At 73.3% G+C, this 57,161-nt stretch carries 47 protein-coding genes; 10 read left to right on the top strand and 37 right to left on the bottom strand.

Translation table 11 applies throughout. The features are described 5' to 3' along the window. Positions 1 to 29 precede the first annotated feature (29 nt). Positions 30 to 1,079, bottom strand: a complete 1,050-nt coding sequence (gene lplAB, locus CCE02nite_RS13250; protein WP_141390098.1) for a lipoate-protein ligase LplAB — start codon at positions 1,077 to 1,079, stop codon at positions 30 to 32. A 172-nt stretch (positions 1,080 to 1,251) separates the two neighbouring features. Between lplAB and CCE02nite_RS13245 the strand changes: the two genes are divergently transcribed. Continuing rightward, entirely contained in the window at positions 1,252 to 4,296 is a 3,045-nt protein-coding gene (locus tag CCE02nite_RS13245; RefSeq protein ID WP_170227310.1) for a non-ribosomal peptide synthetase, read from the top strand. Between the two features lie 24 nt (positions 4,297 to 4,320). On the opposite strand, the gene cimA is transcribed toward CCE02nite_RS13245, so the two are convergent. After that, positions 4,321 to 5,979, bottom strand: a complete 1,659-nt coding sequence (gene cimA, locus CCE02nite_RS13240) for a citramalate synthase (protein WP_141390096.1) — start codon at positions 5,977 to 5,979, stop codon at positions 4,321 to 4,323. Positions 5,980 to 6,315: 336 nt separating this feature from the next. Between cimA and CCE02nite_RS13235 the strand changes: the two genes are divergently transcribed. Further along, positions 6,316 to 6,909: a hypothetical protein gene (locus tag CCE02nite_RS13235; protein WP_141390095.1), complete on the top strand. Its 594-nt coding sequence runs from the start codon at positions 6,316 to 6,318 to the stop codon at positions 6,907 to 6,909. A gap of 105 nt (positions 6,910 to 7,014) precedes the next feature. Here CCE02nite_RS13235 and CCE02nite_RS13230 read toward each other — a convergent pair whose 3' ends face one another. Together CCE02nite_RS13230 and CCE02nite_RS13225 are read right to left on the bottom strand one after the other, a co-directional pair. After that, positions 7,015 to 8,148, bottom strand: a complete 1,134-nt coding sequence (locus tag CCE02nite_RS13230; protein WP_141390094.1) for a branched-chain amino acid aminotransferase — start codon at positions 8,146 to 8,148, stop codon at positions 7,015 to 7,017. Between the two features lie 208 nt (positions 8,149 to 8,356). Next, positions 8,357 to 9,400, bottom strand: coding sequence for a 3-isopropylmalate dehydrogenase (locus tag CCE02nite_RS13225; protein ID WP_141390093.1), 1,044 nt, complete (start codon positions 9,398 to 9,400; stop codon positions 8,357 to 8,359). A 131-nt stretch (positions 9,401 to 9,531) separates the two neighbouring features. On the opposite strand from CCE02nite_RS13225, the gene CCE02nite_RS13220 reads away from it, so the two are divergent. Next, on the top strand, positions 9,532 to 10,749 hold the full coding sequence (locus CCE02nite_RS13220) for an ROK family transcriptional regulator (protein WP_141390092.1): 1,218 nt from the start codon (positions 9,532 to 9,534) through the stop codon (positions 10,747 to 10,749). 69 nt (positions 10,750 to 10,818) lie between these two features. On the opposite strand, the gene CCE02nite_RS13215 is transcribed toward CCE02nite_RS13220, so the two are convergent. The 13 genes from CCE02nite_RS13215 to CCE02nite_RS13155 form a co-directional block, all read right to left on the bottom strand. Next, positions 10,819 to 11,358 (bottom strand): ASCH domain-containing protein, encoded by a 540-nt coding sequence (locus CCE02nite_RS13215; protein ID WP_141390091.1) that lies wholly within the window; start codon positions 11,356 to 11,358, stop codon positions 10,819 to 10,821. A gap of 288 nt (positions 11,359 to 11,646) precedes the next feature. Beyond that, the gene (gene ilvC, locus CCE02nite_RS13210; RefSeq protein WP_047232531.1) at positions 11,647 to 12,672 is read right to left on the bottom strand and encodes a ketol-acid reductoisomerase; all 1,026 of its coding nucleotides are present in this window, start codon (positions 12,670 to 12,672) and stop codon (positions 11,647 to 11,649) included. Between the two features lie 120 nt (positions 12,673 to 12,792). Then, positions 12,793 to 13,317, bottom strand: coding sequence for an acetolactate synthase small subunit (ilvN, locus tag CCE02nite_RS13205; protein ID WP_047232530.1), 525 nt, complete (start codon positions 13,315 to 13,317; stop codon positions 12,793 to 12,795). 6 nt (positions 13,318 to 13,323) lie between these two features. Continuing rightward, complete coding sequence (locus tag CCE02nite_RS13200; RefSeq protein WP_141390090.1) at positions 13,324 to 15,237, bottom strand: acetolactate synthase large subunit; 1,914 nt, start codon at positions 15,235 to 15,237, stop codon at positions 13,324 to 13,326. Between the two features lie 437 nt (positions 15,238 to 15,674). Then, a complete protein-coding gene (locus tag CCE02nite_RS13195) occupies positions 15,675 to 16,682 on the bottom strand; it encodes an ABC transporter permease subunit (protein ID WP_141390089.1) in 1,008 nt (335 codons plus the stop codon). Next, entirely contained in the window at positions 16,679 to 17,662 is a 984-nt protein-coding gene (locus CCE02nite_RS13190) for an ABC transporter ATP-binding protein (protein WP_141390088.1), read from the bottom strand. Before CCE02nite_RS13190 ends, CCE02nite_RS13195 begins: the two co-directional genes overlap by 4 nt. Positions 17,663 to 17,783: 121 nt before the next feature. Further along, positions 17,784 to 19,640, bottom strand: coding sequence for an alpha-glucosidase (locus CCE02nite_RS13185; protein ID WP_141390087.1), 1,857 nt, complete (start codon positions 19,638 to 19,640; stop codon positions 17,784 to 17,786). An 84-nt stretch (positions 19,641 to 19,724) separates the two neighbouring features. Further along, complete coding sequence (locus CCE02nite_RS13180; RefSeq protein ID WP_141390086.1) at positions 19,725 to 20,279, bottom strand: hypothetical protein; 555 nt, start codon at positions 20,277 to 20,279, stop codon at positions 19,725 to 19,727. A 263-nt stretch (positions 20,280 to 20,542) separates the two neighbouring features. Further along, positions 20,543 to 21,523, bottom strand: a complete 981-nt coding sequence (locus CCE02nite_RS13175; RefSeq protein WP_141390085.1) for an NAD-dependent epimerase/dehydratase family protein — start codon at positions 21,521 to 21,523, stop codon at positions 20,543 to 20,545. Next, positions 21,520 to 23,283 carry a class I adenylate-forming enzyme family protein gene (locus CCE02nite_RS13170; protein ID WP_218027110.1) on the bottom strand — a complete coding sequence of 588 codons (1,764 nt, stop codon included), beginning with the start codon at positions 23,281 to 23,283 and terminating at the stop codon, positions 21,520 to 21,522. Before CCE02nite_RS13170 ends, CCE02nite_RS13175 begins: the two co-directional genes overlap by 4 nt. Next, positions 23,280 to 24,572 (bottom strand): cytochrome P450, encoded by a 1,293-nt coding sequence (locus tag CCE02nite_RS13165; protein WP_255318858.1) that lies wholly within the window; start codon positions 24,570 to 24,572, stop codon positions 23,280 to 23,282. Before CCE02nite_RS13165 ends, CCE02nite_RS13170 begins: the two co-directional genes overlap by 4 nt. Then, positions 24,569 to 25,360: a glycosyltransferase family 2 protein gene (locus CCE02nite_RS13160; protein WP_141390084.1), complete on the bottom strand. Its 792-nt coding sequence runs from the start codon at positions 25,358 to 25,360 to the stop codon at positions 24,569 to 24,571. Before CCE02nite_RS13160 ends, CCE02nite_RS13165 begins: the two co-directional genes overlap by 4 nt. After that, positions 25,357 to 26,448 (bottom strand): 3-oxoacyl-ACP synthase III family protein, encoded by a 1,092-nt coding sequence (locus tag CCE02nite_RS13155; protein ID WP_255318857.1) that lies wholly within the window; start codon positions 26,446 to 26,448, stop codon positions 25,357 to 25,359. The genes CCE02nite_RS13160 and CCE02nite_RS13155 overlap by 4 nt, the downstream gene beginning before the upstream one ends. A gap of 128 nt (positions 26,449 to 26,576) precedes the next feature. Between CCE02nite_RS13155 and CCE02nite_RS13150 the strand changes: the two genes are divergently transcribed. Beyond that, complete coding sequence (locus CCE02nite_RS13150) at positions 26,577 to 27,896, top strand: cytochrome P450 (RefSeq protein ID WP_255318856.1); 1,320 nt, start codon at positions 26,577 to 26,579, stop codon at positions 27,894 to 27,896. 38 nt (positions 27,897 to 27,934) lie between these two features. Here CCE02nite_RS13150 and CCE02nite_RS13145 read toward each other — a convergent pair whose 3' ends face one another. The 3 genes from CCE02nite_RS13145 to ilvD (CCE02nite_RS13135) all read right to left on the bottom strand — a co-directional run bounded on the left by CCE02nite_RS13145 (position 27,935) and on the right by ilvD (CCE02nite_RS13135) (position 31,299). Beyond that, positions 27,935 to 28,756, bottom strand: a complete 822-nt coding sequence (locus CCE02nite_RS13145; protein ID WP_141390083.1) for a hypothetical protein — start codon at positions 28,754 to 28,756, stop codon at positions 27,935 to 27,937. Between the two features lie 67 nt (positions 28,757 to 28,823). Beyond that, positions 28,824 to 29,498: a 4a-hydroxytetrahydrobiopterin dehydratase gene (locus CCE02nite_RS13140; RefSeq protein ID WP_141390082.1), complete on the bottom strand. Its 675-nt coding sequence runs from the start codon at positions 29,496 to 29,498 to the stop codon at positions 28,824 to 28,826. Positions 29,499 to 29,580: 82 nt separating this feature from the next. Continuing rightward, positions 29,581 to 31,299 carry a dihydroxy-acid dehydratase gene (ilvD, locus tag CCE02nite_RS13135; protein WP_141390081.1) on the bottom strand — a complete coding sequence of 573 codons (1,719 nt, stop codon included), beginning with the start codon at positions 31,297 to 31,299 and terminating at the stop codon, positions 29,581 to 29,583. 91 nt (positions 31,300 to 31,390) lie between these two features. Here ilvD (CCE02nite_RS13135) and CCE02nite_RS13130 point away from each other — a divergent pair, with 91 nt between their 5' ends. Further along, a complete protein-coding gene (locus tag CCE02nite_RS13130; RefSeq protein WP_141390080.1) occupies positions 31,391 to 31,951 on the top strand; it encodes a hypothetical protein in 561 nt (186 codons plus the stop codon). Positions 31,952 to 32,032: 81 nt separating this feature from the next. Here CCE02nite_RS13130 and ilvD (CCE02nite_RS13125) read toward each other — a convergent pair whose 3' ends face one another. Next, positions 32,033 to 33,898: a dihydroxy-acid dehydratase gene (gene ilvD / locus CCE02nite_RS13125; RefSeq protein WP_141390079.1), complete on the bottom strand. Its 1,866-nt coding sequence runs from the start codon at positions 33,896 to 33,898 to the stop codon at positions 32,033 to 32,035. A gap of 318 nt (positions 33,899 to 34,216) precedes the next feature. Between ilvD (CCE02nite_RS13125) and CCE02nite_RS13120 the strand changes: the two genes are divergently transcribed. Beyond that, a complete protein-coding gene (locus CCE02nite_RS13120; protein ID WP_255318855.1) occupies positions 34,217 to 34,822 on the top strand; it encodes a DoxX family protein in 606 nt (201 codons plus the stop codon). 92 nt (positions 34,823 to 34,914) lie between these two features. Here the strand turns inward: CCE02nite_RS13120 and CCE02nite_RS13115 are convergent, their stop codons facing one another. Next, a complete protein-coding gene (locus CCE02nite_RS13115) occupies positions 34,915 to 36,546 on the bottom strand; it encodes a peptide MFS transporter (protein ID WP_141390078.1) in 1,632 nt (543 codons plus the stop codon). 51 nt (positions 36,547 to 36,597) lie between these two features. On the opposite strand from CCE02nite_RS13115, the gene CCE02nite_RS13110 reads away from it, so the two are divergent. The 3 genes from CCE02nite_RS13110 to CCE02nite_RS13100 all read left to right on the top strand — a co-directional run bounded on the left by CCE02nite_RS13110 (position 36,598) and on the right by CCE02nite_RS13100 (position 38,939). Then, positions 36,598 to 37,977, top strand: a complete 1,380-nt coding sequence (locus tag CCE02nite_RS13110) for a cryptochrome/photolyase family protein (protein ID WP_141390077.1) — start codon at positions 36,598 to 36,600, stop codon at positions 37,975 to 37,977. Between the two features lie 108 nt (positions 37,978 to 38,085). Then, complete coding sequence (locus CCE02nite_RS13105; protein WP_141390076.1) at positions 38,086 to 38,454, top strand: ArsR/SmtB family transcription factor; 369 nt, start codon at positions 38,086 to 38,088, stop codon at positions 38,452 to 38,454. After that, entirely contained in the window at positions 38,451 to 38,939 is a 489-nt protein-coding gene (locus CCE02nite_RS13100) for an SRPBCC family protein (RefSeq protein ID WP_141390075.1), read from the top strand. The genes CCE02nite_RS13105 and CCE02nite_RS13100 overlap by 4 nt, the downstream gene beginning before the upstream one ends. Before the next feature lie 230 nt (positions 38,940 to 39,169). Here the strand turns inward: CCE02nite_RS13100 and allB are convergent, their stop codons facing one another. The 8 genes from allB to CCE02nite_RS13060 form a co-directional block, all read right to left on the bottom strand. After that, positions 39,170 to 40,549, bottom strand: a complete 1,380-nt coding sequence (gene allB / locus CCE02nite_RS13095; RefSeq protein ID WP_141390074.1) for an allantoinase AllB — start codon at positions 40,547 to 40,549, stop codon at positions 39,170 to 39,172. A 30-nt stretch (positions 40,550 to 40,579) separates the two neighbouring features. After that, positions 40,580 to 42,355, bottom strand: coding sequence for a glyoxylate carboligase (gcl, locus tag CCE02nite_RS13090; protein ID WP_141390073.1), 1,776 nt, complete (start codon positions 42,353 to 42,355; stop codon positions 40,580 to 40,582). 44 nt (positions 42,356 to 42,399) lie between these two features. Next, a complete protein-coding gene (locus CCE02nite_RS13085) occupies positions 42,400 to 43,284 on the bottom strand; it encodes a 2-hydroxy-3-oxopropionate reductase (RefSeq protein ID WP_141390072.1) in 885 nt (294 codons plus the stop codon). A gap of 61 nt (positions 43,285 to 43,345) precedes the next feature. Further along, positions 43,346 to 44,152, bottom strand: coding sequence for a hydroxypyruvate isomerase family protein (locus CCE02nite_RS13080; protein WP_141390071.1), 807 nt, complete (start codon positions 44,150 to 44,152; stop codon positions 43,346 to 43,348). Between the two features lie 202 nt (positions 44,153 to 44,354). Further along, a complete protein-coding gene (locus CCE02nite_RS13075) occupies positions 44,355 to 45,185 on the bottom strand; it encodes a bifunctional allantoicase/(S)-ureidoglycine aminohydrolase (protein WP_141390070.1) in 831 nt (276 codons plus the stop codon). Between the two features lie 76 nt (positions 45,186 to 45,261). Then, on the bottom strand, positions 45,262 to 46,608 hold the full coding sequence (locus CCE02nite_RS13070; RefSeq protein WP_141390069.1) for a DUF6986 family protein: 1,347 nt from the start codon (positions 46,606 to 46,608) through the stop codon (positions 45,262 to 45,264). Beyond that, on the bottom strand, positions 46,608 to 48,254 hold the full coding sequence (gene aceB / locus CCE02nite_RS13065; protein ID WP_141390068.1) for a malate synthase A: 1,647 nt from the start codon (positions 48,252 to 48,254) through the stop codon (positions 46,608 to 46,610). Before aceB ends, CCE02nite_RS13070 begins: the two co-directional genes overlap by 1 nt. 41 nt (positions 48,255 to 48,295) lie before the next feature. Next, entirely contained in the window at positions 48,296 to 49,792 is a 1,497-nt protein-coding gene (locus tag CCE02nite_RS13060) for an NAD-dependent malic enzyme (protein ID WP_141390067.1), read from the bottom strand. A gap of 126 nt (positions 49,793 to 49,918) precedes the next feature. Here CCE02nite_RS13060 and CCE02nite_RS13055 point away from each other — a divergent pair, with 126 nt between their 5' ends. Beyond that, positions 49,919 to 50,731, top strand: coding sequence for an IclR family transcriptional regulator (locus CCE02nite_RS13055; RefSeq protein WP_141390066.1), 813 nt, complete (start codon positions 49,919 to 49,921; stop codon positions 50,729 to 50,731). Between the two features lie 91 nt (positions 50,732 to 50,822). Here CCE02nite_RS13055 and pucL read toward each other — a convergent pair whose 3' ends face one another. From pucL to gatC, 7 genes are all read right to left on the bottom strand, one after another. Next, positions 50,823 to 51,764 carry a factor-independent urate hydroxylase gene (pucL, locus tag CCE02nite_RS13050; protein ID WP_141390065.1) on the bottom strand — a complete coding sequence of 314 codons (942 nt, stop codon included), beginning with the start codon at positions 51,762 to 51,764 and terminating at the stop codon, positions 50,823 to 50,825. Position 51,765: 1 nt separating this feature from the next. After that, complete coding sequence (gene uraH / locus CCE02nite_RS13045; RefSeq protein ID WP_141390064.1) at positions 51,766 to 52,134, bottom strand: hydroxyisourate hydrolase; 369 nt, start codon at positions 52,132 to 52,134, stop codon at positions 51,766 to 51,768. Then, entirely contained in the window at positions 52,131 to 52,628 is a 498-nt protein-coding gene (uraD, locus tag CCE02nite_RS13040; RefSeq protein ID WP_141390063.1) for a 2-oxo-4-hydroxy-4-carboxy-5-ureidoimidazoline decarboxylase, read from the bottom strand. Before uraD ends, uraH begins: the two co-directional genes overlap by 4 nt. 298 nt (positions 52,629 to 52,926) lie before the next feature. Continuing rightward, positions 52,927 to 53,532 (bottom strand): GNAT family N-acetyltransferase, encoded by a 606-nt coding sequence (locus tag CCE02nite_RS13035; protein ID WP_141390062.1) that lies wholly within the window; start codon positions 53,530 to 53,532, stop codon positions 52,927 to 52,929. 4 nt (positions 53,533 to 53,536) lie between these two features. Further along, positions 53,537 to 55,042: an Asp-tRNA(Asn)/Glu-tRNA(Gln) amidotransferase subunit GatB gene (gene gatB, locus CCE02nite_RS13030; RefSeq protein WP_141390061.1), complete on the bottom strand. Its 1,506-nt coding sequence runs from the start codon at positions 55,040 to 55,042 to the stop codon at positions 53,537 to 53,539. Next, complete coding sequence (gatA, locus tag CCE02nite_RS13025; RefSeq protein ID WP_141390060.1) at positions 55,039 to 56,580, bottom strand: Asp-tRNA(Asn)/Glu-tRNA(Gln) amidotransferase subunit GatA; 1,542 nt, start codon at positions 56,578 to 56,580, stop codon at positions 55,039 to 55,041. The genes gatB and gatA overlap by 4 nt, the downstream gene beginning before the upstream one ends. Position 56,581: 1 nt before the next feature. Next, the gene (gatC, locus tag CCE02nite_RS13020) at positions 56,582 to 56,878 is read right to left on the bottom strand and encodes an Asp-tRNA(Asn)/Glu-tRNA(Gln) amidotransferase subunit GatC (protein ID WP_047232578.1); all 297 of its coding nucleotides are present in this window, start codon (positions 56,876 to 56,878) and stop codon (positions 56,582 to 56,584) included. Positions 56,879 to 57,161 lie beyond the last annotated feature (283 nt).

Raw genomic sequence — 57,161 nt, 5'->3', positions numbered from 1 at the left:
TGGTCGCGCGAGACCCCGCTACGTCGGGGTCACGGCACGCGCGCGGTCCACTCCGGCGTCGAGAACTTCGTGCGCGCGAGCTCCTCCGCCTGCGCCCGCTCCTCGGGCGTGACCTTGCCCTCGACCGTCCGGTACCGCGACCGGAAGTGGTCCTCGAACGCCTCGATGACGGCCTCGCGGGACATGCCCGTCTGCGAGCGCAGGGGGTCCACGCGCTTGTTCGCGCTCTTCGTCCCCTTGTCCGAGAGCTTCTCCCGGCCGATGCGGAGCACCTCGGTCATCTTGTCGGCGTCGATGTCGTACGCCATCGTCACGTGGTGGAGCACCGCTCCCCCGCGCAGCCGCTTCTGCGCCGCGCCCGCGATCTTGCCCGCGGGCGACGCGATGTCGTTGAGCGGCTTGTACGTCGCGTCGATGCCGACCGACGCGAGCGCACCCAGCACCCAGTCGTCGAGGAACGCGTACGACCGCTCGAAGCTCAGGCCCTCGACGAGCGACGCGGGCACGTAGAGGGAGTACGTGATGGTGTTGCCCGGCTCGACGAACATCGCCCCGCCGCCCGAGATCCGGCGCACGACCGTCACGCCGTGCCGTGCCGCGCCCTCGGCGTCGACCTCGTTGCGCAGCGACTGGAAGGAGCCGATGATCACGGCCGGCGACGCCCACTCCCAGATCCGCAGCGTGGGGCCGCGGCGACCGGCGTCGAGCTCCTCGGTGAGCACCTGGTCCAGCGCCAGGTGCATCGCCGGGCTCTCCGGCCCCTCGTGGATCAGCTCGAACGTGTGGTCGTGCCACCCCGTCGCGTGCCCGAGCGCGCGGCGCACCGCGATCGCGACGGCCTCGGGCGAGAAGCCGATCATCGTGACGTCCTCGCCGAGCGCGCCCTGCACGGCGCTCGCGAGCTGCGCGACCGTCGCCGTCTCCGGCATGCCGGTGAGCGCGCCGTCGATGTCCTCGAGCGCGTCGTCCGGCTCGAGGAAGAAGTCGCCGCTCACCGCGACGCGGGCGAGCCGCCCGGCCTCCACCTCGACGTCGACCGCCACGAGCTTGCCACCGGGAACCTTGTACTCACCACGCACCCGTCCACCCTAAGCCCGCGAGACGCCCGCTCGGCGGGAGATGTCGGTCACGGCCGCCGTCGACGCGCGCGTGCGGTGCGACGGCCCGGATGCGATCGTGGAGGCACGGCCACGGGACGAACGTCGTGCAGGGGCCGGCGCGCCGTGGACGTCTGCGAAGCAGGGGGAACTCATGGACGACGCCCGTACCCTCGTCGCGCTCTTCGACGACCGAGTGCGCACCCACCCGTCGACGCCCGCTGTCGTCGAGGGCGACCGGACCTACTCCTACGCGGAGCTCTTCGCGGCGTCGTGCGACGTCGCGGCACGTCTCGTCGACGGCGGCGCACGACGCGGTGACGTCGTCGCCGTGCTCGGCCCGCGTGGCTTCGACACCCTCGCGGCGCTCGTCGCGGTGCTGCGCACGGGTGCCGCCTACCTTCCGCTCGACGAGGCGACACCGCGCGACCGTGCCGCGACGATGCTGGGTGCCGTCGGCTGCCGGCTCGTCGCCCGCACGACGGCCGCGACGCCGATCGTCGAGGGGGACCTCCCGGTGCTCGACGTCCGGAGACCGACGACGGCATCGACGACGACGACACCGACACCGCCCGGCGCGGCGGACGGGGCGGACCCGCTCGCCTACGTGATGTTCACCTCGGGGTCGACCGGGACGCCGAAGGCGGTCGGCATCGGGCAGCGCGCCGTCCGTCTCCTGGCCACCCGCGGCGGCTTCGTCGACATGGGGCCGGGACAGCGGTTCCTGCACGCGTCCGCCCTCGCGTTCGACGCGTCGACGATCGAGATCTGGACGACCCTGCTGCGAGGCGGCTGCCTCGTCGTCGCCGAGCCCGAGCTCCTCCTGGTGCCGGAGGCCCTGGAGCGGCGGCTGCGCCGCGACGCGGTCGACACCGCCTTCTTCACCACGAGCCTGCTGCACCATCTCGCGCGGACCCGGCCGGAGGTCTTCGACGGCCTCGCCCAGGTCGTCACGGGCGGCGAGGCGCTCGCCGCAGGCCCGGCCGCCGTCGTCGCGGCGCGCGCGGGACGCCTCGTCAACGTCTACGGCCCCACGGAGTGCACCGCGGTGACCACGACGCACGTCGTCGACCCCGGAGCCCAGGACCCCGTGCCGATCGGCCGACCGGTCCCCTACGCCCGCTGCGTCGTCCTGCGGCCCGACGGCACGCCCGCCGTGGACGGCGAGGACGGCGAGCTGCTGATCGGCGGCAACGGTCTCGCCGTCGGCTACCTCTCCGACCCCGAGCTCACCGCGCGCCGGTTCGTCCGCCTCGCGGTGGGCTCCGACTCCGAGACGCGCTGGTACCGCACGGGCGACCGGGTGCGTGGTCGCGGCGACGGGACGTTCGAGTTCCGCGGGCGCCTCGACGACCAGGTCAAGGTGCGCGGCTTCCGGATCGAGCTCGGTGAGGTCGAGCACGCCGTACGGACGGTCCCGCAGGTCGACGACGTCGCGGTCGTCGCCGTCGGCAGGGATGCCGACGCGCGGCTCGTCGCGTTCGTCGTCCCCGCGCCGGGCGCGGTCGTGGACCTCGCCCTCGTCCGCGCCAGCACCCGGGACAGGCTCCCCGCATGGATGATGCCGTCGTCCGTGCTCCTCGTCGACGAGCGCCCGCGCACGACCAACGGCAAGGCGGACAGGCGACGGCTCGAGCGCAGGGCGCGAGAGACGGACCTCACCGGTCCCGACGCCGCGACGCCCGCCACGGGAGGGAAGTCGTCCCCTGAGGCGGGCGACCCGACGCCCGAGGCGGTCGTGCGCGCAGCCTGGACCGAGACGCTCGGGCTTCCGGGCGGTGCCGACGTCCACTTCTTCGAGTCGGGCGGGACGTCGCTCGACGCCGCTCGTCTGGTCGCGCGGATCCAGGCCGAGCTCGACCTGGACGGTGCGAGCGGCTATCCGCTGATCAAGTCCCTGCTGTCGGAGCCTCGGCTCGGACCCTTCACGAGCGCGGTGCGGCACGTCGCCGCGCACGGCGCGCTCGTGCAGGAGGCGAGCGACCGGTGGCGCGCCGACGTCCACCTCTCGCAGACCGCCCCGCTCGGCGACCGGCCCGAGGGACGACGCGTCCTCCTCACGGGCGCGACCGGCTTCTTCGGCTCGTACCTCCTGCGCGAGCTGCTCGCACGCACCGGTGCCGAGGTGGAGTGCCTCGTCCGCGCGCCGGACGAGGAGGCTGCCCGGCGCCGGATCTCCGCGGCGCAGGCGCGGTACGGTCACCCGCCGCTCGGCGACGCGCACCGCGTGCACGCGTTGCCGGCCGACCTCTCGGCGCCTCGGCTCGGGCTCTCCCCGGACGAGCTGGACGCGCTCGCTCGACGCACGGGACGCATCTACCATTCGGCCGCGCAGGTGAACTTCGCGTACCCGTACGAGTGGCTCCGCGCCACCAACGTGGACGGCACCCGGGGCGTCGCGGGCCTCGCGCTCCGGGGCGGCGGCATCCCGGTGCACTACGTCTCCACCATCGCCGTGCTCTCCGGTGCAGGGTCGGCACACGTCCCCCACGTGTCCGAGCGCGACGCCGTCGAGCACGTCGAGCGGATGTCGATGGGCTACCCGGAGAGCAAGTGGGTGGCCGAGCGCATCCTCGGTCTGGCGCGCGAGCGCGGCGTCCCGGTGTCCGTGTACCGCCCCTACGAGATCACCGGCCGCACGACCGACGGCGCCTGGAACACGGACGCCGCCATCGTCGCGTTCTTCAAGGCGATGGCCGAGATGGGCTCGGCTCCCGACGTCGACCTCCCGCTCGACTTCGTCCCCGCCGACCACCTCGCCCGGGCGCTCGTCCATCTCGCCGAGCACCCGGTCGATCCCCGCGGCGCGACGTTCCACCTCACCAACCCCCGGTACGGGCTGCTCCAGGAGATGATCGACCGGCTGCGCGCCGCCGGGCACCGGATCGAGACCGTCGACTACGACACCTGGGTCGGCCGGCTGCGTGAGCTCTGCGCCGCGTCCCCGGACCACCCCGTGGTCCCGTTCCTGCCGATCTTCACGACGGTCGCCGCGGCACGGGACGTCACGGTCAAGGAGCTCTACTTCGAGGGGACGTTCCCCCGGTTCGGCAGGGAGAACGTGGAGGCCGGGCTCGCGGGGACGGGGATCGAGTGCCCCCCGGTGGACGCCTCGATGCTCGACTCCTACGTCGAGTGGTTCCACCGCACCGGGTGGATCACGCCCGCCACCGCGTCGGTGGCGGGCGCCTCGACGTGACCCGCACCGGCGGCAGCGTCGGCCTCAGCGGGGGTCGACGCCCGCGTGGACCAGCCCGTAGATCGCGGAGTCGGTCAGCGCCTCCCAGGCCGCCTCGATGAGGTTCGGCCCGACGCCGACGGTCGACCACGACGTCGAGCCGTCGGTCGTCTCGATGAGGACGCGCGTGATCGCGTCCGTGCCCTGCTCGGTGTCGAGGATGCGGACCTTGAAGTCGATGAGCTCGAACACGTCGATCTCGGGGTAGACGCGGCCGAGGGCGAGCCGCAGCGCGTGGTCGAGCGCGTTGACGGGCCCGTTCCCCTCGCCGGTCGTGACGATGCGCTCTCCTCCGGCGTGGAGCTTGACGGTGGCCTCGGCCGTCGCCTCGGTGCCGCGCGACCCCGCCCGCTCGACGATCGTGCGCCAGCTCTCGACCCGGAAGTACGGCGGCCGCTCTCCCGTGATCTCCTCGCGGAGCAGCAGCTCGAACGAGGCGTCCGCGGCCTCATAGGTGTAGCCGTTCGCCTCGTCGTCCTTGACCCTGTTGGTCACGCGCGTGAGCAGCTCGCCCTGGCCCGACAGGTCGAACCCGAGCTCGCGCCCCTTGAGCTCGATCGACGCGCGGCCGGCCATGTCGGAGACGAGCATGCGGATGTCGTTGCCGACCGCCGTCGGGTCGATGTGCTGGTAGAGGTCGGGGTCGACCTTGATCGCGCTCGCGTGCAGACCGGCCTTGTGCGCGAACGCGCTCGCACCGACGTAGGGCTGGCGCGCGTACGGGGAGATGTTGGTGATCTCGCTGATCGCGTGCGAGATGCGCGTGGACTCCTCGAGGCCCTCCCCGGTCAGGGTCCGCAGCCCGTGCTTGAGCTCGAGGTTCGCCACGACCGTCAGCAGGTCGACGTTGCCCGTGCGCTCCCCGTACCCGTTGACCGTCCCCTGCACGTGGGCGGCGCCCGCCTCGACGGCCGCGAGGGTGTTCGCGACGGCGCAGCCCGAGTCGTTGTGCGCGTGCATGCCGAGCAGCGCGTCGCCCGGGAGGGCGTCGCGCCCGTGCGGGAGCCCGACGGCGTCTCGCAGCTCCTCGACGACCTCGACCACCCAGGTGGGCAGCATCCCGCCGTTGGTGTCGCACAGCGCGACGACCTCGGCCCCCGCCTCGAACGCGGCCTGCACGGCGGACCGCGTGAAGGCGGCGTCGTACCGGTAGCCGTCGAAGAAGTGCTCGGCGTCGACGACGACCCGGCGCCCCTCGCCCACGAGGAACGACACGGTGTCGGTGATCATCGCGAGGCCCTCGTCGGGCGTCGTGCGCAACGCTCGCTCGACGTGCCGGACGTCGGACTTGGCGACGAGCGTCACGACCGGCGCCTCGGAGTCGACGAGCGCCCGCACCTGCGGGTCGTCCCACGCGCGCAGCCCGGCCTTGCGGGTCGAGCCGAACGCGGCGAGCACGGCGTGACGCAGGTCGAGCTCCTTGGCGGCGCGGCGGAAGAACTCCGTGTCCTTGGGGACCGCGCCCGGCCAGCCACCCTCGATGAACCCGACCCCGAGCTCGTCGAGCAGCGGCGCGATGGCGAGCTTGTCGGCGACGGAGAGGTTCATGCCCTCCTGCTGCGCGCCGTCGCGCAGGGTCGTGTCGTAGACGTGGAAGACCCGGGGCTCGCGGGGGCCGGTCACGGGGGTCGTCGCCGAGGTCATGGTGCCTCTTCCTGCCGTTCGTCGTGTCGAGGACGCCGCAGCGTCCGTCCCTCTGGTCCGTCTCCCAGGACGCCGGGCGGGGCCCTCGTGAGGCGGGAGGCCCGGCATCCGTGCCGCCGGGCGGGGTGGTGCCCAGCAACAAAAAAACCCCCCGAGGGTGCGGGAGGTCTGCGCGTCCGGTGGGTGCTACCGGGCGCGCTACTCGATAATGAGCTGGGAGACGAGGTGTGTCACAGGGCACATGGTGCCACAGGTTCCGCGAGGATGGACACGAGCGTCCATCCACTGAGCCGCCCACCGCTCTCGGGCGCGGCGGCGACCGACCGAGGAGTGACGATGAGCGACCCGACGCCGGGCGGCTACGACCCGCAGAACCCCCCGACGCGCCGCTACGGGCAGCCGCCCGTGCCGCCGCACGCCCAGCCCCCCGCGATCCCCCCGACCGACCCGCAGGCCGGCTTCCCCGGGCAGAGGCCCCCCGTCAACCCCGCGGACCCGCGCCTCGCGGTCGAGGCAGGCCGGTTCTGGGCCGGCGCCGCGGCGACGGCGCTCGTCGCCGCCCTCATCGGGCTGCTCGGCGTGATCATCTTCGAGCGGATCTTCTCGATCACCCTGGTGCCGCCGCCGGACCTGTTCAGCACGGGGTCGCGCCAGGCGGCGTGGGCGATCGACGGGGCGATCCTCGCGGTCCTCGCGGCGGGCGTCCTGCACCTGCTCATCCTCAGCACGCCGCGCCCGCGCGCGTTCTTCGGCTGGATCATGGCGCTGGTCGTCGTGGTGATCGCCGTGCTCCCGTTCGCGTGGTCGAGCGACGTCACGGCGGCAGCCCTGTCCGGGCTCATCAACCTGCTCATCGGCATCGCGGTCTGGTCGCTGCTCGCGGGCGTCGCCGGGCGCACGATCGTCGTACGGCCGGCGACCGCCCTCTGACTCAGCGCCCGGCGCGCCCTGCGCGCCGACCGGTACGCACGGCGACGGGGCGCCCCTCCCACGGGAGAGGCGCCCCGTCGTCGTGCAGGGTGCGGAGGACGCGCCTCAGGCGAGACGGCGCAGCCAGCCGTGGCGGTCGGCCGCGCGCCCGGTCTGGATGTCGGTGAGCTCGGTCCGGATCGCCATCGTCAGGGTCCCGGCCTCGCCACCGCCGATGGTGTGGTCGAAGTCGGAGCCCGCGAGGCGCCCGATCGGCGTGATGACGGCGGCCGTGCCGCACGCGAACACCTCGGTCACGGAACCGTCGCGGATCCCGGCGAGGACGTCGGTGAGCGGGATGCGACGCTCGACCACCTCGTGGCCGCGGTCGGCGAGGAGGCGGATGATCGACGAGCGCGTGACGCCCTCGAGGATCGAGCCGCTGAGCTCGGGCGTCTCGACCGAGCCGTCCGCCTTGACGACGAACACGTTCATGCCGCCCAGCTCCTCGAGGAACGTGCGCGTCCCGGAGTCGAGGAAGCACACCTGCTCGCACCCGTGCTGCTGCGCGACCACCTGCGGCAGGAGGCTGGAGGCGTAGTTCCCGCCGCACTTCGCGTCGCCCGTGCCCCCGGCGCCGGCGCGGCTGTACTCACGGTCGACCCAGATCGACACGGGCTTCACGCCGCCCGAGAAGTAGGGCCCGACCGGCGACGCGATCACCAGGTACTCGGCTTCGAGCGACGGGCGCACGCCGAGGAACGCCTCCGACGCGTACATGAACGGACGCAGGTACAGGCTCGCCTCCTCGCCCGACGGGACCCAGTCCACGTCGGTGCGCACGAGGGCCGTGATCGAGCCGACGAAGTCGTCGACCGAGAGGGCGGGCAGCGCGAGCCGGTGCGCCGAGCGCGCGAAGCGGGCGGCGTTCGCCTCGGGGCGGAACGTCCACACCGACCCGTCGGCGTGGCGGTACGCCTTCATGCCCTCGAAGATCTCCTGCGCGTAGTGCAGGACGGCGGTCGCCGGGTCCAGGAGGAGGGGGCCGTACTTCTCGATGCGGCGGTCGACCCACCCGTCGGTCGAGTTCCAGCTGATCCGCGCCATGTGGTCCGTGAAGACCGTGCCGAACTTCGGGGCCGTGATCGCGGCCTCGCGCTCGGCGGGCGGCGTCGGGGCGTCCGTGGGGCGGACGTCGAACAGGGCGATGAGGTCCTCCTCCGAGGAGGACGGCTGGTGCTGCGCTGCGAGGGTGCTCATCATGAGGCCTTTCACCTGGCGACCCGGGTGGTCTCCGCCTAGTTTTCCACGACCGTGCGGCTCGTGCGGCGATCCGCGCGAGGGCACGACGACGGCAGGGCGTCACCGGGTCAGAACGGGAGGGGTCCGGTCCTGGGGCGATGACGACCGAGGTGCGGGGACTGCGGGCGAACCGGTGCCCGGGTCCGTGCAGGACCCGGGCGGGGTGTCAGCCGGCGACGCGAGCGGCGAGCTCGCGGCCCACCTCGGCCGTCGAGCGTACTCGGCTCCCCCGCTCGGCGAGGTCGGCCGCGACGGCCGCCTCGACGCGCTTCGCCTCGTCGCCGAGGCCCAGGTGGTCGAGGAGCAGCGCGACCGACAGCACCGTGGCAGTCGGGTCGGCCTTGCCCTGCCCGGCGATGTCCGGGGCGGAGCCGTGCACCGGCTCGAACATCGACGGCGCCGTACGGTCGGGGTTGATGTTCGCGGATGCGGCGAGGCCGATCCCGCCCGTGATCGCGGCGGCCTGGTCGGTGAGGATGTCGCCGAACAGGTTGTCCGTGACGATGACGTCGAAGCGCGACGGCTTCGTCGTGAGGAAGATGGTCGCCGCGTCGACGTGCAGGTAGTCCGTCGTGACGTCGGGGAACTCGACGTTGACGGCCTCCACCGTCCGCCGCCACAGGTGGCCCGCGTGCACCAGGACGTTGTGCTTGTGCACGAGCGTCAGGTGCTTGCGCGGCCGCGCCTGCGCGCGGGCGAACGCGTCGCGCACGACGCGCTCGACGCCGAACGCCGTGTTGAGGGAGACCTCGGTCGCGATCTCGTGGGGCGTCCCGGTGCGCAGCGATCCGCCGTTGCCGACGTACGGGCCCTCGGTGCCCTCGCGCACCACGACGAAGTCGATCTCTCCCGGGTCGGCGAGGGGCGAGGTGACACCCGGGTACAGCTTGCCCGGGCGCAGGTTCACGTAGTGGTCGAGCGCGAAGCGCAGCTTGAGCAGCAGACCGCGCTCGAGGACGCCCGACGGGACGCTCGGGTCGCCGATCGCGCCCAGGAGGATCGCGTCGTGGCTGCGGATCGCCTCGAGGTCCGCGTCGGTGAGCGTCTCGCCCGTCGCGTGCCAGCGGCGCGCACCCAGGTCGAACGGCGTCGTGGAGACCTTCACGTCCGAGCCGGCCACGGCGGCCTCGAGCACGGCGAGGCCCTGCTCGACGACCTCGGTCCCGATGCCGTCCCCGGCCACGACTGCCAGATCAATGGTGCGCGTCATGCGGCGAGCCTACGCCGCCGCGCCACCCCTCGGGACGGTGGTCTCACGTCTCGGACTGGGACGGAGTTGCGCGACAGGGGGAGACCATGCACTATTAGGAAACTTTCCTAAAGCCCGCTCGAAGGAACGCCATGACCGCGCCCCCCTCGTCGAGGATCCCCGGCACCCCGGGGCTGCTCCGCACGATCAACGATCGCGCGGCGCTCGAGCTCCTGCTCGACGCCGGACCGCTCACCCGGTCCCAGATCGGCGACAGCACAGGGGTGTCGCGTCCGACGGCCTCGCAGATCGTCGCACGGCTCGAGCAGTCCGGACTCATCGAGCCGACCGGCTCCGTGCAGGGGGCGCGCGGGCCGCAGGCGACACAGTACGCCGCTCGCACCGACGTCCTCGTCGGGCTCGCGCTCGACGTCGTGCCCGACGGCGTGCGGGCGAGCGTCGTCGACGCGCTCGGTCGCACGCTCGGCGAGACCACCGTTGCCGCCGGCCCGGACCGCGCCGCCGCGACCGACGTCCGCAGGGCGCGCGACGAGGCCTGTGCGGACGCGGGCATCCCGGTCGCGCGCGTGGCGACCGCCGTCGTCGGTGTCCAGGCGGCCGTCGCCCCGCGCACGGGCGACATCGCCCTCGTCGGCGAGCTGCCCGGCTGGCCGCGCGCAGGACTGAGAGGGCACCTCGAGGACGCCCTCGGGATCGACGTGCGCGTCGAGAACGACGTGAACCTCGCCGCGATCGCCGAGCGCGACGCAGGTCGGGACGAGCAGAGCTTCGCGCTGCTGTGGCTGGGCGAGGGCATCGGCATGGGCGCGTGGCTCGACGGGCGCGTCCACCACGGCACCACGGGCGGCGCCGGCGAGATCGGCTACCTCCCCGTGCCCGCCACCGGCATCGACGACTCCGTCAACGTGCAGGACCTCGTCGGCGGCCTCCGGCTCGTCGAGATCTGCGCCCGGGCGGGCGTCCCCGGGGTCACGGAGGGCACCTCCTACGCCGAGGCCGTCGCCGCCGTCCGGGAGCACCACGGCACCGACGCCGTCCACGAGCTCGTGCAGGACCTCGCACGTCGCGTCGCGATCGTGCTCCAGCCCGTCGTGGCGATCCTCGAGCCCGACGCCGTCGTGCTCGGCGGACCGACGGGGGTCGCGTGCGGCGACGCGCTCGCCGAGGCCACCGCCGCCGTGCTCCGCGGCACGGACCAGCGCACGGGCGCGGTCGTCGCGAGCGCTGTGCCCGAGCTCGCGGTCCTGCGCGGCGCCCGCTCCGTCGTCGCGCAGGACGTGCGCACGCTCCTGCTCACCGCGGCGGGCCGACCCGACCACCGGGTCGGCGCCTCACCAGTCCCGGGGTAGTCCTCATCACCTGCCCCGCGAGCGGTGGCCGGCCGAACGTGGCACGGCCGGCCACCGCTCATCCCCCGCTCAACGCGGGTAGCGCAGCTCGAACCGCTCGCACACGAGCGGCATGTCCGGGGCGAACTCCCGCTCCAGCACCCGGCGGAAGTACTTCTCGTGCTCAGCCCGCCAAGACGCGAGCGAACGGTCGTCCTCGCCCTCGGCCCGCGCGAAGTCGTCGTCGACGTCGTCGAACGCCACGATCTCGACCGACGTCGTGCGGACGAGTGCCCGCGGGTGGCCGTCGCCGTCGAGCAGGATCGACAGCTCGCCGACGCGCGGGACGGGCTCCCCCGAGTCCTCGTACTCCCACAGCGCGGACGACGTCGCGGTCTTCTCCCCGCTGAGGACCGCCGCGAGCAGGCCGTCGGCGAGCTCGGGGTTGTCGCCGAACGACCACGCGGGCGGCGGCACCGTCTCAGAGACCGTGGTGCCGGTGACCACGCCCACCCGCGCCATCCCGGCGCTCGGCCGCGCCAGCTCCCAGAACGCGAGGATCTCCGCCGCCCTCTCGTCCACCACCACGTCGTCCGTCACCGGTTCCCCCTCGTCCGCCTGTCGGGTCATACCCCTATCGTGGCGTACCCGAGGTCGATCTGCCCGGTCTCCCGCCATTCGTCCCACCCGTGTCGCGCCGACGTAATCCCCTACCTCCTTGGACGCCGCGAACCGTTCCAGGCCTGGCGGCCTGCTGGCCTGCGCCCGGGTGAGCCGACAGCAAGGGGGTGGGTGACCCCTGTCGCGCGATCGTGGCGGGCCTGGCGGGAGCGGTGCGAGGAACGAGCACCGCGGATGGTAGATCGCGCGACAGGGGTCACCCACCCCCAGAGGTGAGCCGGGCTCAGAGGTCGAGGATCAGCGCGCGGCGCTGCCCTCGGTGTAGTCGGCGTCCTGCTGCTTCCACGCGAACAGCGAGCGCAGCTCCTTGCCGACCTTCTCGATCGGGTGCTGCGCGGCCTTCTCGCGGAGCTCCGTGAACTCCGGCGCGCCGGCGTCCTGGTCGTCGATGAAGCGCTTGGCGAACGCGCCGGACTGGATGTCCGCGAGGACGCCCTGCATGTTCTCCTTGACGTGCGGGTCGATGACGCGCGGGCCGGAGACGTAGTCGCCGTACTCGGCGGTGTCGGAGACGGACCAGCGCTGCTTGGCGATGCCGCCCTCCCACATGAGGTCGACGATGAGCTTCAGCTCGTGCAGCACCTCGAAGTAGGCGATCTCCGGCTGGTAGCCGGCCTCGGTGAGGGTCTCGAAGCCGTACTGGACGAGCTGCGAGACACCACCGCAGAGGACGGCCTGCTCGCCGAACAGGTCGGTCTCGGTCTCCTCGGTGAACGTCGTCTTGATGACGCCGGCGCGCGTGCCGCCGATCGCCTTCGCGTACGACAGCGCGACGTCCCACGCCTGGCCCGACGCGTCCTTCTCGACGGCGATGATGTCGGGGATGCCGCGACCCGCGACGAACTCGCGACGCACGGTGTGGCCCGGAGCCTTGGGCGCGATGAGGATGACGTCGACGCCGTCGGGCGCCTCGATGTAGCCGAAGCGGATGTTGAAGCCGTGCGCGAAGGCGAGCGTCTTGCCGGCAGCGAGGTTCGGCTTGATCTCGTCGTTGTAGATCGAGCGCTGGTGCTGGTCCGGCGCGAGGATCATGATCAGGTCCGCCCACGCCGCGGCGTCGGCGACGGACTTCACCTCGAAGCCCTCGTCCTGGGCCTTGGCGGTCGACTTCGAGCCCTCGCGGAGGGCGACGACGACCTCGACGCCGGAGTCGCGCAGGTTCTGGGCGTGCGCGTGGCCCTGGCTCCCGTAGCCGACGATCGCGACCTTCTTGGCCTGGATGATGGACAGGTCGGCGTCGTCGTCGTAGAACAGCTCAGCCACGATGGTTCTCCTCGGTTCTTCGTTTGCGGTGCAGGGGGTCTGTTGCGATGGCTCGCGGTGGAACGACGATCGGGTGCGCACCGACGCCCGTGCGGGTCTTGGTGCGAGGGTAGGCGATCGTCAGGCGGAGCGGACCACGCGTTCCAGCGCGCGGTCGGTGATCGAGCGGGAGCCGCGCCCGACGGCGACGGTCCCCGACTTCACGATCTCGCGCACGCCGTAGGGCTCGAGCGCCCCGAGCAGGGCGTTCAGCTTCTCGCCCGTGCCCGTCGCCTCGATGGTCACGGCGTCGGGCACGACGTCGACCACCTTCGCACGGAACAGGTTGACGACCTCGAGCACGCCCGTGCGGTTCGCGCCGTCGGCGCGCACCTTGACGAGCAGGAGCTCGCGCTGCACGGACGCGGCCGCGTCGAGCTCGACGATCTTGATGACGTTGACCAGCTTGTTGAGCTGCTTCGTCACCTGCTCGAGCGGGCGCTCCTCGACGTCGACGACCACGGTGATGCGCGAGATCTCCTCGTGCTCGGTCGGGCCGACCGCGAGCGAGTGGATGTTGAAGGCGCGGCGGGCGAACAGCCCCGCGACGCGCGTCAGCACGCCGGGCTTGTTCTCGACGAGCACGGAGAGGGTGTGGCGGGACATGGCGGGTCAGTCCTCTCGGTCCCACGCGGGCGAGATGCCCCGCGCGTACTGGATGTCGTCGTTGCTCACGCCGGCGGCGACCATCGGCCACACCATCGCGTCGCGCGAGACGTTGAAGTCGATGACCACGGGGCGGTCGTCGATCTCCATCGCACGCTTGATCGCGGCGTCGACCTCGCCCATCGACTCGACACGGATGCCCTCGCACCCGTAGGCGTCCGCGAGCTTGACGAAGTCGGGGACGCGTGCCGTGCCGTGCCCGGTGTGCAGGTCGGTGTTGGAGTAGCGCTTGTCGTAGAACAGGGTCTGCCACTGGCGCACCATGCCGAGCGAGGAGTTGTTGATCAGCGCGACCTTGATCGGGATCTCGTTGATCGTGCAGGTGGCGAGCTCCTGGTTGGTCATCTGGAAGCAGCCGTCGCCGTCGATCGCCCACACCGTGGCGTCCGGGCGGCCGACCTTCGCGCCCATCGCCGCGGGGATCGAGAAGCCCATGGTGCCGAGGCCGCCGGAGTTGATCCAGGTGCGCGGGTGCTCGTACCGGATGAACTGCGCGGCCCACATCTGGTGCTGGCCGACGCCCGCGACGTAGATCGACTCGGGGCCGGAGATCTCGCCCAGGCGGGAGATGACGTGCTGCGGGGCGAGGTGGCCGTCGTCGGGCTCGGTGTACCCGAGGGGGTAGGTCTCGCGCCAGTCGTCGATCTGGCGCCACCAGGCCTCGACGTCCGGCTTCCCCTTGGTCTCGTGCTCGCGCTCGAGCTCGGGCAGCAGGTCGGCGATGACCTCCTTGAGGTCGCCGACGATCGGGACGTCCACGTCGCGGTTCTTGCCGATCTCCGCGGGGTCGATGTCCGCGTGCACGACCTGGGCGTGCGGGGCGAAGCTCGAGAGCTTGCCCGTCACGCGGTCGTCGAAGCGCGCGCCGAGGGACACGACGAGGTCGGCCTTCTGGAGCGCCGCCACGGCGGGGACGGTGCCGTGCATGCCGGGCATCCCGAGGTTCTGAGGGTGCGTGTCGGGCACGGCACCGCGCGCCATGAGCGTCGTGACGACCGGCGCGCCCGACAGGTCGACGAGGCGCCGCAGCTCTGCCGACGCGTTCGCGCGGACCACGCCGCCGCCCACGTAGAGGACGGGCCGGCGGGCCGACGCGAGCAGGCGCGCGGCCTCCTTGATCTGCTTGCTGTGCGGCTTCGTCACCGGGTGGTAGCCCGGGAGCTGCACGTCCTGGGGCCACGAGAACGTCGTGCGCGACTGCATCGCCGACTTCGCGATGTCCACGAGCACCGGACCGGGGCGGCCGGTCGAGGCGATGTGGAACGCCTCCGCGATGGTGCGCGGGATGTCGTCCGGGTCGGTGACGAGGAAGTTGTGCTTGGTGATCGGCAGCGTGATGCCGACGATGTCCGCCTCCTGGAAGGCGTCCGTGCCGATCGCGCCCGCGGCGACCTGGCCGGTGATCGCGACGAGCGGGATCGAGTCCATGTTCGCGTCGGCGATGGGGGTGACGAGGTTGGTCGCGCCGGGTCCCGACGTCGCCATGGTCACGCCGACCCTGCCGGTCGCGTGCGCGTACCCCTGCGCGGCGTGGCCGCCGCCCTGCTCGTGGCGCACGAGGATGTGGCGCAGTCGCTGCGAGTCCATGAGCGGGTCGTACGTCGGGAGGATCGCACCACCCGGGATGCCGAAGACGACGTCGGCGCCGACCTCCTCGAGCGAGCGGACGATCGACTGCGCGCCGGTCATCTCCTCACCCGTCGAGGTGCCCTGCGTGCTGCCGGCCGGGCGGGCCGTGGCAGCGCGCCGGACGTCGCCGCGCGGGGCGACCGACGCGGGTGTCGGGGCGGGCTTCGGCGCCGGCGCCGCGGGCGTCGGGGCCCCCGGTCGCGGAGGTGCCGGGGTGGGACCCTGGGCCATGGTGTCTCCTGCGTGTCGTGGCCTCGGCCCGGCGGGCGCCCCCCGTGGGGGCGCTCCGCCGGGAACCGGAGCCGACCGTGGTGGTGCGGTCGTGCTGGTCGCGGTGTGCGGTGCCGGTGCTCGCGGGTCTCGCGGGTGCGGCGCTCGCGGTGGCCGGTGTGGGCCGTCCGCGGTCCTGTGTGGCGTTGTCGTGCCGGTGTGGTGGCAACAAAAAACCCCTCGGACCCGGGATACCGGGCTGGACGAGGGGTGAGCGCGCTGACGAAGCCTGGTGGCGTGGCCTCAGCCGGCGCGCTCAGGAAGTACTACAAGGAGGATCGTCTGCACGTCATGGGACTGTACGCCCATGTTTCGGGGATGTCACGTGTCGAGGCGCCCGTCTCACGAGATGGGACGAGCGCCTCGCCACGAGGAGGGCGGCGCGGCGGCACGAGGCGTCAGGAGACGTCGCGCCGCCGGAACACGGCGGCTGCCACCAGCGACAGCACGGCGGCGACCGCCAGCAGGTAGAGGCCGCCCTGCGCCTGGGTGACGACCCGTTCCACGCCCTGGCACGTCATCCCGGTCGCGTCCGTGGTGCACTCCTGCACCCAGACGGTCGTGCCGCCCTGGACCCAGGCCGCGACGTTGGTCCGCACGAGCCAGGCCTGCGCGTCCTGCACGGCGAGCGTGACGACCGTCTCCACGACGGCGACCCAGACCACGACCAGACCGAGCGCCCCCGCCGCGTTCTTCAGCAGCACGCCGAGCGCAGCACCCGTGGCCGCGACGAGCGCGGCGGCGAGCACCGCCCGTCCGCCGACGCCCGCGAGCCGCGTCCACGTCTCGCCGGTGACCGCCCCGAGCTGCCCGTTGATCGCGTAGGCCCCGTACGCACCGCCCGCCATGACGAGAAAGGCGAGCACGACGACAGGCAGCACACCGAGCGCGGCGGCGGCCGCCTTGGACCAGTAGACGCGCTGACGGCGCGGCTCGAACGTGAGCCACAGCCCGATCGCCCCCGACGAGATCTCGGCGGTGAGGAACGACACCCCGACGACGAGCGCGAAGAGGAGCAGGAGCGGCGCGAGCTGGGTGACCGTCGTCGCGCCCGGGACCGGCCAGGACTCCTCGTCGCCGTCGAACGTCGGGGTCTCGGAGAGGAACCACTCGAGCCGGGGCGCCATGTCGTCGCACCCGTAGTCGACAGCGGGGTCGGTCTCGCGAGCGACCTCCTGGTCCGACTCGCACTGCGCGACGTGCTCGTCGCCGTTCTGCTCCCAGTCGTCGAGCTGCTGCTCGTACGCGTGCTCCGCCTGCTCCACCTCGAGATCCGACGGCGGCAGGCTCTGGGTGTAGGCGAGCAGCACGCTCAGCGCCGCGAGGACGAGGGTCCCCGCGCTCGCCCAGCGCACGAGACGACGCGCGCGGAGCCGGCGGAGCTCGACCCTCAGCAGGCGGCTCATGCGACGACCCCTTGCGTCGCGACGGCGTGGCCACCACGACGGTCGTGCCGCGTGCCCGCGGCCTCGTCCTTGCCGACGAGCTCGAGGAACACCGCCTCGAGGCCCGCGTGGACCGGGACGAGCTCGGTGAGCCAGAGGTCGTGGGCGGCGAGCGCCCGGGTGACCTGCGCGGCGTCGGTGACCCCGTCCACGAGCAGGTGGTGCCCGTCCTCGCGGACCGTGAAGCCGTCGGCGCGCAGCACCGCGGCGGCGCGCGCCGGGTCGGGGACCCCGACCTGGAGCGTCGCGCCGCCGGCACCGATGAGCTCGCTCACGCTCCCCGACGCGATGAGGCGCCCGCGCGCGATGATCGAGACCGTGTCCGCGACCTGCTCGACCTCGGCGAGGATGTGGCTGCTCACCAGCACGGTCTTCCCGCGGTCCGCGAGAGAGCGCATGGTGTCCCGGATCTCTCGGATCCCCGCGGGGTCGAGGCCGTTCGTCGGCTCGTCGAAGATGAGCAGGTCGGGGTCCTTGAGCAGCGTCGCGGCGATCGCGAGCCGCTGCTTCATCCCCAGCGAGTAGCCGCGGTACCGGTCGCCGGCGCGGTCGGCCAGCCCGACCTCGTCGAGAACCTCCCCCACCCGGCCCGCGGGCGCGCCGATCGCCGCCGCGAGCAGGTCGAGGTTCTTGCGTGCGCTGAAGGCGGGGAAGAACTTCGGGGACTCCACGATCGCGCCGACGCGACCGACGACGTCGGGCAGGTGCCGCGGCACCTCACGGCCGAAGATGTGCGCGCTCCCCGCGTCGGCGCGCACGAGCCCGAGGAGCATGCGGATCGTCGTGGTCTTGCCGGAGCCGTTCGGCCCCAGGAATCCGTGGACCCCGCCGACGGGCACGACGAGGTCGAGCCCCTCCACGCCCACGGACCGCCCCCTGCGGCTCCGGTACGTCTTGCGCAGTCCCCGCGTCTCGATCGCGGGGGCTCCCGTGGTCTGCACCCGTGCGCCCCTCCCCGGCCGCGCTGCGGCCCCCCTGCCCGGCAGCTCCGCCGGCTGGGGTGAGCATAGGGCACTCTTGGTCGGGACGGAACCCGTCTCCTACCGTCGCATGACCTGACGCCTACCTCGAGCGGAGCTCGCTCGAGCGACGGCGCACGACGGCCTCCCAGGGCCTCAGACGGCCGTCGCCCCGTCCCCCGCCGTCCGGCAGGGCCGGGTGGGTGGCCACCAGGGTCGGGGCGCCCTCCCAGCCTGCGAGGAACCCGGCCGGGACGTCCTGCGACTGGCCGCTGACGTTCACGAGGACGAGGAGCTCGTCCCTCCTCGTCCCGCCAGCAGGGATCGGGGTGTCGAGGGCGCGCGTGAACGCGTAGAGCGCCGCGTGGTCCGGAAGGAGCATGTGGAAGTCGCCGAGCGCGACGACCGGCTCCTCGCGCCGCAGGGCGACGAGCCGCCGGTAGAAGTGCAGCACGGAGTCCTCGTCGGCCCACGCGGCCTCCGCGTTGATCGTGGTGTGGTTCGGGTTGACCTCGAGCCACGGCGTCCCCGTCGTGAACCCGGCGTTCGCGGTCGCGTCCCACTGCACGGGGGTGCGGGCGTGGTCGCGGCTCGCGTGCGCGAGCACGGCGAGCATCTCGCCGTCGGTGCGCAACCGCGGGCCGCCCGTGCGCCCGGTGAGCTCGCGGAAGTACCCGAGCGACTCGACGTCCTGGTACTGCTCGACGCGCGTGAACGGCGCGTTCGTCATGCCGAGCTCCTCGCCCTGGTAGACGTACGGCGTGCCGCGGTGCAGGTGCAGCAGGAGCGCGAGCGCCTTGGCCGACGCGACGCGGTGCTCGGGCGAGTCGTCCCCGAAGCGCGAGACGACGCGCGGCTGGTCGTGGTTGTCCCAGTACAAGGCGTTCCAGCCCCGGTCCGCGAGGCCCGCCTGCCAGCGGCCGAGGGTCGCCTTGAGATCGGCGAGGTCCCACCGGACCGGGTCGTAGCGCGTCGCGCCGTGGTCGATGCCCATGTGCTCGAACTGGAAGACCATGTCGACCTCGCGGCGGTCGGGGTCCGTGTACCGGACGCCGTGCTCGACCGTGACGCCGGGCGTCTCCCCCACGGTGAGGATCTCGCGGCCCTGCGCGAGGTACGGCGCGAACACCTCGCGGTGCATCTCGGCGAGGAACTCGTGCACGCGCGGCCCGTCCGTGTAGTGCGGGCTCCCGTCGCCGAACGTCCCCCAGTGCACCTCGCCGTCGGGCAGCGAGCCGTCGGGCGCGACGTCCTTGGAGATCAGGTTGATGACGTCCATGCGGAACCCGTCGACGCCGCGGTCGAGCCACCGGCGCATCATGGCGTAGACCGCCTGGCGCACCTCCGGGTTCTCCCAGTCGAGGTCCGGCTGCTTGGTGTCGAACAGGTGCAGGTAGTACTCCCCCGACGCCTCGTCGAACCGCCACGCGCTGCCCCCGAAGAACGAGCGCCAGTTGGTCGGCTCGGCGCCCGGCGCCCCGGGCTCCATGCCGGCGCGCGCGGGGCGCCACCAGTACCAGTCGCGCCGCGGGCTCTCGGCCGACGACCGCGACTGGACGAACCACGGGTGCTCGTCGCTCGTGTGGTTGACGACGAGGTCCATGACGAGCTTCATCCCGCGCGCGTGCAGACCCTCGATCAGGGCGTCGAGGTCCGCGAGCGACCCGAACAGCGGGTCGACGTCCTCGTAGTCGCTGATGTCGTACCCGTTGTCCGCCTGCGGCGACCGGTACACCGGGGACAGCCAGACGACGTCCACCCCGAGCCGCTCCAGGTGGTCGAGGCGCCGGGTGATCCCGGGGAGGTCGCCGACGCCGTCGCCGTCGGTGTCCTGGAACGAGCGCGGGTACACCTGGTACACGACCGAGCGCGTCCACCAGGGCGCGTCACCGGGCGTCTCGGCGCCGGGCCACCCGCCGCGGTGCGCGTCGTCGGTGCCGGTCCTTCCGGGGTGCGTCATCGTCCGTCCTCTCGCGTCGGCAGGCTCGCTCCCCACCCTGCCCGACGACGCCGGTCGCCGCGCGTCGTCCCGCGACCCGTCCGGTCATTCCCAGACGATGCCGTCGAGGAACGGCGCGAGCACGTCGGCGGACTCCTCGAGGGAGTCGACGTCGAGCTGGGCGAGGACCATCGCAGATCGGTCGCCGTCGACCAACGGGACGAGAACCTTGCGGACGCCCTGCTCGGCGAACGCGCAGTCGAGGACGAGTCGCGGGTCGCCGAAGGTCGTATCGTCACCGAGACGTACGCAGACGGCACCCTGGTCGACCGTGCGGACGGCGGCGAGGTCGACGAGGCCCGCGGCCGTGTCCGCCGAGTCGAAGGAGGAGACGATGAGCTGCTGGGTCTCGTCGCCGACCTCGTGCGCGGCGAAGACCACGTCGCCGGGCAGCTCGGCGTCCGTCTGCACCCATCCCGGGGGCATCACGAGGCTCATGCTCCCGCCGGACACATGCATCCGTTCTTCCTGGGGCCCCGCCGCCACGCCGACGTCCCGCGCGTCGTCGGGGACGACGGGTGCACCGCAGCCGGCGAGCACCAGGAGGCCGCAGCCGGTGAGGACCGAGAGGACGAATGAACCGGTGAGAGGCTGTCGCATCTCGCCAGTCAAGCAGTCGGGGATCGCCTCTCAGCGGTTGTCCACAGGCCCGCCCGGTGGACCTCGTTCCGCTCCCCCCGTCGGCATCGCTCCGGACCCGGTGACGGGTCCGGAGCGTCGTCGCCCTTCCCCGGGCCGAAGGTCTGCACGACCTCATCCCGGCCGGTGTCGGCGTCGAGCTCGTCGAGGAACCTCCGGCGCACCTCGAAGCGCGTCACGTGTCACGCACCGGACGCCGGGGCGTTCCTCTCCACGGCGCCTTGTCACCAGGTTCCGGCGCCCGCGAAAGACGTCGGCGCCGGGTCGACGCCCAGCACGTCGCGCAGGACCGTGAGGTCGTAGGTGCGTTCCATCGCGAGGTGGCTCAGCGCGTACCGCGTGAGACGCGGCGGCTCGGGACGCCGCACCCGCCGTGCGACCGTCTCGACCGCGCCCGCGAGCACCCACGCGGGGCGGACCGGGACGGCGACGACCCGGACGTCGGTGCCGCGGCGGCTCAGCGCGTCGACGAGCGCGTCACGCAGCACGACCGGCTCGGCGTCGGCGACGTTCGCGACGAGCCACCCCGGAGTCGGCCCTCCCCCGCCGCCGGGCGCCCGGACCGTCTCGTCGGGCAGCGCGACGGCGGCGCGCACCGCGGCGAGCAGCGTGTCGACGTGCGTCAGCGACTGGAGCACGCGACCCCCTCCGGGCAGGACGAGGCGCCCGCGCCGCACGGCGGCCTCGACGCGCGGAAGCAGCGTCGTGTCGCCCGGGCCGTAGACGGCGTGCGGGCGCAGCACGACGACGGCGCCTCGGTCGGGGTGGTGCGCGGCGTCGCGCGCCAGCGCGCGCTCGGCCTCCGCCTTGGTCGTCCCGTAGGCGTCGAGGTACCGGTCGACCGGAGCCTCGTGCTCGCGGGCGCGCACGCTCGGGCGGAACGGGTCATACACGCTGCCGGACGAGACGTGCACGAACCGCGCGCTGGGGAACGTGTCGCGCACCGCGAGCGTCCCGCCGACGTTGGTCGCGCGCGCGACGTCGAGCGCGCACCAGTCGGACACGGCAGCGCCCGCGTGCACGACGGCGTCCACCGAAGGCGGGTCCGCGAGCGGACCGGCGGTGAGGTCCCACGCGAGGTGCCGGGCGCCCGGGACGCCCGGGTCGCGGCGGGAGGACGTCCAGACCTCGTGGCCGTCGGCGACGAGACCGCGGGCCACGGCTCCTCCGACGAACCCTGACGCCCCGGTGACGACGACCCTCACGCGCGGGCGCCGCGGGCTTCTCGGCCGACGGCGGTCGGCCCGTCGGGCACGAACGGCGCCGCGGCGCGGGCGAGCGCCGCACGGTCGGGCTTGCGCGACCGCCCGGCCAGCGGGACGCGGTCGGAGTGCAGCACGACGTCGGGCAGCGCGTCGTGGTCGAGCACGCCCGGCAACGCGGCGCGCACCCGGTCGACCAGCGGGTGGTGCGGGTCGAGGCGGACCACCGAACCGACGTCGGGCCGCAGGCCGCGCCCGGCGACCTCGTCCGGTCGGGGGTTCGTCGCCGCGGTGACGACCAGCGCGACGCGCTCGTCCCCGTCCACCTGGGGTATGCCGACGAGGAGCGCCTCATCGACGCCGTCGAGCGCCGCGACGCGCGGCTCGAACAGGCCCGGGTAGATGTTGGTCGTCCCGCGGATGATCATGTCCCGCGTGCGGCCGACGAGCACGAGCCGCCCCGCGTCGTCGAGTCGCGCGAGGTCGCCGGTGCGGTGCTCCACGGCGCGCGCCCCCGCCCCGCGCGCCGGGGCGTCGAGGTCGTGCAGGTAGCCCGCCATGAGCGACGGCCCGGACAGCACCAGCTCGCCGACGATGTCCGCGCCGCCGTCTGCCGGGCCGTCCGGCCCGTCGTCCTCCACCGGGTCGAGCCGCGCGACCGTACCGGGCAACGGCACGCCGACGAGGTCGCCGTCACCTGCGTGCGCGAGCTTCTCGTGCGCCTCGACCACCGCCACCGGCAGGATCTCCGTCATCCCGTACACCGCGACCCAACGCGTCCCGGGCAGCACGCGCGTCGCGCGTTCCAGCAACGCCCGGGTCACAGGGGCCCCGCCCACGAGCGCGACGCGCGGCCCACGCGCGGGCACCGTCCCGGCCTCGACCGCGTCGAGCAGCGCCGTGACGTCTGCCGGAACGAGGTAGGTCCCGGCGGCGCCGTCGAGCTGACGCGCGAACGTCGCGATGTCGCGGCCCGGCGGGTCGGCGGGCACGGACCACGTGGCGCCCGCGAGCAGCGCGGGGACGCCGAGCAGCATCTGGTCGGTGTGCACGACGTCGCCCGGCGCCAGCTCGAAGACGTCGCGCAGCAGGTCGCACCCGGCGAGCAGCGACCCCGCCGTGTGCACGACGGCCTTGGGCTGCGCCGTCGTGCCGGACGTGAAGACGGTGAGCGCCTCGCGATCCGGGTCGAGCCCCGGAAGGACGGCGCGGTCGACCGGCCCCGCGGCGAGGCGGCGCGCGGCGCGCGAGCCGCGCGGCACCCCGGGGAGCCGCGGTCCCGCGTGCACGTGCCGCAGCGGCAGGCTCGCGTAGTCCGGCAGGAGCAGGCCGCGCGACCGGGCGAGACGGCGCAGCGGACCCCGCGACACCGCGTACAGGAGCGACTCGGTGGTCGCGAGCGACGGCCCGGCCGCGCCCACGCGCGCCGTGAACAGCTCGGGCGTCGAGCCGGGGTCGACGAACACGATCGTGCCGCCCGCACGGACCACCCCGAACGCGAGCACGACGCCCGCCGGCCGGGGCCGCACCGAGAACAGCGCCCGGTCGCCGGGCGCGAGACCGTCGGCCGCGAGCGCCGTCGCGGTCGCCTCGACGCGGCGCGCGAGGTCGGCGTACGTGACCTCCTCGCGCACCCGGGCGCCGCGACGGCCCGGCCGCGTCCAGCGTCGGAGCGCGACGGCCTCTTCGGACGCGTGCCCGGGGGCGCCCCGCTCGAGGATCGGGCCGAGCAGGTGGCGGGCCACGTCGTCGGTCGCGGTCACGCCGCCTCCCCTCCCGATCCCGGGACCGGCCGCGTGGCCGCACCCGACGCGCCCACCCCGCCGCCGGCCGCCCGCACGACGAGCGAGCGGTAGGCGGGGATGAGCACCCCGCGCGCGACGGCACGGTCGGCGACCTCGACGCTCCGCCCCACGGCCGCGACGGGGCGCAGTGCGTCCAGCACCGCGTCGATCTGGGCCATGGCGAGCGGCATGCCGAGGCAGAAGTGCGGGCCGGCACCGAACCACAGGTGCCGCACGGCCGGGTCGACGGGGGCGTCCGGGTCGAAGGGGCCCGCGTCCTTGCAGCAGGAGATCGTCGCGATCACGACCCGGTCCCCCGCGCGGACGCGGACGTCGCCCACGGTCGCGTCGGTGCGCACCGAGCGCAGCATCGCGGGGGTCGGTGCCGTGACGCGCAGCGCCTCCTCGACGACGCGGCCGCGCAGCGCGGCGGCCTCCGGTCCGGCGCCGGGGTCGGCGGTGAGGAGCCGGTCGAGCCAGCCGGTGTCCGCGGTGAGCGCGACGAGGCGTGGCACGAAGGACTGGATGGTCTCGGTCCCCGTGAGGACGAACGCGCCGACCGCGCCCATCGCCTCGTCCTCCGAGAGCCCGAGCTCGCGCATGCGACCGGGCACGGTCGCGGGGTCGCCCGCACGGTAGGCGTCGCGGGCCGGGGCCGAGAGCCGGGCGAGGACGGCGCGCGCGTGCCGCACCTGCGCGGGCGTGAGGCTGCGCCGGTGCAGCCGCACGAGCCCGACCACGGACTGCGCGGCCGTCATCGCCTCGCGCACGGCGGCGTCGGTGGGCGGCAGCCCGGTCATGGCGCAGATGACGGTGCCCGCCATGGTCGCGGTCTCCGCGACGAGGTCGACGCGCTCGCCCGCGAGGAGGCGCGGGGCGAGGCCCGCGAGGACGTCGGGGACGCTCACCGCGACGAGCTCGCGCACCGCGCGGGGCGTGAACAGCCCGGACAGGGCCCGGCGCAGGCGCGCGTGGTCGGCGCCCTCCATGTTGAGCAGCACGGACGGCCCGAGGACGGGCGTCCAGAGGTCCGACGGCGACCCCGGGCCTACCTTGGTGAAGCGCTCGGTGTCGAGGAGCACGGCGCGTGCGGTAGCGGCGTCGGACACGACCACCCCGATGCCGGGGACGCGCACGACGGGACCGCGGTGGCGTAGCGCCCGGATCGCGGGGTAGACGAGCGGGTGCGCCCCGCGCTGGACGCGCTCCTCCCAGCGCATCGCCGCGTCGAGCCCGGTGGGTGCGGGGGCGAGCGTCGTCCCGGTCACCGGATGTCCACGACGTCGGGCCGGTAGCGGTGGTCGGCGTACCAGCCGAGCGTGCGCACGAGGCCCCATGCGTGCGCCCGCCGTGCCGACGCGAGCACGACGACCTCGCGGTGCGCCCCGTACCTCCGCGTGAGTCGGCGCACCGCGTTGACGAGCGCGCGGTCCTCGTGGACGTCCTCGATCGCGGTGCGCGGGAACCCGCCCGCGGCCTCGTAGAGCTCGGCCGTGATCGCCATGTTGCAGCCCGGCGCCATCACGTACGGGCCGAGGTAGGACGGGTCCTGGTTGCCGGGGCGGAAGCGCCCGAACGTGCTGGCCACGTTCACCGCCGCCGACAGCACCCCCTGCTGGACGCGCGAGACCGGCCGGTCGTCCGTCCGCGCGACGAGCCGGCCCGCGACGAGGTCGTGCCCGCTCGCGAACGCGGCCCGCACCCGCCGGGTCCAGTCCGGCAGCGGGAGGCAGTCGGCGTCGGTGCGCGCGAGGTGCGTCGCCCCCTGCTCGATCGCCGCCCGCATCCCCGTGTCGGCTGCGGCGCCCGTGCCCTTCTGCGGCTCGTCGACGACGCGCCACCGCGTCATGCCCCACACCGCGGCCGTCTCCCGGACGAGGTCTCCCGTCCCGTCCGACGACCCGTTGTCCACGACGACGAGGTCGAAGTCGGTGTCCTGCTGGTCGCGCAGCGCCTCCAGCGTCGCGACGATCCCGTGCGCCTCGTCGCGCGCGGGCACGACGACCGCGAGCCGCTGCGGGCTCGCGACGTGCCGCGTGAACCGACGCGCGGTCACAGCCGCACCACCGTGGCGCCGATGCTGATCCCGCCGGCGAGCCCGACGAGCACGACGACGTCCCCCGGACCGACCCGGCCGGTCTCCAGCGCCGTGGCGAGCTGCAACGGGAGCGTCGCGGAGGCGACGTTCCCGTGGTCGGCGACGGTGACGAGCGTGCGACCCGTCGGGAGGCCGAGCGCGGTGTGCACGTCGTCGAGGTACGCGACGGCGACCTGGTGGACCGCGACGAGCGCGACGTCGTCCCACCCGAGGCCCGCGCGACCCAGCGCGTCGAGGACGACGCCCGGCCCCAGGGCGAGGAACGCGTCGCGCAGGCGCGACCCGTCGATCTCGAAGTAGGTGCGCTCGAGGTCGCGCGGGTGCGCGGTGCCGCCGCCGGGGAGCATGCCGACGTCCCAGTGCGTCGACTCCGCGCCGAACGCGCTCGCGAGGATGCCGCGGGGCGCGCGGGCCCCGGTCTCGTCGCGCGCGTCGGCCTCCGCCGGGGTGGCGCGGCGCACGAGGACGGCCGCCCCGGCGTCGGACATCGTGTAGCCCGGCGCGGAGAGCAGGTACGTCGCGCGGTCCGGGACGTCCCAGCGCACCGCGCGCGACGGCGCCTCGCCCGACGCGATCAGGACGGTCGCGTAGCGGCCGGTGCCGATGAGCGCCTCCGCGACCTCGATCGCGTTGAGCACCGAGTTGCACGCGTTCTTGACGTCCATGACGGGCGCCCGGACGCCGAGCTTCGCCGCGACGATGTGGCTCGTCGCCGGCTCGACCATGTCCTGGCTCGCCGACGCGAAGAGCAGCAGGTCGACGTCGTCGGTCGCCAGCCCCTCGGTCGCGAGCAGCTTCTCCGCGGCCGCGACCGCGAGGTCGGACGCGTCCCAGTCGTCCGGGAGCACGTGCACCTGCCGCACGCCCGTGAGGCGGGAGACCATCGGCACGCGCGGCGCCGCGCCTGGGTTGCGCGCCGCGAGGGCGCGCTCCGCCTCGCGCACGTCGACCGTGCGCTCGGGCAGATGGACCCCGACGGCGGCGAGCACAGCCGTCGGGGGCGCGAAGGGCGGGCGGGACGCCGTCCCGGCGGGGTTCTCTGGCACGCGCGACACAGTAGCCAAGCAGACCCGCTCCGACGGCGGTCGTCCACAGGATCCGATGGGGTGAACTGCCCATCCCCAGATCGCGGCGCACGCCGCCGGGCGGGCTCCGCGTGCGCCACACTGACCCGGTGACCGCGACCACGACCTCGCCGACGGAGACCGAGCACCGTCGCCGCGCCCTGCCCACGACCCGGCGCGAGCTCCAGGTGCTCGCCGCCGCGCGGCCCGCGATGGCCGGCGTCCTGCTGGCGGGCGGGGCGCTCGCCGGAGCGCGCGAGGGCGGCGGTCTGCGCAAGGTCCCGGGGCTCGGCTGGGTCACCGCGGACCCGACGGTCGGTCGCCGCATCCTCACCGACCATCGGCACTTCACGATCGTCGGCGAGGGCGGGGTCGGGCACCTGTGGGCGCAGATCCTCGGCGACTGGGTCCTCGACCTGTTCGACGGCCCGGGCCACCACGACCTGCGCACGCGCTCGCGCGAGCTCTTCACGGAGGCGAGCGCGGCGGCACTGGTCGACGGCGCGTGGTCGGTCGCCCTCGACGAAGCGCGCCGCACCCTCGCGGCGGGCGGCACGGTCGACGTCGGTCGGCTGGCCCGCGTGCTGGTGGGTCGGATGATGATCTCCCTGCTCGGCATCCCGACGCTCGGCGGCGGGGCTGCTCCCGACGGCACGACCGCCGCCGTCCCCGGCGACGACGACGCGCTCACGGCCTTCGCGACGGGAGAGCGCCTCGCGTCGATCGCGCTCGGCAGCGCGGGCTCGACGTACCTCTCGCCGGGGCAGGTCGCGGCGGCGCAGGAGATCGTCGCCGAGCTGACCCGAGGCGTGCCCGACGGCTGGCGGCACGCCCCCGCCGACCGTCTGCTCGGCCGGTGCCGCGAGCTCGGCCTGGGGCTGGAGGAGACCACGGGGCTCGCGAGCCTGCTCATGGTCGCGGGCACCGAGACGTCGGCGTCCGCGATGGCCCGCACCACGGCGCTCCTGATCGACACGGGCGAGCAGCACCGCCTGCTGCGGCTCATGGCCGACGAGCGCGCGCACCCCGTCGAGCGCGCCGCGGGCGAGCCCGACGTCGTGGAGAACGCCGTACGCGAGGGGCTGCGCGTGACCAGCCCGGCGTCGGTCATCGGGCGCGGCGTGTCCGCCGACGTCGAGGTCGCGGGCCGCACGCTGCGCGCCGGGGAGCGCGTCATGATCCTCACGTGGGCCGCGAACGTCGCCGTCGGGCAATTCCGCGCGGACCGCCCCTACGTGCGCGAGACCCGGCAGCTCTGGTTCGGCGCGGGACGCCACCTGTGCCTCGGGGCGGCGCTCGCGCGCGCCGAGATCGCCGCGCTGCTGCACGCGCTGTGGGACGACGGCCTGCCCCTGCGGATCGTGTCCCGCCGGGCCAAGCGCCGCGTGCTCGTGCCGGGGTACGACGAGCTCGTCGTCGCGCGCGCCTGACGCGGCGAGCACCGAGCCGCGACGCCCGGCGCTGGTCGTCAGCCCTGCGGGGTCACGCTCCACGTCCCCGCGGTCTTCACGGCCAGGACGCCGGGCAGCACGAGGTCGAACGTCTCGGTGAACGCCTCGGTGTCGCCGAACATGCGCGACGCCTCGCGCGTGACGCCGAAGTACCGGCCCTGGAACGAGTCCTCAGGGCCGCCGGGGGTCCACGACACCTCCGCGCTCGACGCCGTGCCGTCCAGCCGCAGGACGGTCGACCCGGTGCCCGACTGCGCTCCCGTGACGGGCGGGAGGTCGTTCCAGCTCTCGAACCGCACCGACCACTCCCCGGGCGTCTCGAGCCAGATCGACTGCTGCGGCGCGGAGTCCTCGAACACGTCCATGAGGTACGACCCCGTCGCCTCGCCGAGGGTGCCGGGGTACGGGGTGACGCCGGTGGGCGCCATGAACGCCCGTGTGTCGGCGCACTCGCCGCAGTCGAGGTGCACGACGACGGCGAAGTCGCCGTCGCGCACGAACGACAGCGTCGCGCTCCCCGTGCCGCTTGCGACAGCGGGCGCGCCGGCCGCGACCGTGCCCGCGTCGACCGACTGCGCCGGAGGCTCGGTCGGTCGGTCGGCGAGCGGGTCGGCGGCCTCGTCGGTCGGGTCGTCCGACGGCTCGTCGGTCACGTCCGTCGCGTCGTCGGTGACCGACGAGCTCGGCGCGTCGAACGACGTCGTCGACCCGGGCCCCGGCTCCGTGGCGGTCGAGCAGGCTCCGAGCGCGACGACGCAGGCAGCGGCGACGAGCACGGGCACGACCGACGGCACGATCGGGCGACGACGACGCAGGGGCCTCACGGTAGGGGCTGTCATGGGACCAGCGTCCCAGGCCACGAGCGCACCCCTCGCTCCCGTCTCACCCTCACGCCTCAGGAGAAGGTCAGTCGCGCGACTGCCACGTGCACACGCACGCCTCGTTGCCCTCGGCGTCGGCGAGGACCCAGAAGGCAGGCGCGCGGCGGTCGGACACGAGGTGCCCGCCCGCGGCGATGGCCGCGGTGACGCGCGACTCGGCGACGTCGTGCGGCACGGTCACGTCCACGTGGATCCGGTTGCGCTGCTCGCGCGGCGCGTCCATCTGCTGGAACCAGAACGCGGGGGCATGGGTCGTCGGGTCGTGGAGGTCGGGCGCGGGCAGCTCGGGGGCACCCTCGTCGAACCCCAGGACGGCGCGCCAGAACGGCTGGACCGCCGAGCCGACGAGCGTGTCGACCGCGATCTCGAGGTCCTGCACCGCCGTCGGGTCCGCGACGAGGTCGAGCTCACGCGCGGCGGCGGAGATCTGCCGCGCGAGCGCGACGTCGCGCGCGCTGACGCCACCGACGTCGTGCGAGGTCAGCCGGACCGTCACGGTCCCGTAGCGCAGGTCCACGTCCGGGTGGTGGTTCGCCGCCTCGGCGAGCTCACCGATCGCATCGACCAGCTCCACCCCCGCGGTGAACGAGCCCGTGCGGAACAGCGTCTGCACCGTCCTGAGGATGACCCGCCAGTCCTCGACGCCGTCGCTGTCGTGGAACTGCCGCGCGGTGATGCGGTCGTCGGCGGTCTCGGTCATGGCGGTCCTCCGGGTCGGCGTCGCTGCGGCGAGGTGCGAGACCACGCTAGTGCGCCCCTCCCCCGCCCGCGCGCCCCGGGGGTCACTCGAGGATCGCGCCGCGCGACGCGGACTGGACGAGCTTGGCGTACTTCGCGAGCACGCCGCGCGTGAACGTCGGAGGCAGCGGCGCCCAGCCGTCGCGCCGGGCAGCGAGCGTGTCGGCGTCGACGAGCAGGTCGAGCGTCTTGTTCGCGACGTCGAGCCGGATCGGGTCGCCGTCGCGCACGAACGCGATGGGACCGCCGTCGACCGCCTCGGGCGCGACGTGCCCCACGCACAGGCCGGTCGTCCCGCCGGAGAAGCGGCCGTCGGTGAGCAGCAGGACGGTCTTGCCGAGCCCCGCGCCCTTGATCGCGCCCGTGATGGCGAGCATCTCGCGCATCCCCGGCCCGCCCTTGGGGCCCTCGTAGCGGATGACGACGACGTCGCCGTCCGTGATCGTGCCGTCCTCCAGGGCGTCGAGCGCCGCGCGCTCGCGCTCGAAGACGCGCGCCGTTCCCTCGAACACGTCCTCGTCGAACCCGGCGGACTTCACGACGGCACCCTCGGGCGCGAGCGAACCGTGCAGGATCGTGATGCCGCCCGTGTGGTGGATCGGGTTGTCGAGGGCCCGCAGGATCTTGCCGTCCGGATCGGGCGGGTCGATGTCGGCGAGGTTCTCCGCGACCGTGCGGCCGGTGACGGTGAGCGCGTCGCCGTGCAGCAAGCCGGCGTCGAGCAGGGCCTTCATGACGACGGGCACGCCGCCGATGCGGTCGACGTCGTTCATCACGTAGCGGCCGAACGGCTTGAGGTCGCCCAGGTGCGGCACGCGGCTCGCGACCCGGTCGAAGTCGGCCAGCGTGAGGTCCACCTCGGCCTCGTGCGCGATGGCGAGCAGGTGCAGCACCGCGTTGGTCGACCCGCCGAACGCCATGACGACGGCGATCGCGTTCTCGAACGCCTCCTTGGTCATGATGTCGCGCGCGGTGATCCCGAGCCTCAGCAGGTTGACCACGGCCTCGCCCGAGCGGTGCGCGAACGCGTCGCGGCGCCGGTCCGCCGACGGCGGCGCCGCCGACCCCGGCAGCGACATGCCCATCGCCTCCGCGACTGACGCCATCGTGTTCGCCGTGTACATGCCGCCGCACGCGCCCTCGCCGGGGCAGATCGCACGCTCGATGCGGTCCACGTCCTCGCGGCTCATGAGCCCGCGCGCGCACGCGCCGACGGCCTCGAACGCGTCGATGAGCGTGACGTCCTTCTCCGTGCCGTCGGAGAGCTTGACCCAGCCCGGCATGATCGAGCCCGCGTAGAGGAACACGCTCGCGAGGTCCAGCCGCGCGGCCGCCATGAGCATCCCGGGGAGGGACTTGTCGCACCCGGCGAGCAGCACCGTCCCGTCGAGGCGCTCCGCCTGCACCACGGTCTCGACCGAGTCCGCGATGATGTCGCGGCTCACGAGCGAGAAGTGCATCCCCTCGTGGCCCATGGAGATGCCGTCGGACACGGAGATCGTCCCGAACTGCAGCGGGTACCCGCCGCCCGCGTGCACGCCCTCCTTGGCGCCCTGCGCGAGCCGGTCGAGCGACAGGTTGCACGGCGTGATCTCGTTCCACGAGCTCGCGATGCCGATCTGCGGCTTGGCGAAGTCCTCGTCGCCCATCCCGACGGCGCGCAGCATCCCGCGCGACGCCGTCGCCTCCAGGCCGTCCGTGACCTGGCGGGAACGAGGCTTGAGGTCGGGTCCGGCGTCGGCGCGCGGGGTCTGCCCAGTCATGCCCCCACTCTAGGAACGCGGTCGCCGGACGGCGCGCCGGACGTCCCGAGACACGCCGACCCGGCCCGGGCCCGCACGGCATCATGTGCCCGTGCGCACACGATTCCTCGCTCCCGCTGCCCTCGTCTCCGCCGTCGCCCTTGTCGTGACGACCGCGTGCACCTCCCCGGGGCCGTCGGGCGCCGACCCGGGTGAGGCGACATCGACGGTGTCGCCCTCGCCGTCGAGCTCCCCGACCGCGACCCCCGACGGCGTCCCGACCGAGGACGAGACAGCCCCCGAGGAGCAGCCCGCGGAGGAGCGCAGCGAGACGCCCGAGGAGTCGTTCCGCGCGTGGCTCGCCGCGAGCCGCGCGCCGGACGTGGAGGTCGCCTGCGGCTACCTCACCCCGGAGCTCGCCGAGCGGATGGTCGCCGAGATGACGTCGCAGGGGTGGCCGGGCATCACGGACTGCGCGTCGATGATCACGACCACCGCCGGACTCTACGCGGCCGTGGGCGACGTCCCGGACGTCGAGGTCGGCGTCCGCGAGGAGCGCGCCGACGCGACGGTGCTGTCCGTCGTCTACGACGGCGGCGACTGCGGCACCGCCGTCCTGGTGCCGCAGGGCGCGCGGTGGGTCCTCACGGAGCAGTCCGAGGAGGAGTGCTGACCCTCTCGCCGCCGGGTGCTCAGCCCCCGAGCACGACGACGGGTCCGCACCTCGCGAGGTGCGGACCCGCCGTCGTCGGGATCAGCGGCTGCGCTTGATGAGCGAGACGTCGCGGACGGCGCCGCGGTCGGCGGACGTCGCCATGGCGGCGTATGCCTGGAGCGCGGGCGACACGTAGCGGTCGCGGTCGACCGGCTGCCACGGGTTCTCGCGCGCCTCCATCTTGGCGCGGCGCTCGGCGAGCACGTCGTCGGGGACGTTGAGGCGGATGAGGCGGGTGTCGACGTCGATCTCGATCTCGTCGCCGTCCTCGACGAGGCCGATGACGCCGCCCGCGGCGGCCTCGGGCGAGACGTGCCCGACGGAGATGCCCGACGACCCGCCGGAGAAACGGCCGTCGGTGATGAGCGCGGTGACCTTGCCGAGGCCGCGGCCCTTGATGAACGACGTCGGGTACAGCATCTCCTGCATGCCCGGGCCGCCCGCGGGTCCCTCGTAGCGCACGACGACGACGTGCCCCGGCTCGACCTGCTTGGTGAGGATCTTCTCGACCGCCTCGTCCTGGGACTCGCAGACGAGGGCCTTGCCGACGAAGTGGAAGACGTCCGGGTCGACCCCGGCGGTCTTGAACACGGCGCCGTCCTCGGCGAGGTTGCCGCGCAGCACGGCGAGGCCACCCTCGACGGTGTACGCGTGCTCGAGGTCGCGGATGCAGCCGTTCGCGGCGTCGGTGTCGAGCGACTCCCAGCGGTTCGACGTGGAGAACGCCTGCGTGGTGCGCACTCCCCCGGGCGCCGCGTGGAACAGCTCGATCGCCCGCTCGGTCGCCTTGCCGCCCCGGACGTCCCAGTCGTCGAGCCAGGCGCGCAGCGTCGGCGTGTGGACGCTCGTGACGTCGTGGTCGAGCAGGCCCGCGCGGTCGAGCTCGCCGAGGAGGGCGGGGATGCCGCCGGCGCGGTGCACGTCCTCCATGTGGAAGTTCGGGTGGTTCGGCGCGACCTTGGACAGGCACGGCACCTGGCGGCTGATGCGCTCGATGTCGGTGAGGTCGAAGTCGACCTCACCCTCCTGCGCCGCGGCGAGGATGTGCAGCACCGTGTTCGTCGAGCCGCCCATGGCGACGTCGAGCGCCATGGCGTTGGAGAACGCGGCCTTGGTCGCGATCGAGCGGGGAGCGACGGAGTCGTCCTCGTCCTCGTAGTAGCGCCTGGCGAGGTCGACGATCGTGCGACCGGCCTCGAGGAAGAGCTCCTTGCGCGCGGCGTGCGTGGCGAGGGTCGAGCCGTTGCCCGGGAGCGAGAGGCCGAGCGCCTCGGTGAGGCAGTTCATGGAGTTCGCGGTGAACATGCCCGAGCACGACCCGCACGTAGGGCACGCGTTCTCCTCGACCTGCGCGAGCGCGGCGTCGGACACGGCGTCGTCGGCCGAGTAGTTGATCGCGTTGACGAGGTTGAGCGGGGTCTTCGCGACGCCGTTCGCCACGACCGCCTTGCCCGCCTCCATGGGTCCGCCGGACACGAAGATCACCGGGATGTTGAGCCGCAGCGCGGCGTTGAGCATGCCGGGCGTGATCTTGTCGCAGTTCGAGATGCACACGAGGGCGTCGGCGCAGTGCGCGTTGACCATGTACTCGACCGAGTCGGCGATGAGGTCGCGGCTCGGCAACGAGTAGAGCATGCCGCCGTGGCCCATCGCGATGCCGTCGTCGACGGCGATGGTGTTGAACTCCTTGGAGACGCCACCGGCCTCGCGGATCGCCGACGCGACGAGGTCGCCCATGTCCTTGAGGTGGACGTGGCCGGGGACGAACTGCGTGTACGAGTTCGCGATCGCGATGATCGGCTTGCCGAAGTCCTCCGAGCCCATGCCGGTCGCGCGCCAGAGGGCGCGGGCGCCGGCCATGTTGCGGCCGTGGGTGGACGTCCGGGAGCGCAGGGGGCGGCTCATGTCGGTTCAGCTCCTTCGACGGGTGGCCGCGGCCGATCCTCCGGCCGCCGGGTCACATTACGCCTGCCGGCGACCGGACGAACCGGGCGTCCGTCCCGTGGTCGTCGGGCTACGTACGTGGAGCCCCTACCCCACCGAGGGATCTCCACCTAAACGTTACGTAAGGGTTGAACCGCCGCGAGTCCGCTGCCACCGTGGACGAGCACGTCACGGCCGGGACCTCGCCGACGCCTCGACGGAGAGCAACACCGCGCGGTGCGGCACGGCAGGTCCCGGCACCGACCCGATCCGTAGATCCCGTTCCCGAGGGGGCACCTCATGTCCACGTCCACCACGCGCACGACCTCACCACCCGACGCGTCGTCCGGGACCGCTCCCGACGCCGCCGCCCCGGTGGTGCCCAGCCTCGCCACCCAGGACGACGTCGTCACGCGCTCCTCCGCCCGCCACGCCCTCGCGCTCGCCCGGCTCGGCGGCGCCGTCGTCTTCCTCTGGCCGTTCGCCGACAAGCTCGTGGGCCTCGGGTACGCGACGCCGCGCGAGCGCGCGTGGCTCGCGGGCGCCGCCCCGGCGCAGGGCTACCTCGAGCACGGGGTCCAGGGCCCGCTCGCGGGGACGTTCACCGCGATGGCCGGCCCGGTCACCGACTGGCTCTTCATGCTCGGGCTGCTCGGCGTGGGGCTCGCGCTCCTGCTCGGGATCGGCCTGCGCGTGGCCGCGGTGAGCGGCGCGCTGCTCTTCGGGATGCTCTGGCTCTCGCAGTGGCCGTTCACGGCCGGGTCGAACAACCCGGTCGTCGACCAGCACGTCCTCGTCGTGCTCCTGCTCGTCGTCCTCGCGACGACGCTCGCGGGCGACACCTGGGGGCTCGGACGCCGCTGGGCCGCGCTGCCCCTGGTCCGCCGGGCACCCTGGCTGCGCTGACAGCAGGACGCCGGACCCGGAACCGCGCGAGGTCGCAACGGCGCGACCTCGCGTGGTTCCGGTCGCGGCGCGCAAAGTCGGCACCGCCCCCGTCAGGCTCCGGCGGTGTGCGCGCCCTCGAGCTCGTCGGCGTGACGGATGTGCCGCGTGACCCACGGCGCGAGCGCGAACAGCGCGAGCGCGAACACGAGGGTCACGGCGCCGATGCTGCCGAAGTACGCCGTGTCCGACGCTCCCTCCGTGACCTGCACGACCTGCGCCGTGATGGCCTGCCCGGCCGCGGGCGCGAGGAACCACAGCGCCATCGCCTGGGAGCGGAACGCCTTGGGCGCGAGCAGCGTCGTCGCGGCGAGACCGACGGGCGACAGGCACAGCTCACCGAGCGTCTGGATCACGTAGACGAGCACGAGCACCCACGACGGCGCCTTGCCGTCGCCGACGACCGCGGACGCGACCGCGAGGAAGAGGAACGACACCGACGCGAGCGTCAGGCCGATCGCGAACTTGTTGGCCGTCGTCGGGCGGTCGCCGGTCTTGATCCAGATCCACGCGAACACCGGCGCGAGGACGATGATCGACAGCGGGTTGACCGACTGGAAGAACTCGGGGCTGATGCCGACCCCGAGGAAGGTGAGGTCGGTCCGGTCCTTGGCGAACGCGGAGAGCGTCGTCGCCGCCTGCTCGAAGATCATCCAGAAGAGCATCGCCGCGACGAACAGCGGGATGTACGCGATGACGCGGGGTCGCTCGGCGTCGGTCACGCGCGGCGAGCGGTACATGACGACGAAGTACGCGATCGGCGCGAGGAACGCCAGGTAGGACATCGTGTCGATGAACGTCGAGATGTCGAAGCCGCCGGCCACCAGGACCGCGATCAGCCCGACGAGCACGACGCCCGCGGCGATGAGCAGGAAGATGCGCGCGATCTTCGCCCGCTCCTCGGGCCGCACCGGGTTGGGCACGTGCGCGCCGGCCTCGCCCAGGTAGCGGCGGCCGGCGACGAAGAACACGAGCGCGACGGCCATGCCGACCGCCGCGACGGCGAACCCGGCGTGGTAGCCGCCCCAGGCGCGCGCCGCCCCGACGAGGAACGGCGCGATGAACGACCCGAGGTTGATGCCCATGTAGAAGATGGAGAAGCCCGAGTCGCGCCGCGGGTCGTCGCGCGCGTAGAGCTCGCCGACCATCGAGGACACGTTGGGCTTGAGCAGGCCGGTCCCGAGCGCGACCATCGCGATGCCGGCCATCGAGAAGCCCGTGCCGGGGATCGTGAGGCTCACGTGCCCGGCTGCGATGATGATCCCGCCGTACAGGACCGAGCGCCGCGAGCCGATCACGCGGTCCGCGAGCCAGCCACCGACGACCGAGAGCAGGTAGACGCTCGTGCCGTAGATCGAGACGAGCGCGAGCCCTGTCGTCTCGTCGATGCCGAGCCCGCCGTTCGCCACGGTGTCCGTGAGGTAGAACAGCAGGATCGCGCGCATCCCGTAGTAGCTGAATCGCTCCCACAGCTCCGTCGTGAAGAGCGTCAGCAGACCGCGCGGGTGCCCGAAGAACGCGTGGTCCCCCTCGATCGCCCCGGCCGCCGGCCCCTCGGTCGCCCCGACACCCGCCGCGGTGCCCGACCCGAACGGCGGCGCACCCGCGTCGGGCTCGGTGCGCGCCTCGCGCCCGAGCTCGCGGCGCCGGGCGTCGTCCTGCCCCTTCGGGTCGTCACCGTCCATCCTGCGATGCTCCCACCGGCGTGCCCGACCGGCGACCGTTAGCGTGGCCGGATGCCGACGCTCTGGTGGTGCCGCCGCGACCTGCGCCTCGCCGACAACCCGGCCCTCGTGGCGGCCGTGGAGGCCGCCCGGGAGGCGGGTGACGACGTCGTCGCGCTCTACGTGCTCGACCCGTGCCTCTGGGACGCCGCAGGGGACCCGCGCCGGTCGTACCTCGCGCGCAGCCTCGCCGCGCTCGACGCCGCGACGGGCGGGCGGCTCGTCGTGCGGCACGGGGACCCGCGCGCGGTCGTGCCCGCGCTCGCGAGCGAGGCAGGTGCCGAGGAGGTGCACGTCGCGGGGGCGTACGAGCCCCTGGGAGTGGCACGGGACGAGGCGGTCGCGCAGGCGCTGGCCGACGGCGGCGCGCGCCTCGTGCGCACCGGCTCGCCCTACGCCGTCGCACCCGGGCGCGTGCTCACGCGGACCGGGACCCCGTTCCAGGTCTTCACGCCGTTCCGCGACGCGTGGGTCGCGCACGGGTGGCGCGACCCGGTGCCGCGCCCGCGCGACGTGCCGTGGGCGTCGGTGCGGTCCGACGGCGTCCCGGACGACCCGGGGACCGACGCCCGGCTCCCTGCCGCGGGCGAGGCCGCCGCGCGCCGGCGGTGGCGAGACTTCCTGGAGGACCACCTCGCGGGCTACGCGACCGAGCGCGACCGCCCGGACCGGCCCGCGACGTCGGGCATGTCCGTCCCGCTCAAGTGGGGCGAGCTCCACCCGCGCACGCTCCTCGCCGACGTGCGGAGCGCTCTGCACGACGGGCTCGCGCCGTCCGACGACGCGCTCGCCTACCGCTCCGAGCTCGCGTGGCGTGAGTTCCATGCGGACGTCCTGTTCCACCATCCCGGTGCCGCGCGGCGGTCGTTGCGCACGGTCGTGCCCGACGACGCGTGGGCGACCGGGGCGGACGAGGACCGGTACCTCGCGGCCTGGGCAGCCGGGCGTACCGGCTACCCGCTCGTCGACGCCGGCATGCGCCAGCTCCTCGGCGAGGGGTGGATGCACAACCGCGTGCGGATGGTGGTCGCGTCGTTCCTCGTCAAGGACCTGCACGTGCGGTGGCAGCGCGGCGCGGCGCACTTCATGGCGCACCTCGCGGACGGCGACGTCTCGCAGAACCAGCTCAACTGGCAGTGGGTGGCGGGGACGGGCCGGGACGCCGCGCCGTACTTCCGCATCTTCAACCCCGTCACCCAGGGCAAGAAGTTCGACCCGGACGGCGCCTACGTGCGCCGCTGGGTGCCGGAGCTGCGGGGCGTCGAGGGCCGTGCGGTCCACGAACCGTGGAAGCTGCGCGAGCAGCCTGTCGGGTACCCCGAGCGGATCGTCGACCACGCCGTCGAGCGCACGGTCGCGCTGGACGACTTCGAGCGCGCACGGCGTCGCTGAGGTTTTCTCAACCTGAGGGTTGACGACGACACGGTACCGGCGTAGCGTATTTGTCAACCGAACAGTTGATGAACGAGCGCCGCCCGCGGCGTTCGACGAGGAGGTCCCGTGACGGCCGACCCGCTCTCCCGCGTGTTCTCGGCGCTGGCCGACCCCACGCGCCGCGACATGGTGGCCCGGCTCGCGTCGGGCGACGCCAGCGTGGGCGAGCTCGCCCGGCCGTACGACATGTCCGTCCAGGCGGTGTCCAAGCACCTGCGCGTGCTCGAGGACTCCGGCCTGGTGACCCGCACGACGGAAGCCCGACGCGCCCCCGTGCACCTCGAGGCGGAGGTCTTCGACCTCATGACGAAGTGGATCGAGCGCTACCGGCGTGAGGCGCAGGACCGCTACCGCCGCCTCGACGACGTCCTGCGCGACCTGCCGGACCCGGCGGCCGCGCCCCTGAACGACCCGACGACAGGAGCACCGTCATGACCACCACCGGCACCCACGAGACCGAGATCGTCGTCCCCAAGGACCTCCCGATCGTCCGCATCGTGCGCGAGTTCGACGCGCCCGCGGCGAAGGTCTTCCGCGCCCACCTCGACCCGGAGCTGTTCGCGCGCTGGAACGGCCCGCGCTACCTCTCCCAGCGCAACGAGCTCTGGGACGTGCGCACGGGAGGCGCCTACCGCTACGTCCAGGTGGACCCCGACGGCAACGAGTACGCGTTCTTCGGCAGCGTCCACGAGGTGCGCCCGGACGAGCTCATCGTCCAGACCTTCACGTACGAGGGCTTCCCCGACGGCGTCTCGCTGGACCGCCTCGTGTTCGAGGACCTGCCCGACGGCCGCAGCCGCCTCACCGCGACGTCGCTCGTCGACTCGATCGAGGGTCGCGACGGCTTCGTCGCGAGCGGCATGGAGGTCGGCGTCCGCGAGGGCTACGAGCAGCTCGACGAGCTCCTCGCGCAGTCCTGACCCGCACTCCCCCACCCTGCCGAGGTAGAGCCCCGGTCACCCGAGGTAGAGCCCTGGTCATGACCACGGCTCCACCTCGGGCGACCAGGGCTCTACCTCGGGCGACCAGCGTTCTACCTCGCGAGACCAGGGGCGACAACCACCAGCGGTGCCACCCTGGTCTCCGCGCGCCGGGTCCCGTGGTTCCCCGTGCCCGGCCCCCGCGGCCGGGCACGGGAGTCTTCAGTCCCTCACGCCTCGCCGCGGGAGAGGAGACGACCCGTGGGGCGGTCGAACGTGATCTCCTCGCCCCGCAGGTACGTCGCGACGACGGCGCCCGAGAGCGCGCGGTCGGCGTACGGAGTGATGGGGTTCTTGTGGTGCAGGGCCTTCGGGTCGACGACGAACGCCGTGTCGGGCTCGACGACCGCGAGGTCCGCGTCGTGGCCGAGCGCGATGGATCCCTTGCGCTCCAGGCCCGCGATCGCTGCAGGCCGCGCCGACATCCACTCGACGACGCGCTCGAAGGGGATCCCGCGCGTGCGTGCCTCGGTCCAGACGATGGCCAGGCCGAGCTGGAGCGACGAGACGCCGCCCCACGCCGTCCCGAAGTCCCCCGTGTCGAGGTCCTTGAGGTCGGGCGTGCTCGGGGAGTGGTCGGAGACGATGCAGTCGATCGTCCCGTCGATCAGCCCCTCCCAGAGCAGCTCGCGGTTGTCGATCTCCCGGATGGGTGGGCAGCACTTGAACTGCGTCGCGCCGTCGGGGATCTCCTCGGCCGCGAGCGCCAGGTAGTGCGGGCACGTCTCGACCGTGAGCCGCACACCCTCGCGCTTGGCGCTGCGGATCATGGGCAGCGCGTCGGAGCTCGACAGGTGGAGCACGTGGGCGCGCGCGCCCGTCCACCGCGCAGCCTCGATCACGGCGGCGATCGCGACGTTCTCCGCGCCGCGCGGGCGTGACGCGAGGAACGTGTCGTAGTGGTCGCCGTGCGGGGTGGGCGCCCGCTCGATCGCGCGCGAGTCCTCGGCGTGCACGAGCATGAGGCCGTCGAAGTCGGCGAGCAGGCGCAGGTCGGCCTCGAGCTCGTCGGGCTCGAGGTACCCGAACTCCTCGACACCCGAGTGCAGCAGGAAGCACTTGAACCCGAACACGCCCGCGTCCCACAGGGGCCGCAGCTCGTCGGCGTTGCCGGGCACGGCGCCGCCCCAGAAGCCGACGTCGACGAACGCCTGGTCGCTCGCGACCTTCTGCTTGGTCTCGAGCGCCTCGACGTCGACGGTCGGCGGGATCGAGTTGAGCGGCATGTCGACGATCGTCGTCACCCCGCCCGCGGCGGCGGCCCGCGTCGCGGACGCGAAGCCCTCCCACTCGGTGCGCCCGGGTTCGTTGACGTGCACGTGCGTGTCCACGAGCCCGGGGACCAGCACCTGGTGCGGCTCCAGCTCGACGACCCGAGCGCCGTCGAGCCCGGCACCGAGAGGCTCGATCGCTCGGACCACTCCCCCGACGACCCCGACCTCGCGCGGCTGCTCGCCGGACGCGACGAGCACGCGCTCGCCACGCACGACGAGGTCGTACTCGTGCTCGCGACCGCTCACCCCGCCCGCGCCCATCGCGACCTCCTTCATGTCGTCTGCTTCCCTAACGGTGCGCCACGCTCAGTCGAGCAGCGCGACGGCGGTCGGCGCGTCGTCGGCCGAGATCGCGAGGTCCTCGAACTCGTTGACCCCCGTGAGCTCGACGCCCATCGCGATGTTCGTCACGCGCTCGAGGATGACCTCGACCACGACCGGCACGCGGAACTCCGCCGCCATGCCCTGCGCCTTGGCGAACGCGTCGCCGAGCTCGTCGGGGTCGGTCACGCGGATCGCCTTGCAGCCCAGGCCCTCGGCCACCTTGACGTGGTCGACGCCGTAGCCGCCCACCTCGGGCGAGTTGATGTTCTCGAACGAGAGCTGCACGTGGTAGTCCATGTCGAACGCGCGCTGCGACTGACGGATGAGGCCGAGGTAGGAGTTGTTCACGACGACGTGCACGTACGGCAGGTTGAACTGCGCGCCGACCGCGAGCTCCTCGATCATGAACTGGAAGTCGTAGTCGCCGGAGAGCGCGACGACCGGCTCGTCCGGGACGGCCTTCGCGACGCCGAGCGCCGCCGGGCCGGTCCAGCCGAGCGGGCCGGCCTGGCCCGCGTTGATCCAGTGCCGCGGCTGGTACACGTGGAGGAACTGCGCGCCGGCGATCTGCGAGAGTCCGATGGTCGTGACGTAGCGCGTCTCGGGGCCGAAGGCCTTGTTCATCTCCTCGTACACGCGCTGCGGCTTGATGGGGATCTCGGTGAAGTGCGTCTTGCGCTGGAGCGTGCGCTTGCGCTCGGCGCACTCGGCGGCCCAGCCGGAGTAGTCGGGCGCCCGCCCCGCGTCGCGGCGCTCGCGGGCGACCTCGACGAAGAGCTCGAGGGCGGCCTTCGCGTCGGAGACGATGCCGTAGTCGGGCGCGAACACGCGCCCGATCTGCGTCGGCTCGATGTCGACGTGGACGAACGTGCGGCCCGCGCGGTACGTGTCGAGGCCGCCCGTGTGGCGGTTGGCCCAGCGGTTGCCGATCCCGAGCACGAAGTCGGACGCGAGCAGGTTCGCGTTGCCGTAGCGGTGCGACGTCTGGAGACCGGCCATGCCGGCCATGAGCGCGTGGTCGTCCGGGATCACACCCCAGCCCATGAGCGTCGGGATCACCGGGACGCCGAGCGTCTCGGCGAGCTCGACGAGCAGGTCCTCGCCGCCCGCGTTGACGATGCCGCCGCCCGCGACGAGCAGAGGGCGCTCGGCCGCGAGCAGCAGGTCGATCGCCTTCTCCGCCTGCGCGCGCGACGCCGTCGGGCGGTGCACGGGCAGCGGCTGGTACGTCGCCGGGTCGAACTCGATCTCCGTGAGCTGCACGTCGATCGGCAGGTCGATGAGCACCGGGCCCGGGCGGCCCGAGCGCATGAGGTGGAACGCCTGCTGGAAGACCTGCGGCACCTGCCCGGCCTCGAGGACGGTCTTGGCCATCTTGGTCACCGGAGCGGCGATGCTCGCGATGTCGACGGCCTGGAAGTCCTCCTTGTCGAGCTTGGCGACCGGCGCCTGGCCCGTGATGCAGAGCATCGGGATCGAGTCGGCCCACGCGGCGTAGAGGCCGGTGATCATGTCGGTGCCCGCTGGGCCCGACGTGCCGATGCAGATGCCGATGTTTCCCGGCTTCGCGCGGGAGTAGCCGTCGGCCATGTGCGACGCGCCCTCGACGTGGCGGGCGAGCACGTGGTCGATGCCGCCGTGCGCGCGCATCGCGGAGTAGAAGGGGTTGATGGCGGCGCCGGGCAGGCCGAACGCCTGGGTCGCGCCCTCGATCTCGAGGATCGCCACTGCGGCGTCCACCGCACGCATACGAGGCATGGTTTCTCTCCTTGCTGGAGGTGACGTCGTCGTCAGGGGGAAGGTCAGGAGCCGTCGCGGCCGGACAGGCGCTCGACGCCGCGGAACAGGCCCGAGTGGTCGAGGCCGCCGTCGCCGTTGGCGCGGGCGGAGGCCATGAGCTGGGCGACGAGGCCGCCGAGCGGCGCGACGACGCCCGCCTCACGGGCCGCGGCGGTGACGATGCCGAGGTCCTTGTGGTGGAGCTCGATCCGGAACCCGGGGCCGAAGTCGCGGTCGAGCATCTTGCGCGCCTTCTGGTTCAGCACGGCCGAGCCCGCGAGCCCGCCGCCGAGGACCTCGATCGCGGCCTCGGTGTCGACGCCGTAGGCCTCGAGGAACACGATCGCCTCGGCGAGCGCCTGGATGTTCGCGGCGACGATGAGCTGGTTCGCGGCCTTGACCGTCTGGCCGGAGCCGTTCGGGCCCACGTGCACGACCGTCTTGCCGACGACGTCGAGGAACGGCTGGGCCGCAGCGAAGTCCTCGGGCGTGCCGCCCACCATGATCGACAGCGCGGCGTTGATCGCGCCGGGCTCGCCGCCCGAGACGGGGGCGTCGACGATCCGCAGCCCCGCGTCCTTCGCCTGCTGCGCGAGCGCGACCGTGACGTCCGGGCGGATCGAGGAGAAGTCGACGACGAGCGCGCCGGGCTTCGCGTTCGCGAGGACGCCGTCGTCGCCGGTGAGGACGGCCTCGACGTCCGGCGAGTCGGGGACCATGATCGCGACGACGTCGGCGCCGGAGACGGCGTCGGCGACCGACCCGGCCGCGCGGCCGCCGGCCTCGACCAGCGGCGCGGTCTTCTCGGGGCTGCGGTTGTAGCCCGCGACGTCGTGCCCGGCGTTCTGCAGGTGGACGGCCATGGGGCTGCCCATGATGCCGAGTCCGATGAAGGCGATGGAGGCCATGGTGTGCTCCTCTGGGTGGTTCAGGTCGGGGGTCTGTGTCGGCGGACGGCCGCGGGTCGCGTCAGCGCTCGGCGGCGGGGAGCCACGCGAACGGGTCGGCGGCGGCGGTCTTGTACTCGAGGCCGATCCAGCCGGCGTAGCCGCCGGCACGCAGGTCCTTGGTCCAGCGCTCGATCGGCAGGTCGCCCGTGCCGGGCTCGCCGCGCCCCGGCGCGTCCGCGACCTGCACGTGCGCGACGCGACCGCGATAGGTCGAGAGGGCCGCGTCGACGTCGTCGCCGTTGACGGCCAGGTGGTAGACGTCGAACAGGAGGCCGAGGTTCGTCTCGCCATGGTCGGCTGCGACCCGGTCGATGACGCGCACGGCGTCGGCGGCCGTCTTCAGGGGGTACGCCGGCGCTCCGCTCACGGGCTCGACGAGCACCGTCCCGCCGATGCGCCCGACGGCCCGGGCGGCGAGGGCGAGGTTCTCGGCCCCCAGATCGTCCTGCGCCTCCGGCGTCTCGCCCTCCTGGCGGTTGCCGTAGAGCGCGTTGAACGCGCGGCAGCCGGTGCGCTCCCCGATCGCGGTGACGACGTCGAGGTTGGCGCGCAGGTCGGCCGAGCGCGCGGGCCACGACACGAGGCCGCGGTCGCCGCCGGGCATGTTCCCGGCGTCGAAGTTGAGGCCCGTGAGCTGGACGCCCGCCGCCTCGATCGCGCCGACGAACGCGTCCACCTCGTCCTGCGCCGGCGTGGGCGACGCGAACGGCCACCAGAACTCGACGCCCCGGAAGCCCGCGGCCGCGGCGGCGGCCGGCCGCTCGAGCAGCGGCAGGTCCGTGAGCAGGATCGAGCAGTTGACGGTGTACGTCGGTGCGGGGCTCATCGTCGTCTCCCTGGGTCCGTCCGCGTCTCGCTGCGTCGCGATTCCATTCTGCGGAACTTTTATTCTGCTGTATGGAAGTGTAGGCACGCTCGCGGCGGAGCGTCAACAGCCGGTGCGGCACCCCGTCCGGTTGTGGGCATGGAAAGGGCCCGGTTCCACGTGTGGAACCGGGCCCTTTCCATGCCCACAACCGGGTGTCGCGTCAGCGGCGGCGGTCGAGCTTGACCTGCCGGTTGACGTCCTTGTAGAGCAGGTAGCGGAACGGCTTGGGGCCGCCCGCGTAGCAGGCCTGAGGGCAGAACGCCCGGAGCCACATGAAGTCGCCCTCCTGCACCTCGACCCAGTCGCCATTGAGGCGGTAGACGGCTTTGCCCTCGAGCACGTAGAGCCCGTGCTCCATGATGTGCGTTTCGGCGAACGGGATGGACCCGCCCGGCTGGAACGTCACGATGTTGACGTGCATGTCGTGCGCGAGGTCGTCCGGGTCGACGAACCGCGTCGTCACCCACACGCCGTCGGTGTCCGGCATCGCGCGCGGCTCGACGTCCTGCTCGCGCGTGACGAACGACGTCGCGGTGTGGCCAGGGATCGGCTCGTACACCTTGCGGATCCACTGGAACGCGGCCTTGGCGTCCGAGCGGTTGTGCAGCGCCCACCGCTCCCCCGCCGCGAGGTAGGCGTACCCACCCGGCTCGAGCACGTGCTCGACGCCCGCGAGCGTGAGGGTGAGCGTGCCCTCGGTGACGAAGACGACCGACTGCACCGTCTCCTCGTCCTCGCCCTGGTCCGACCCGCCACCGGGCGAGACCTCCATGACGTACTGCGCGAACGTCGTCGCGAACCCCTCGATCGGCCGGGCGAGCACCCACAACCGGGTCTTCTCCCAGCCGGGCAGGTTGCTCGTGACGATGTCGCGCAGCACGCCGCGCGGGATCACCGTGTAGGCCTCGGTGACGATCGCGCGGTCGGTGAGCAGCTCGGTCTGGCCGGGCAGGCCACCCTGCGGGGTGTAGTAGGGGGTGGTCTGGGTCATGGGGTCACTCCTCGGAGGTCGTGGGCCGGGCCGACGGCGGTCGGTGCCCTGGCAGGGAAGGTGGGAGGGCGCGGGCTCAACCTGCGACGGGCTGCGGGGCGTGCCCCGAGACGCGGACGGCGTCGAGCCCGGCGCGGTCGAGGCCGGTCGCGGCGCGGACCTCGGCCTCGGTGAGCGCGCCGCAGTCGACGCCGCGCCCGAGGAACCAGGCCATCGCCTTGGCCGTGGCGGGCTCGTCGAGCACGCCGCCGGCGTCGGGCACGAACCCGACGTACGCGGCGAGGCGCGCGAGCGCCGAGGCCGCACCCTCGCGGTAGAACGCGTACGTCGCTGCGAACCGGCTCGGGAGCTGCGCGGGGTGCAGGTCCCAGCCCTGGTAGTAGCCGCGCTCGAGCGAGCGGCGCACGAGCCGCCCGTGGAGGCGCCACGCCGCGTCGACGGCCAGCGGGTCGCCGACGGGGAGCACGTTGGTCGAGCCGTCCGACAGGCGCACGCCCGTGCCCGCGACCGCGAGCTGCATGACCGACTTCGCGTGGTCGGCCGCGGGGTGCTCCATCGACTGGTACGCCGCCGCGATGCCGAGCGACGCCGAGTAGTCGTACGTGCCGTAGTGCAGCGCGGTGACCCGACCGGGCGCCGCGTGCACGAGCCGCGCCACGGTCGCCGTGCCGTCCGCCGCGAGCAGCGCCTGCGGCGTCTCGACCTGCACCTCGAACCGCAGGCTGCCCGTCTCCAGGCCGTTCGCCTGCTCGACGCGCTCGCACGCGACCGCCATCGCCTCGACCTGCTGCGGCGCGGTGACCTTGGCGAGCGTGACGACGAAGCCGTCGGGCAGGCCCGTCCGGCCCTGGGCAGCGCGGGCCGCGACGAGCTCCGCGACGAACAGCGCGAGCGTGCGCACCCCGCGCCGGCGCGTCGCGACCTCGAGGCACTTGATGCGGATCCCGCTGAACGGCGTCGCCGTGCCCTGCGCCTCGGCACGAGCGAGCTCGCGCGCGGCCGCCGCGACCGCGGCGTCCTCGGCCGCGTCGCCACGGTCGCCGAACCCGTCCTCGTAGTCGATCCGCAGGTCCTCGATCGCCTCGACGGCGAGCTTGGTGCGCACACGCTCGGCCACGGCGTCGGCGAGTCCGTCCCCGGACCCCGCTCCGATCCCGAGCAGGTCGACGAGCCGGCCCACACCTCCCGACGCGTCGACCGCCTCGCGCGCCCGGGCCGCCCACTCGGGCACGAGACCCGCGGTATACCGGTCCCCCGGTACGTAGACGGTGTGCACGGGCTGGCGCGAGCCGTCGTCGCCCGGGTACCGCGCGTCGAGCTCCGCGTCCCACGGCGCGAGCAGACCGTCGAGCGTCGCGTGCAACGCCGCGACGCCGTCCTCGCTGAAGCCGCGGACGGAGCCCGCCTCACGACCGGCCGGCATCAGGACGCGTCCTGCTCGTGCGCGACGACGTCCTCGTACGCGGGCAGCGTGAGGAAGTCGACGTAGTGCTCGGTGAGCGCGATGTCCTCGACCAGCGCGGCGGCCCGGTCGTAGGGACCGGCGTCGTACGCCTCGTGCCCGACGTCGTCGCGCAGCCGCACGGTCTCCTCCCGCAGGAGCGTGCGGACCAGGTCGGCGGTGATCGTCGTGCCGGCGCCGTCGCCCGCGGTGAACGACGCGCCCGAGCGCACCCACTGCCACACCTGCGACCGCGAGATCTCCGCGGTCGCGGCGTCCTCCATGAGGTTGTGGATCGCGACCGCGCCGTTGCCCGCGAGCCACGCCGCGACGTACGCGACGGACACGTAGAGGTTGTTGCGCAGCCCGGCCTCGGTGACGTCGCCCTGCGCGGACGACACGTCGAGGAGCTGGTCCGCCGTCACGTGGACCTCGGGGCGCTGCCGGTCGAGCTGGTTGGGCCGCTCGCCGAGCACGTCGTCGAACACCTCGCGGCACACCGGCACGAGGTCCGGGTGCGCGACCCACGAGCCGTCGAAGCCGTCGCCGGCCTCGCGCTGCTTGTCGGCGCGCACCTTCTCGAACGCCTGGGCGGTGACCTCGGGCTCGCGACGGTTCGGGATGACGGCCGCCATGCCGCCCATCGCGAACGCCCCGCGCTTGTGGCACGTCTGCACGAGCAGCTCGGTGTACGCGCGCATGAACGGCGCGGTCATCGTGATGGACCCGCGGTCGGGCAGCGTGAACGACGGCCCGGAGTCGCGGAAGTACTTGATCACGGAGAACAGGTAGTCCCAGCGGCCGGCGTTGAGCCCGGACGCGTGGTCGCGCAGCTCGTACAGGATCTCGTCCATCTCGAACGCGGCCGGGATCGTCTCGATGAGGACCGTCGCACGGATCGTCCCGTGCGGGATGCCCAGCGCCTGCTCCGCGTGCGTGAAGACCTCGTCCCACAGGCGTGCCTCGAGGTGCGACTCCATCTTCGGCAGGTAGTAGTACGGCCCGGAGCCGCGCGCGAGGAGCTCCGCGGCGTTGTGGAAGAAGTGCAGGCCGAAGTCGACGAGCGCGCCGACGGCGGGCGTCCCGTCCACGGTGAGGTGCACCTCGTCGAAGTGCCACCCGCGGGGCCGCACGACCATGACGGCGAGCGGGTCGCCGTCGGTCTCGGGGCGCAGCGCGTACTGCTTGCCCTCGGGCGACGTGAACGCGAGCGTGCGGCGCGTCGCGTCGTGCAGGGCGACCTGGCCCCCGACGACGTTGGCCCAGTGCGGCGTCGACGCGTCCTCGAGGTCCGCGAGCCACACCTTCGCGCCCGAGTTGAGCGCGTTGATCGCCATCTTCGGCGTCGGCGGGCCGGTGATCTCGACGCGGCGGTCCTGGAGGTCGGCGGGCGCGCCGGCGACCGTCCAGTCCCCCGCGCGCACGTCGGCGGTCTCGGGCAGGAAGTCGAGGCGACCGGTGCGGGCGACCTCCTCGCGCCGTGCGGCGCGAGCGGCGAGCAGCTCGTCGCGACGAGCGCCGAACCGGCGCTGGAGGGCCGCGACGAAGTCGAGCGCGTCCGGGGTGAGGATCTCGTCGGACCGCTCGACGGCGGGTCCGTGGACGGCGACGGCCGTGGTGGTGGTCATGGTGTGTCCTTTCTGCGGGCGGCCGGGCTGACGACGGTGCGTCAGGACCGGGGCGCCACCCCGACGTGGTGGCCCGACGTGGTGCTCCCCTGAGCCTGCTCCGCACGGCCGCGCTCCGCGACCTCGGCGACGGCGCGGGCGACGGCCTTGGAGACCGCGGGCTCGAACACGCTCGGCACGATGTAGCTCGCGCTGAGCTCCTCGGGCGCGACGGCGTCCGCGATCGCGACGGCCGCGGCGCGCAGCATCTCGTCGGTGATCTCGCTCGCGCCGACGTCCAGCAGGCCGCGGAACAGCCCCGGGAAGGCAAGCACGTTGTTGATCTGGTTCGGGTAGTCGCTGCGGCCGGTCGCGACGACGGTCGCGTGCTGCGCCGCGGCGATGGGGTCGACCTCGGGCGTCGGGTTCGCGAGCGCGAAGACGATCGCGTCGTCGGCCATCGTCGCGATGTCGTCACCCGTGAGGATGTCGGGGCCGGACACGCCGACGAACACGTCGGCCCCGGCCAGGCCCTCGCGGAGCGTGCCGGTGAAGCCCTCGGCGTTGGTCGTCTCGGCGAGGCGACGGCGGTGGTCGTCCGTGAGGTTCGCGCCCGGGTGGATCGCGCCGTGGCGGTCGAAGGCGACGATCCGGCGCGCGCCCTGGCCCTGGAGCAGCGAGATGATCGCGTTGCCCGCGGCGCCGACGCCCGAGACGACGATCCGCACGTCCTCGATCGTCTTGCCGACCACGCGCAGCGCGTTGGTCAGCGCCGCGAGCACGACGATCGCCGTGCCGTGCTGGTCGTCGTGGAACACGGGGATGTCGAGCTCCTCGCGCAGCCGGCGCTCGATCTCGAAGCAGCGCGGCGCCGAGATGTCCTCGAGGTTGATCCCGCCGTACACCGGGGCGATGGCCTTGACCGTGCGGATGATCTCCTCGGTGTCGGTCGTGTCGAGGCACACGGGCCAGGCATCGACGCCCGCGAACTGCTTGAACAGCGCAGCCTTGCCCTCCATGACGGGGAGCGCGGCGGCCGGGCCGATGTCGCCCAGGCCGAGGACGGCGGTGCCGTCCGTCACGACCGCGACCGTGTTGCGCTTCACCGTCAGGCGGCGTGCGTCCTCGGGGCGCTCGGCGATGGCGAGGCACACGCGCGCCACGCCCGGCGTGTAGGCGCGGGCGAGGTCGGCGCGGTGGCGCAGCGGCACCTTGGGGTTGACCTCGAGCTTGCCGCCCAGGTGCATGAGGAACGTCGCGTCGCTCACATGGCGCACGGTGATGCCGTCGAGCGCGCTCAGCGCGTCGCGGATGTGCTCCACGTGCGCGGCGTCGACGGTGTCCGCGGTGACGTCGACGACGAGGCGGTCGGCGCCCGACTCCGAGACGTCGACACCCGTGATCGCGGCGCCGGTCGCGCTCACCGCGGCGACGAGGTCGCTCGCGGTGCGGTGCCCGCTCGGGGCCTCGACCCGCAGCGTGATGGAGTAGCTCGGGCTGGTCGCGGCGGCCTTCGCCGTCGCGGCCTGCGTCTCCGGAGCCTTCGTCTCGGACGTCATGTTCGTTCCTTCTTCTCGTATGCTGATGCGTGTCTTCCGTGATGCGGAAGGGAGCGCGGGATGGTCCCGCACTGCTCAGGCGAGGTGCGCACCCGTCGGGCGGCACCAGGTGGACAGGAGATCGTGATGGCCGAGACCCCGGCAGCGACGGAGCCGACGGAGACCCAGCCGGGCACGCGGCCGGCGAAGCCCGCCGGGGGCGTGCAGTCCGTGGACCGGGCGATCGAGCTGCTCGAGCTGCTCGCCGACTTCGGCGGCGAGTCCGGGCTCAGCGAGCTCGCGCAGCACGCCGGGCTGCCGCTGCCGACGATCCACCGCCTGCTGCGGACGCTGCTCGCCCAGGGCTACGTGCGCCAGACGCCGTCGCGGCGCTACACGCTCGGCCCGCGGCTTATCCGCCTCGGCGAGTCGGCCGGGCGTCAGCTCGGCGCCGGTGCGCGCCCCTACCTCGAGCGGCTCGCGCACGACCTCGGCGAGTCGGCGAACCTCGCGATGATCGACCGCGACATGGCCGTCTACGTCGCCCAGGCCTCGTCGAGCCACTCGATGCGGATGTTCACGGAGGTCGGCCGGCGCGTGTACACGCACTGCACGGGTGTCGGCAAGGCCGTGCTCGCCCAGCTCCCCGACCAGACGGTGCGCGAGATCATGGGCCGGGTCGGCATGCCGCCCGCGACCGACCAGTCGATCACCGACGTCGACGCGCTCCTCACGGAGCTCGCGGCGACGCGCGAGCGCGGGTACGCGATCGACGACGGCGAGCAGGAGCTCGGCGTGCGCTGCTTCGCCGTCGCGGTGCCTCACGCCCCGACCCCCACGGCCCTGTCCGTCTCGGGCCCCGCGGCCCGTGTGACGTACGAGTTCGGGGAGCGTGCCGTGCCGGTGCTGCACCGCGTCGCGAACGAGCTCACGCGCGAGCTCATCACCGCCGCGCCCTGAGGCGGCGCCGGGGTACGACGGTGGGGGCGCGCCCTGCCGGACCGCGGATCCTCCGCGGTCGGGCAGGGCGCGTCCGTCCGTCACGGTCGGCTCAGCAGAACCCGGTGACGGTCGCCCAGGCGCGCGGCTCGGCCGGCTCGCCCTCGCGCTGGACCGTCGCCTCGATGAGGCCGTACGGGCGGTCGGCCGCGTAGAAGACCTCGTTCGGGTTGTCGAGGCCGAACGGCGCGAGGTCCACGAGGAAGTGGTGCTTGTTCGGCATCGAGAACTTGATCTCGGCGATCTCCGGGATCGCCTCGAGGACCGCCTTGCCCATCGCGAACAGCGTCTGCTGGAGCGCGAGGGAGTGGGTCGTCGCGAACGCCTCGAGCTGGATCGCGCGGACCTTCGCGTACACGGCGTCGAAGTCGACGTCGGTGGTCGTGTAGCGCCACCGCGAGGTGACCGACGTCGCGAGGATGCGGTCGTTGGTCTCCACGAGCGTCGTGTAGCGGTCGCGCGGGAACCCGTGGAACTCCGAGCCGGTGGACTTGAGCACGACGAGGTCCGTGAGTCCCGAGACGACGAAGACCTCGTCGCCGTCGCGCTGGACGACCGTCGTGCGCGTCTCCTGGTTGTTCCGGACGAACGCGTGGTCGTGCTCGCCGTCGGCGGTCTCGATGCGGTTCCAGGTGTACTGCTCGATCTCCCAGCGGCCGCCCTCGATCCACTCGAAGTCCTCGACGAAGTGCTGACCGAGGCGGATCGCGAAGTCCTCGATCGCGCCGACGCCGTCGCGGGCGAAGGCGTAGATCGTGTTCTTCTGGGTGTCGGTGGCGACGCACCGGGAGTTGTCGCCCTCCAGGTGCGTGGCCTCCTGCCCGCCCCGCAGCTGCGAGGAGACGTTGACGTCCGTGATCTCGTGGCGAGGCGTGGCGCGGTCGACGCGCACGAGGCGCACCTCCGCCTTGCCCCACTGGTTGTCGCCCAGGACGATGGCCCCGCTGCTCTGCGTGGCCGCCGGCTGCTCGGCGGTCGGGGTGGTCGTGCTCATGTCAGCTCCCTCGATAGGTCGAGTAGGCGAACGGGCTGAGCAGGACGGGGACGTGGTAGTGCTGCTCAGCGCTCGCCACCCGGAAGACGATGACGACCTCCGGGTAGAAGGACACGGTGTCTCGCCGGTCGAAGTACTCGCCCGTGTCGAACACGAGCCGGTACGTACCGGGGACGAGGGACTCGGGCCCCAGCTGGGGCACGCGACCGTCGTCGTTCGTGCGGGAGGACGCCACCAGGGACCAGCCCTGCCCCGTCGTCCTGTCCGCGATCTCCGGAGCCGCCTCCAGGCGGACGGTGATCCCCTCGGCGGGCCTACCGCTGGCCGCGTCGAGTACGTGCGTGGTGATGTGGCTGGCGTGGGTGCTCATGCCCTCAGCATTCCCTTCAGCCGCAGCGCGGCGATCTCGCGCAGGTTGCGGGCAGCGTTCGCCCGCTCGGTGCCGGCGTCGTTGCCGAGCCGCTCGGTGAGCTGCTCGAGGATCTCCTCGGCGCTGCGCCCGGCGGCCCGGATGAGGAACACGTGCCCGAACCGCTCCTCGTACGCGCGGTTGCCCTCGGCCAGCCGGCGCTGGACGTCGCCGTCGGACGTGTCGACGCCCGACTGCTCGGACCGCGACATGCTCGCGTCCACCGCATCCCCCTGCGCACGCTCCCCGATCCGGGGGTGGCGCGACAGTGCCTCGTCGACCTCGGCGTCCGTCCAGGGGTCGGCCGCGGCGAGGGCAGCGTCGGCCGCGTCCTCGACGGTCGCGTACGGGCGTCCGGCGGCGACCGCGTCGGCCCACCGCCCGGCGTGCGCGCACGCGAGCAGCGCCTCGCGCGCCTCCTCCGGTGACAACCGGTTGAACTCGTCCAGCGTCATCGCTGCGTGTCCCTCTCGACGTCCGGCTGGTCGGCGGTCTCGGACACCGCCTGACCTCCTGATTCCACATCTCGGAAGTTTGTTTCCGTCTTATGAATGTACGTCGTTGCCATCGCTCATGTCAACCACGGTCTCCCGGGGCATACCCCAGCGCACGTCGCGAGACCGCGCACCGCGGGACCGCCCGCACCGCAGCGCGCCCCCGCGGACCGCACGCCCCCGGGAACGACGAGGGGCCCGGCAGCGGTGCTGCCGGGCCCCTCGGTATCGTCCTCTGCGCGTTCGCGTCCCTCGAGGTTCAGGGTGCGCCGAGGCCCGCCCTGAACTCGTCCTCGAGGATGCTCATGACGGTCGCGTCCGCCCACCCGTCGCCGTCGCGGTAGACGTCGCGCAGCCGGCCCTCCTCGCGGAAGCCCAGCGACTCGTAGAGCATCCGCGCCCGCGGGTTGATGCTCAGCACGTCGAGGCTCACACGGTGCAGGTGCGGTCCCTCGTGCCGGACCCCCTCGACGTCGGTCACGCCCTCGAACGCGAACCGCAGCACCTCGAAGATCGCCTCACGCCCGTAGCCGCGGCCGCGGTAGTTCGGGAGCAGCGCGAGTCGCAGGTTGGCCGAGCGGGCGTCCTCGTCGAGGTCGTTGAGCACGATCTCGCCGATCATCTCGTCGCTCACCAGCTGGCCGTCGCGCACGGCGCCCGCGGTGATGGCCCAGTCGTACCGACCCTCGCGGTCGCTGATCGTCGCCGACCACTCGTCGATCTGGTCGCGCGTGAACGTCGCCGTCGTCCCCGTGAGCCGGTTCGACTCCGGGTCCTGCAGCGACTCCCACATGCGGTCGGCGTCCCGCGCCTCGATCGGGCGCAGGCGCACCATCTCCCCGAGCAGGACCGGTCCGCGTGTCATGGCGTCAGCCGATCCGCTCGAGGATGAGCTCGCGCACGCGACCGGCGTCCGCCTGGCCGCGCGTCGCCTTCATGACGGCACCGATGATCGCGCCGACCGGGCCGAGGTTGCCGCCCCGGACCTTCTCGACGACGTCCGGCTGCGCGGCCAGCGCCTCGTCGATCGCGGCGAGCAGCGCGCCGTCGTCGGACACGACCTCGAGCCCGCGGGCGGTCACGACGGACTCCGGATCCCCCTCGCCGGCGAGCACGCCGTCGAGGACCTGGCGCGCGAGCTTGTCATTGATCCGGCCTGCGTCGACCAGCCCCTGGAGCGATGCGATCTGGGCAGGCGTCACGGGCAGCTCCTCGAGAGCGACCTCGTCCTGCTTGGCACGACGGGCGAGCTCGCCCATCCACCACTTGCGCGCGCCCGCCGGGCTCGTCCCGGCCGCGACGGTCGCCTCGATGAGGTCGATCGCGCCCGCGTTGACGACGTCGCGCATCTCCGCGTCCGCGTAGCCCCACTCGCCCTGGAGGCGACGGCGACGTGCGACCGGGAGCTCCGGGAGCCCGGCACGGATCTCCTCGATCCACTCGCGCGGGGGCGCGATCGGCACCAGGTCCGGCTCCGGGAAGTACCGGTAGTCCTCGGCGTCGGACTTCACGCGCCCCGAGGTCGTGATGCCGGTGTCCTCGTGCCAGTGCCGCGTCTCCTGGATCACGGTGCCGCCCGCGTCGAGCACGGCGGCCTGGCGCGAGACCTCGTACCGGACGGCCCGCTCGACGGAGCGGAAGGAGTTGACGTTCTTCGTCTCCGTCCGGGTGCCGAGCGGCGACTCGGGCGTCGGACGCAGGGAGAGGTTCACGTCGGCGCGGACGTTCCCGCGCTCCATGCGGGCCTCCGACACGTCGAGCGCACGGAAGATGTCACGCAGCGTCTGGACGTAGGCGCGCGCGACCTCGGGGGCGCGGTCGCCCGCGCCCGTGATGGGCCGCGTGACGATCTCCACCAGCGGGATGCCGGCCCGGTTGTAGTCGACGAGCGAGTACTCCGCGCCGTGGATGCGGCCGGTCGCGCCACCCACGTGGGTGTTCTTGCCGGCGTCCTCCTCCATGTGCGCGCGCTCGATCTCGACGCGGAACACGGTCCCGTCCTCGAGCTCGACGTCGATCCACCCGTCGTACGCGATGGGCTCGTCGTACTGCGACGTCTGGAAGTTCTTCGGGACGTCGGGGTAGAAGTAGTTCTTGCGTGCGAACCGGCAGGTCTCGGCGATCTGGCAGTTGAGCGCGAGGCCGATGCGGATCGCGTACTCGACGGCCTTCCCGTTGACGACCGGCAGCGCGCCCGGGAGCCCGAGCGAGACCGGGGTCACCTGGGTGTTCGGCTCCGCGCCGAAGCTCACCTCGGCCGGGCAGAACATCTTGGTCAGCGTGCCGAGCTCGACGTGCACCTCGATCCCGATGACGGGGTCGTAGCGGCGCGTGGCGTCGGCGTAGTCGACGAGGTCGACGGTCGTGGCGGTCATCCGACCTGGCCTTCCTTCTCGATGGTGGCCGTGGGCAGCGCCGGCGCGCGGTCGAGCAGCGGGCCGCCCCACGCGCTGAGCAGCGCGGACTCGAGCGCGGCGCCCACCCGGTACATGCGGTCGTCGGCCTTGGCCGGCGCGAGGATCTGGAACCCGACGGGCAGCCCGTCGTCCGACAGGCCGGCCGGGACCGACATGCCGGGGACGCCCGCGAGGTTCGCGGGGATCGTCGCGACGTCGTTGAGGTACATCGCCAGCGGGTCGTCGAGCTTCTCGCCGAACCGGAACGCCGTGGTCGGCGCCGTCGGGGAGACCAGGACGTCCGCGTGCTCGAACGCCGCGGCGAAGTCGCGCTGGATGAGCGTGCGGACCTTCTGCGCGCTCCCGTAGTAGGCGTCGTAGTAACCCGCCGACAGCGCGTAGGTGCCGAGGATGATGCGACGCTTCACCTCGTCGCCGAAGCCCGCCCCGCGCGTGGCGGCCATGACGCGCTCCGCGGTCACCGGACCCTCCTCCGGCTCGACGCGCAGGCCGAAGCGCATGCCGTCGAACTTCGCGAGGTTGCTCGACGCCTCCGACGGCATGATGAGGTAGTACGCGCCGAGCGCGTACTCGAAGTGCGGGCAGGAGACCTCGACGATCTCCGCACCCAGACCGCGCAGCAGGTCGAGCGACTGCGCGAACCGCGCGCTGACGCCCTCCTGGTAGCCCTCGCCGTTGAGCTCCTTGACGACGCCGACACGCACGCCCGACAGGTCGCCCGTGGCGCCCTGGACCGCCGCGTCGACGAGCGCCGGCGCGCGCCCGGGGATGGACGTCGAATCGCGCGGGTCGTAGCCCCCGATGAGCTCGTGCAGCAGCGCGGAGTCGAGCACGGTGCGGGTGACGGGACCGGCCTGGTCGAGCGACGACGCCATCGCGATGAGGCCGTAGCGCGAGACCCCGCCGTAGGTGGGCTTCACGCCGACGGTGCCGGTGACGGCACCGGGCTGGCGGATCGAGCCGCCCGTGTCCGTACCGATCGCGAGCGGCGCCTCGAACGCGGCCACCGCGGCGGCCGAACCACCACCCGACCCTCCCGGGATGCGGTCGAGGTCCCACGGGTTGCGCGTGTTCCCGAAGGCCGAGTGCTCGGTCGACGAGCCCATGGCGAACTCGTCCATGTTCGTCTTGCCAAGGATCGGCAGACCCGCGCTGCGGATCTTCTCGACGAGCGTGGCGTCGTAGGGCGGGATCCAGCCCTCAAGGATCTTGGAACCGGCGGTCGTCGGCATGCCCTGGGTCACGACGACGTCCTTGACGGCGATCGGGACACCGGCCAGCGGGTGCAGCTCCTCGCCGGCGACACGTCGCTCGTCGACCGAGCGCGCCGTCGCCAGCGCCTCCTCGGCGTTCACGTGCAGGAACGCGTTCACGGCGCCGTCGACGGCGGCGATCCGGTCCAGGTGCGCCTGGGTCGCGTCGACGCTCGAGAAGTCCCGTGCGGTCAGCCCTTCCGCCAGCTCGGCGGCGGACAGTCGGGTCAGGTCCTCGCTCATCTCACTCCTCCCCGAGGATCTGCGGGACGGCGAAGCGCCCGTCCTCGGCCGACGGCGCCGCGGCGAGGACGTCCTCGACCGGAAGCGGCGGCTCGGGAATGTCGTCCCGGAAGACGTTGGTCATCGGGAGCGGGTGGCTCGTCGCAGGGACGTCGGGCGTCGCGACCTCGCTGACCTTGGCGATGGCGTCGACGATCACGTCGAGCTCACCAGAGAGCCGGTCCAGCTCCTCGGGTCGCAGATCGATGCGGGCCAGCGCGGCGACGCGCGCGACCTCGTCACGGGAGATGGTGGACATGGTCGCCATTCTAGTGGGGACCGACGCCGTGCCCACCGCGCCGCCGGCCCCTCCCCGTACGCGGGTGTGACCGAGACCGAGCCGAAGCCAGAGCCCCAGCCCCCACGAGGTAGAGCCGTGGTCGCGGGAGGTAGAGCCGTGGTCGCGCGAGGTAGAGCCGTGGTCCCGCGAGGTAGAGCCGTGGTTCGGTCCGCGGCGGGGGTGGTCTCGGTGCTCGGGGCTGCGGCGCCGTCACCCTGGTCCCTCGGCCGTGGGTTTGAGGAGCGCCGCTCTGACGCCCCTT

Source organism: Cellulosimicrobium cellulans (genome assembly GCF_006539945.1).
Classification (GTDB): Bacteria; Actinomycetota; Actinomycetes; order Actinomycetales; family Cellulomonadaceae; genus Cellulosimicrobium; species Cellulosimicrobium cellulans.
The sequence above is the reverse complement of the archived record's forward strand: the minus strand, read 5'-3'. Positions and strand labels throughout refer to the sequence as shown.

Excerpts from the sequence above, each read along its gene's own strand:
- CCE02nite_RS13245 (WP_170227310.1), top strand. The coding sequence starts at position 1,252 with ATGGACGACGCCCGTACCCTCGTCGCGCTCTTCGACGACCGAGTGCGC.
- cimA (WP_141390096.1), bottom strand. The coding sequence starts at position 5,979 with ATGACCTCGGCGACGACCCCCGTGACCGGCCCCCGCGAGCCCCGGGTC.
- CCE02nite_RS13235 (WP_141390095.1), top strand. The coding sequence starts at position 6,316 with ATGAGCGACCCGACGCCGGGCGGCTACGACCCGCAGAACCCCCCGACG.
- CCE02nite_RS13230 (WP_141390094.1), bottom strand. The coding sequence starts at position 8,148 with ATGAGCACCCTCGCAGCGCAGCACCAGCCGTCCTCCTCGGAGGAGGAC.
- CCE02nite_RS13225 (WP_141390093.1), bottom strand. The coding sequence starts at position 9,400 with ATGACGCGCACCATTGATCTGGCAGTCGTGGCCGGGGACGGCATCGGG.
- CCE02nite_RS13220 (WP_141390092.1), top strand. The coding sequence starts at position 9,532 with ATGACCGCGCCCCCCTCGTCGAGGATCCCCGGCACCCCGGGGCTGCTC.
- CCE02nite_RS13215 (WP_141390091.1), bottom strand. The coding sequence starts at position 11,358 with ATGACCCGACAGGCGGACGAGGGGGAACCGGTGACGGACGACGTGGTG.
- ilvN (WP_047232530.1), bottom strand. The coding sequence starts at position 13,317 with ATGTCCCGCCACACCCTCTCCGTGCTCGTCGAGAACAAGCCCGGCGTG.
- CCE02nite_RS13200 (WP_141390090.1), bottom strand. The coding sequence starts at position 15,237 with ATGGCCCAGGGTCCCACCCCGGCACCTCCGCGACCGGGGGCCCCGACG.
- CCE02nite_RS13195 (WP_141390089.1), bottom strand. The coding sequence starts at position 16,682 with ATGAGCCGCCTGCTGAGGGTCGAGCTCCGCCGGCTCCGCGCGCGTCGT.
- CCE02nite_RS13185 (WP_141390087.1), bottom strand. The coding sequence starts at position 19,640 with ATGACGCACCCCGGAAGGACCGGCACCGACGACGCGCACCGCGGCGGG.
- CCE02nite_RS13180 (WP_141390086.1), bottom strand. The coding sequence starts at position 20,279 with ATGCGACAGCCTCTCACCGGTTCATTCGTCCTCTCGGTCCTCACCGGC.
- CCE02nite_RS13145 (WP_141390083.1), bottom strand. The coding sequence starts at position 28,756 with ATGACAGCCCCTACCGTGAGGCCCCTGCGTCGTCGTCGCCCGATCGTG.
- CCE02nite_RS13140 (WP_141390082.1), bottom strand. The coding sequence starts at position 29,498 with ATGACCGAGACCGCCGACGACCGCATCACCGCGCGGCAGTTCCACGAC.
- ilvD (WP_141390081.1), bottom strand. The coding sequence starts at position 31,299 with ATGACTGGGCAGACCCCGCGCGCCGACGCCGGACCCGACCTCAAGCCT.
- ilvD (WP_141390079.1), bottom strand. The coding sequence starts at position 33,898 with ATGAGCCGCCCCCTGCGCTCCCGGACGTCCACCCACGGCCGCAACATG.
- CCE02nite_RS13120 (WP_255318855.1), top strand. The coding sequence starts at position 34,217 with ATGTCCACGTCCACCACGCGCACGACCTCACCACCCGACGCGTCGTCC.
- CCE02nite_RS13115 (WP_141390078.1), bottom strand. The coding sequence starts at position 36,546 with ATGGACGGTGACGACCCGAAGGGGCAGGACGACGCCCGGCGCCGCGAG.
- CCE02nite_RS13110 (WP_141390077.1), top strand. The coding sequence starts at position 36,598 with ATGCCGACGCTCTGGTGGTGCCGCCGCGACCTGCGCCTCGCCGACAAC.
- CCE02nite_RS13100 (WP_141390075.1), top strand. The coding sequence starts at position 38,451 with ATGACCACCACCGGCACCCACGAGACCGAGATCGTCGTCCCCAAGGAC.
- allB (WP_141390074.1), bottom strand. The coding sequence starts at position 40,549 with ATGAAGGAGGTCGCGATGGGCGCGGGCGGGGTGAGCGGTCGCGAGCAC.
- gcl (WP_141390073.1), bottom strand. The coding sequence starts at position 42,355 with ATGCCTCGTATGCGTGCGGTGGACGCCGCAGTGGCGATCCTCGAGATC.
- CCE02nite_RS13085 (WP_141390072.1), bottom strand. The coding sequence starts at position 43,284 with ATGGCCTCCATCGCCTTCATCGGACTCGGCATCATGGGCAGCCCCATG.
- CCE02nite_RS13080 (WP_141390071.1), bottom strand. The coding sequence starts at position 44,152 with ATGAGCCCCGCACCGACGTACACCGTCAACTGCTCGATCCTGCTCACG.
- CCE02nite_RS13075 (WP_141390070.1), bottom strand. The coding sequence starts at position 45,185 with ATGACCCAGACCACCCCCTACTACACCCCGCAGGGTGGCCTGCCCGGC.
- CCE02nite_RS13070 (WP_141390069.1), bottom strand. The coding sequence starts at position 46,608 with ATGCCGGCCGGTCGTGAGGCGGGCTCCGTCCGCGGCTTCAGCGAGGAC.
- aceB (WP_141390068.1), bottom strand. The coding sequence starts at position 48,254 with ATGACCACCACCACGGCCGTCGCCGTCCACGGACCCGCCGTCGAGCGG.
- CCE02nite_RS13060 (WP_141390067.1), bottom strand. The coding sequence starts at position 49,792 with ATGACGTCCGAGACGAAGGCTCCGGAGACGCAGGCCGCGACGGCGAAG.
- CCE02nite_RS13055 (WP_141390066.1), top strand. The coding sequence starts at position 49,919 with ATGGCCGAGACCCCGGCAGCGACGGAGCCGACGGAGACCCAGCCGGGC.
- pucL (WP_141390065.1), bottom strand. The coding sequence starts at position 51,764 with ATGAGCACGACCACCCCGACCGCCGAGCAGCCGGCGGCCACGCAGAGC.
- uraH (WP_141390064.1), bottom strand. The coding sequence starts at position 52,134 with ATGAGCACCCACGCCAGCCACATCACCACGCACGTACTCGACGCGGCC.
- uraD (WP_141390063.1), bottom strand. The coding sequence starts at position 52,628 with ATGACGCTGGACGAGTTCAACCGGTTGTCACCGGAGGAGGCGCGCGAG.
- CCE02nite_RS13035 (WP_141390062.1), bottom strand. The coding sequence starts at position 53,532 with ATGACACGCGGACCGGTCCTGCTCGGGGAGATGGTGCGCCTGCGCCCG.
- gatB (WP_141390061.1), bottom strand. The coding sequence starts at position 55,042 with ATGACCGCCACGACCGTCGACCTCGTCGACTACGCCGACGCCACGCGC.
- gatA (WP_141390060.1), bottom strand. The coding sequence starts at position 56,580 with ATGAGCGAGGACCTGACCCGACTGTCCGCCGCCGAGCTGGCGGAAGGG.
- gatC (WP_047232578.1), bottom strand. The coding sequence starts at position 56,878 with ATGTCCACCATCTCCCGTGACGAGGTCGCGCGCGTCGCCGCGCTGGCC.